The 54,114-nt window shown below is 72.9% G+C and carries 41 protein-coding genes, 1 tRNA gene and 3 pseudogenes; 36 read left to right on the top strand and 9 right to left on the bottom strand.

Going from position 1 to position 54,114, the window contains the following annotated elements:
* Window positions 1-100 precede the first annotated feature (100 nt).
* The 6 genes and pseudogenes from ABD374_RS12765 to ABD374_RS12740 all read left to right on the top strand — a co-directional run.
* Window positions 101-673: pseudogene (locus ABD374_RS12765) on the top strand (ATPase, T2SS/T4P/T4SS family); the annotation flags it as partial.
* A gap of 41 nt (window positions 674-714) precedes the next feature.
* Window positions 715-1,542, top strand: coding sequence for a type II secretion system F family protein (locus ABD374_RS12760; RefSeq protein ID WP_344494585.1), 828 nt, complete (start codon window positions 715-717; stop codon window positions 1,540-1,542).
* The gene (locus ABD374_RS12755; RefSeq protein WP_344494581.1) at window positions 1,539-2,330 is read left to right on the top strand and encodes a type II secretion system F family protein; all 792 of its coding nucleotides are present in this window, start codon (window positions 1,539-1,541) and stop codon (window positions 2,328-2,330) included. Before ABD374_RS12760 ends, ABD374_RS12755 begins: the two co-directional genes overlap by 4 nt.
* 33 nt (window positions 2,331-2,363) lie before the next feature.
* Window positions 2,364-2,576 carry a DUF4244 domain-containing protein gene (locus ABD374_RS12750; RefSeq protein ID WP_344494583.1) on the top strand — a complete coding sequence of 71 codons (213 nt, stop codon included), beginning with the start codon at window positions 2,364-2,366 and terminating at the stop codon, window positions 2,574-2,576.
* Window positions 2,563-2,934, top strand: a complete 372-nt coding sequence (locus ABD374_RS12745) for a TadE family type IV pilus minor pilin (RefSeq protein WP_344494579.1) — start codon at window positions 2,563-2,565, stop codon at window positions 2,932-2,934. The genes ABD374_RS12750 and ABD374_RS12745 overlap by 14 nt, the downstream gene beginning before the upstream one ends.
* Window positions 2,931-3,209: pseudogene (locus tag ABD374_RS12740) on the top strand (Rv3654c family TadE-like protein); the annotation flags it as partial. The gene ABD374_RS12745 and the pseudogene ABD374_RS12740, both read left to right, overlap by 4 nt.
* Before the next feature lie 82 nt (window positions 3,210-3,291).
* Here ABD374_RS12740 and ABD374_RS12735 read toward each other — a convergent pair.
* Window positions 3,292-5,853: a DEAD/DEAH box helicase gene (locus ABD374_RS12735; protein WP_425577221.1), complete on the bottom strand. Its 2,562-nt coding sequence runs from the start codon at window positions 5,851-5,853 to the stop codon at window positions 3,292-3,294.
* Window positions 5,854-5,934: 81 nt separating this feature from the next.
* Here ABD374_RS12735 and bldG point away from each other — a divergent pair, with 81 nt between their 5' ends.
* The 5 genes from bldG (at window position 5,935) to ABD374_RS12710 (ending at window position 11,987) form a co-directional block, all read left to right on the top strand.
* Window positions 5,935-6,288, top strand: a complete 354-nt coding sequence (gene bldG, locus ABD374_RS12730; RefSeq protein WP_093799810.1) for an anti-sigma factor antagonist BldG — start codon at window positions 5,935-5,937, stop codon at window positions 6,286-6,288.
* A gap of 91 nt (window positions 6,289-6,379) precedes the next feature.
* On the top strand, window positions 6,380-6,868 hold the full coding sequence (locus tag ABD374_RS12725; RefSeq protein WP_344494573.1) for an ATP-binding protein: 489 nt from the start codon (window positions 6,380-6,382) through the stop codon (window positions 6,866-6,868).
* A 261-nt stretch (window positions 6,869-7,129) separates the two neighbouring features.
* On the top strand, window positions 7,130-9,571 hold the full coding sequence (locus ABD374_RS12720; RefSeq protein WP_344494571.1) for a sodium-translocating pyrophosphatase: 2,442 nt from the start codon (window positions 7,130-7,132) through the stop codon (window positions 9,569-9,571).
* Window positions 9,572-9,788: 217 nt separating this feature from the next.
* Entirely contained in the window at window positions 9,789-10,370 is a 582-nt protein-coding gene (locus tag ABD374_RS12715) for a small secreted protein (protein WP_344494569.1), read from the top strand.
* A gap of 93 nt (window positions 10,371-10,463) precedes the next feature.
* Window positions 10,464-11,987, top strand: a complete 1,524-nt coding sequence (locus ABD374_RS12710; RefSeq protein WP_344494567.1) for a DUF7059 domain-containing protein — start codon at window positions 10,464-10,466, stop codon at window positions 11,985-11,987.
* Between the two features lie 50 nt (window positions 11,988-12,037).
* Here the strand turns inward: ABD374_RS12710 and ABD374_RS34585 are convergent, their stop codons facing one another.
* Window positions 12,038-12,274: a hypothetical protein gene (locus ABD374_RS34585; protein ID WP_425577223.1), complete on the bottom strand. Its 237-nt coding sequence runs from the start codon at window positions 12,272-12,274 to the stop codon at window positions 12,038-12,040.
* A gap of 265 nt (window positions 12,275-12,539) precedes the next feature.
* Between ABD374_RS34585 and topA the strand changes: the two genes are divergently transcribed.
* The 6 genes from topA (at window position 12,540) to pdxR (ending at window position 24,489) form a co-directional block, all read left to right on the top strand.
* Window positions 12,540-15,401, top strand: a complete 2,862-nt coding sequence (gene topA, locus ABD374_RS12700; RefSeq protein WP_344494563.1) for a type I DNA topoisomerase — start codon at window positions 12,540-12,542, stop codon at window positions 15,399-15,401.
* A 204-nt stretch (window positions 15,402-15,605) separates the two neighbouring features.
* Window positions 15,606-18,809 (top strand): dTMP kinase, encoded by a 3,204-nt coding sequence (tmk, locus tag ABD374_RS12695; protein ID WP_344494561.1) that lies wholly within the window; start codon window positions 15,606-15,608, stop codon window positions 18,807-18,809.
* A 138-nt stretch (window positions 18,810-18,947) separates the two neighbouring features.
* Window positions 18,948-20,162, top strand: coding sequence for a DNA polymerase III subunit delta' (locus tag ABD374_RS12690; RefSeq protein ID WP_344494559.1), 1,215 nt, complete (start codon window positions 18,948-18,950; stop codon window positions 20,160-20,162).
* 193 nt (window positions 20,163-20,355) lie between these two features.
* Window positions 20,356-21,891 carry an alpha/beta hydrolase gene (locus tag ABD374_RS12685; RefSeq protein WP_344494557.1) on the top strand — a complete coding sequence of 512 codons (1,536 nt, stop codon included), beginning with the start codon at window positions 20,356-20,358 and terminating at the stop codon, window positions 21,889-21,891.
* 130 nt (window positions 21,892-22,021) lie between these two features.
* Window positions 22,022-22,095, top strand: a tRNA-Thr gene (locus ABD374_RS12680).
* A gap of 816 nt (window positions 22,096-22,911) precedes the next feature.
* Window positions 22,912-24,489 (top strand): MocR-like pyridoxine biosynthesis transcription factor PdxR, encoded by a 1,578-nt coding sequence (pdxR, locus tag ABD374_RS12675; protein WP_344494555.1) that lies wholly within the window; start codon window positions 22,912-22,914, stop codon window positions 24,487-24,489.
* Window positions 24,490-24,620: 131 nt separating this feature from the next.
* On the opposite strand, the gene ABD374_RS12670 is transcribed toward pdxR, so the two are convergent.
* Window positions 24,621-25,415, bottom strand: a complete 795-nt coding sequence (locus ABD374_RS12670) for a B3/B4 domain-containing protein (RefSeq protein ID WP_344494554.1) — start codon at window positions 25,413-25,415, stop codon at window positions 24,621-24,623.
* Between the two features lie 425 nt (window positions 25,416-25,840).
* Here ABD374_RS12670 and ABD374_RS12665 point away from each other — a divergent pair, with 425 nt between their 5' ends.
* Together ABD374_RS12665 and ABD374_RS12660 are read left to right on the top strand one after the other, a co-directional pair.
* Complete coding sequence (locus ABD374_RS12665; RefSeq protein ID WP_344494552.1) at window positions 25,841-26,641, top strand: AfsR/SARP family transcriptional regulator; 801 nt, start codon at window positions 25,841-25,843, stop codon at window positions 26,639-26,641.
* Window positions 26,642-26,842: 201 nt separating this feature from the next.
* On the top strand, window positions 26,843-27,619 hold the full coding sequence (locus tag ABD374_RS12660; RefSeq protein ID WP_344494551.1) for a thioesterase II family protein: 777 nt from the start codon (window positions 26,843-26,845) through the stop codon (window positions 27,617-27,619).
* Window positions 27,620-27,711: 92 nt separating this feature from the next.
* On the opposite strand, the gene ABD374_RS12655 is transcribed toward ABD374_RS12660, so the two are convergent.
* Window positions 27,712-29,202: an MFS transporter gene (locus tag ABD374_RS12655; protein ID WP_344494549.1), complete on the bottom strand. Its 1,491-nt coding sequence runs from the start codon at window positions 29,200-29,202 to the stop codon at window positions 27,712-27,714.
* Window positions 29,203-29,456: 254 nt separating this feature from the next.
* Between ABD374_RS12655 and ABD374_RS12650 the strand changes: the two genes are divergently transcribed.
* From ABD374_RS12650 to ABD374_RS12635, 4 genes are all read left to right on the top strand, one after another.
* Window positions 29,457-30,737 carry an FAD-dependent oxidoreductase gene (locus ABD374_RS12650; RefSeq protein WP_344494547.1) on the top strand — a complete coding sequence of 427 codons (1,281 nt, stop codon included), beginning with the start codon at window positions 29,457-29,459 and terminating at the stop codon, window positions 30,735-30,737.
* Entirely contained in the window at window positions 30,734-32,020 is a 1,287-nt protein-coding gene (locus ABD374_RS12645; RefSeq protein WP_344494545.1) for a cytochrome P450, read from the top strand. The genes ABD374_RS12650 and ABD374_RS12645 overlap by 4 nt, the downstream gene beginning before the upstream one ends.
* A gap of 75 nt (window positions 32,021-32,095) precedes the next feature.
* Entirely contained in the window at window positions 32,096-32,482 is a 387-nt protein-coding gene (locus ABD374_RS12640) for a YrdB family protein (protein WP_344494543.1), read from the top strand.
* 15 nt (window positions 32,483-32,497) lie between these two features.
* Window positions 32,498-34,429, top strand: a complete 1,932-nt coding sequence (locus ABD374_RS12635; RefSeq protein ID WP_344494541.1) for an HAD-IIIC family phosphatase — start codon at window positions 32,498-32,500, stop codon at window positions 34,427-34,429.
* Window positions 34,430-34,509: 80 nt separating this feature from the next.
* Here the strand turns inward: ABD374_RS12635 and ABD374_RS12630 are convergent, their stop codons facing one another.
* Window positions 34,510-34,959: an SRPBCC family protein gene (locus tag ABD374_RS12630; protein WP_344494539.1), complete on the bottom strand. Its 450-nt coding sequence runs from the start codon at window positions 34,957-34,959 to the stop codon at window positions 34,510-34,512.
* Window positions 34,960-35,158: 199 nt separating this feature from the next.
* Between ABD374_RS12630 and ABD374_RS12625 the strand changes: the two genes are divergently transcribed.
* From ABD374_RS12625 to ABD374_RS12565, 13 genes are all read left to right on the top strand, one after another.
* Complete coding sequence (locus ABD374_RS12625) at window positions 35,159-36,943, top strand: fatty acyl-AMP ligase (protein ID WP_344494537.1); 1,785 nt, start codon at window positions 35,159-35,161, stop codon at window positions 36,941-36,943.
* A gap of 1 nt (window position 36,944) precedes the next feature.
* Entirely contained in the window at window positions 36,945-38,744 is a 1,800-nt protein-coding gene (locus ABD374_RS12620; protein ID WP_344494535.1) for an acyl-CoA dehydrogenase family protein, read from the top strand.
* Window positions 38,738-40,471: an acyl-CoA dehydrogenase family protein gene (locus ABD374_RS12615; protein WP_344494533.1), complete on the top strand. Its 1,734-nt coding sequence runs from the start codon at window positions 38,738-38,740 to the stop codon at window positions 40,469-40,471. The genes ABD374_RS12620 and ABD374_RS12615 overlap by 7 nt, the downstream gene beginning before the upstream one ends.
* 57 nt (window positions 40,472-40,528) lie before the next feature.
* Window positions 40,529-40,828 (top strand): acyl carrier protein, encoded by a 300-nt coding sequence (locus ABD374_RS12610; protein WP_344494531.1) that lies wholly within the window; start codon window positions 40,529-40,531, stop codon window positions 40,826-40,828.
* The gene (locus ABD374_RS12605; RefSeq protein WP_344494529.1) at window positions 40,828-43,884 is read left to right on the top strand and encodes a type I polyketide synthase; all 3,057 of its coding nucleotides are present in this window, start codon (window positions 40,828-40,830) and stop codon (window positions 43,882-43,884) included. Before ABD374_RS12610 ends, ABD374_RS12605 begins: the two co-directional genes overlap by 1 nt.
* The gene (locus tag ABD374_RS12600; protein ID WP_344494527.1) at window positions 43,881-44,924 is read left to right on the top strand and encodes a 3-oxoacyl-ACP synthase III family protein; all 1,044 of its coding nucleotides are present in this window, start codon (window positions 43,881-43,883) and stop codon (window positions 44,922-44,924) included. Before ABD374_RS12605 ends, ABD374_RS12600 begins: the two co-directional genes overlap by 4 nt.
* Window positions 44,921-45,169: a phosphopantetheine-binding protein gene (locus ABD374_RS12595; RefSeq protein WP_344494526.1), complete on the top strand. Its 249-nt coding sequence runs from the start codon at window positions 44,921-44,923 to the stop codon at window positions 45,167-45,169. The genes ABD374_RS12600 and ABD374_RS12595 overlap by 4 nt, the downstream gene beginning before the upstream one ends.
* Entirely contained in the window at window positions 45,166-46,059 is an 894-nt protein-coding gene (locus ABD374_RS12590) for a 2-oxo acid dehydrogenase subunit E2 (RefSeq protein WP_344494524.1), read from the top strand. The genes ABD374_RS12595 and ABD374_RS12590 overlap by 4 nt, the downstream gene beginning before the upstream one ends.
* Window positions 45,965-46,843 (top strand): 4'-phosphopantetheinyl transferase family protein, encoded by an 879-nt coding sequence (locus ABD374_RS12585; protein WP_344494523.1) that lies wholly within the window; start codon window positions 45,965-45,967, stop codon window positions 46,841-46,843. Before ABD374_RS12590 ends, ABD374_RS12585 begins: the two co-directional genes overlap by 95 nt.
* A gap of 166 nt (window positions 46,844-47,009) precedes the next feature.
* Complete coding sequence (locus ABD374_RS12580) at window positions 47,010-47,450, top strand: DUF4260 family protein (protein WP_344494521.1); 441 nt, start codon at window positions 47,010-47,012, stop codon at window positions 47,448-47,450.
* Between the two features lie 23 nt (window positions 47,451-47,473).
* Window positions 47,474-48,541, top strand: coding sequence for an alpha/beta fold hydrolase (locus ABD374_RS12575; RefSeq protein ID WP_344494519.1), 1,068 nt, complete (start codon window positions 47,474-47,476; stop codon window positions 48,539-48,541).
* Window positions 48,538-48,714 (top strand): hypothetical protein, encoded by a 177-nt coding sequence (locus ABD374_RS12570; protein WP_344494517.1) that lies wholly within the window; start codon window positions 48,538-48,540, stop codon window positions 48,712-48,714. Before ABD374_RS12575 ends, ABD374_RS12570 begins: the two co-directional genes overlap by 4 nt.
* 5 nt (window positions 48,715-48,719) lie before the next feature.
* On the top strand, window positions 48,720-49,724 hold the full coding sequence (locus tag ABD374_RS12565) for an alpha/beta fold hydrolase (RefSeq protein WP_344494515.1): 1,005 nt from the start codon (window positions 48,720-48,722) through the stop codon (window positions 49,722-49,724).
* 54 nt (window positions 49,725-49,778) lie between these two features.
* Here the strand turns inward: ABD374_RS12565 and ABD374_RS12560 are convergent, their stop codons facing one another.
* The 4 genes and pseudogenes from ABD374_RS12560 to ABD374_RS12545 form a co-directional block, all read right to left on the bottom strand.
* The gene (locus ABD374_RS12560) at window positions 49,779-52,475 is read right to left on the bottom strand and encodes an AfsR/SARP family transcriptional regulator (RefSeq protein ID WP_344494513.1); all 2,697 of its coding nucleotides are present in this window, start codon (window positions 52,473-52,475) and stop codon (window positions 49,779-49,781) included.
* A 7-nt stretch (window positions 52,476-52,482) separates the two neighbouring features.
* A complete protein-coding gene (locus tag ABD374_RS12555; RefSeq protein WP_344494511.1) occupies window positions 52,483-53,472 on the bottom strand; it encodes an AfsA-related hotdog domain-containing protein in 990 nt (329 codons plus the stop codon).
* Between the two features lie 189 nt (window positions 53,473-53,661).
* Window positions 53,662-53,997, bottom strand: a complete 336-nt coding sequence (gene fdxA / locus ABD374_RS12550) for a ferredoxin (RefSeq protein ID WP_344494509.1) — start codon at window positions 53,995-53,997, stop codon at window positions 53,662-53,664.
* Window positions 53,994-54,114: pseudogene (locus tag ABD374_RS12545) on the bottom strand (2-oxoacid:ferredoxin oxidoreductase subunit beta); the annotation flags it as partial. The pseudogene ABD374_RS12545 and the gene fdxA, both read right to left, overlap by 4 nt.

Genomic DNA, 54,114 nt, shown 5'->3' with positions numbered 1-54,114 from the left:
CTGTGGCCACTTCCTCGGTCGCGAGGGGCAGCGGTTCGGTACCTGGGTTCATGTGCATGCCCCGAGTCTGACGCAATAGAGGCGCTTCTGTCACAGGTTCGGGAAGACCACGCTCCTGTCGACCCTCCTCGGCCTGGCCGGGGAGCGGGAGCGGATCGTGCTGGCCGAGGATTCGTCGGAGCTGAGGCCCGATCATCCGCATGTGGTGCGCCTTGAGTCGCGGCCCGCGAACCAGGAGGGCGCCGGACAGGTCACGCTGCAGGACCTCGTGCGGCAGGCACTGCGGATGCGGCCCGACCGGCTGGTGGTCGGCGAGGTGCGCGGCGCCGAGGTCACCGAACTCCTGGCCGCGCTCAACACCGGGCACGAAGGCGGATGCGGGACCGTCCATGCCAACGCGGCGACGGACGTCCCGGCGCGGCTCGAGGCGCTCGGCGCGGCCGCGGGACTCGACCGGGCGGCGCTGCACAGCCAGCTGGCGGCGGCCCTGTCGGTGGTGGTCCATCTCGCGCGTGGCCGGGGCGGGCTGCGGCGGGTCGCCGAGGTCCATGTGCTGGAGCGGGACGCGGCGGGGCTCGTGGTGACCGTGCCGGCGCTGAGGTGGGGTGCGCGGGCCTTCTCGTACGAGCGCGGCTGGCCCCGGCTGCGTGAGCTGATCGGTGGTGCGCTGTGACGGGGGCCGGAGCGGGAGCGGTACCGGTGTACGCGGCGGCGATGTGTGCGGGAGCGGCTGCCTGGCTGCTGGCCGGGCGCGACCGGGACCTGCGGCGGGCGCGGCTGATGCTCGCGGGCGGAGCGGTGGACCCGGAGGGCGCGAGCGCGCTGTGGGAGCGGCTGGCGGCGCCGGTACGGGGGCGGCTGCGGCGGGAGTGGCTGTGCGTGCCGCTGGCGGTGCTCGTGGCCGTACTGGGCGAGTCGGTACTGCCGTTGGCCGCGGGAGCGGTGGCGGTTCCGCTGGTGGGGCGCCGGCTGCGGGCCGGGGAGCGGCGCCGGGAGCGGGAGAGGCGTACGGAGGCGGTCATCGCGCTGTGCGGGTCGGTGGCGGGTGACCTGCGGGCGGGCAGACAGCCGGAGCAGGCGCTGTTCGCGGCCGCGGCGGGCACCGGTGGCCTGGGCGGGGCGGAGACCGACGTGATGGCGGCGGCGCGGTTCGGCGGGGACGTGCCGGACGCGCTGAGGAGAGCGGCCCGGGAACCGGGGGCGGAGGGGCTCGTGGGGGTCGCCGCGTGCTGGCGGGTTGCGGTGGACGGCGGCGCCGGTCTCGCGGCCGGGCTCGACCGGCTGGAGGGCGCGCTGCGGGCCGAGCGGGACCAGCGGGAGAACCTCCGGGCGCAGCTGACGGGCGCCTGGGCGACGGTGGCGCTCCTGGCGCTGCTTCCGGTGGCGGGGCTGCTCATCGGCAGCGCGCTGGGGGCCGGACCGCTGCGCGTGCTGCTGCACACCCCGGCCGGAATGGGGTGCCTGCTGGTCGGAGGGCTGTTGGAGGGCGCGGGTCTCTTCTGGGCCCGGCGGATCGTACGACGGGGGGAGGGCCCGTGGTGAGCGGGGAGGCCGTCCACAGGCTGGGGGCGGTGGTGTCGGTCGCGGCCACCGCGGTGTGGCTGGTGCTCACGCTGGCCGGACGGCGGCGGGAGCGGTTGCTGCGCAGACGGCTGGCGGCGCTGCTGGCCGTGGAGGCGGCCGGGGAGACCGGGGCGGGCTTCGGGCGGTGGCGGCGGTGGCGACCCGAGTACGGGGCGCGGGCACTGCGCTGGGGACCGCCTCTGGGCGCCGTGGTCACCGGCTATGTGGTGGTCGGCGGCGTGAGCGGGTGCGCGGTCGGGGCGGTCGCGGCGTACGGGACCGTGCGATGGCAGCGCGGGCGCAGGCCGCGCGAAGAGGACCCCGTCGATACGCGCCAGCTTCCGCTCGCCGCCGACCTCCTGGCGGCCTGCGTTTCCGCGGGCGCCGGGCCGCGCGAGGCGGCCGAGGCGGTCGGGGACTCGCTCGGCGGACCGGTGGGTGAGCGGCTGACGCGGACGGCCGCCGAACTGCGGCTCGGGGGTGAACCTGCGGACGCGTGGGGCCGGCTGGGCGCGATACCGGGCGCCGCGGGGCTGGCCCGCTGTCTGGAACGGGCGGGTGCCACCGGGGCTCCGGCGGCCGATCCCGTGTCCCGGCTGGCCGAGGGCCTGAGGGCGGAGCGGGCGCGGGAAGCGGCGGCCCGCGCCCAGCGGGCGGGCGTGCTGATGGTCGGGCCGGTCGGGCTGTGCTTCCTGCCCGCCTTCCTGGTGGTCGGAGTGGTGCCCGTGGTGATCGGGCTCGCGAGCGGACTGATGAACGGCAACTGACCTTGTGAACGGCAACTGACCTTGGGGGTCGAGATGCGGGTGTGGAAGCGGGTACGGGAACAGGCGTCGGCGCTGGTGCGCAGGGCGGCCGGCGGCGAAGACGCGGGGATGACGACGTCCGAGTACGCGATGGGGACGATCGCGGCATGCGCCTTCGCGGCGGTGCTCTACAAGGTCGTCACGAGCGGCATGGTGTCGTCGGCCCTGGAAGCGGCCGTCGGGAGGGCTCTCCATGTGCCGTTCTGAGACCGGGGGACGCGGTGACCGGGGCTATGTCACGGCGGAGGCGGCCGTGGTGGTGCCCGCCCTGGTGCTCCTCACCATGGCGCTGGTCTGGGCCCTGATGGCGACTTCCGCGCAGATCCAGTGTGTGGACGCGGCGAGGGCGGGTGCCAGGGCCGTCGCGCGCCAGGAGCCGGAGGGCGCCTCGGTGGCGGCGGCCCGGCAGGCGGCGCCGCGCGGGGCGCGCGTCACCCTCGGCAGGGAGGGTGATCTGGTGCGGGTGGCCGTCGAGGCGCCCGCACCGGGGCTCGGCGCGCTGTCCCTGACGCTGCGGGCCGAGGCGGTCGCGCGGGCCGAAGAGAGCGTGGGGGCGTCGGCATGAGCGGAAGGGCGGACGGAGGGGGTGACCGGGGATCGGCCACGGTGTGGGCTGTCGTGGCTGTGGCCGTGCTCGGGGTGGTGTTCGCGGGGGCGCTGGCCATGGGGCAGGCGGTCCTGGCCCGGCACCGAGCCGGTGGCGCGGCGGACCTGGCGGCCCTCGCGGCGGCGGCGCACTGGATGCGGGGGCAGACCGCCGCCTGTGACGAGGCGGCCGGGGTGGCGGCGGCTCAGCAGACGCGTCTGCTCAGCTGTTCCGTGTACGGCGAGGTCTCCGACGTCACGGCGGAGGCCGGTGCCGGGCCGTACAGCGTGACGGTGAGGGCCCGGGCCGGACCCGCCGGGCCCGTGGCCTCCGGGCTCACTCCCCGGGCCGCTCAGTGGCAGCAGGGGGCTCCGGGGGAGCAGGAGGCCTCCGGGCATCCGGGGCCTCCGGAGCGTCCGACGCGACCGGGTCGGCCGGGTCGTCCGGGGCTTCCCTGAGGAGGACGGTCAGAAGGCGGACGGCAGCCCGTTTGTCGAGGGGGTCGTTGCCGTTGCCGCACTTGGGCGACTGGATGCAGGAGGGACAGCCCGCCTCGCACTCGCAGGAGGCGATGGCCTCACGGGTGGCGGTCAGCCACTGGCGGGCCGTGTGGAAGGCCCGCTCGGCGAAGCCCGCGCCACCTGGATGGCCGTCGTACACGAAGACCGTCGGCAGCAGGGTGTCCGGGTGGAGCGGGACCGAGACGCCGCCGATGTCCCACCGGTCGCAGGTGGCGAAGAGCGGGAGCATCCCGATGGAGGCGTGCTCGGCGGCGTGCAGGGCGCCGCCCAGCTGTTCCGGACCGACGCGGGCGGCGTCGAGCTGGTCCTCGGTCACCGTCCACCACACGGCGCGGGTCCGGAGCGTGCGGGCCGGGAGGTCGAGCTTGGTCTCACCGAGCACCTCGCCGGTGATGAGTTTGCGACGGAGGAAGGAGACGACCTGGTTGGTGACTTCGACGGACCCGAAGCAGAGGCGGCCTTCGCCCCAGGGGATCTCGGTGTCGGTCTCCAGGACGGAGACGGCGGTGGTGTCGCGGGCGGTGGTGGAGTACGGCGGGTTCGCCTCCTCGACCAGGGCGACGGCGCCGTACGGGTCGTCCAGGTCCAGGCGCTTCACCAGGTACGTACGGCCCTGGTGGAGGTGGACGGCGCCGTCGTGGACGGAGGTGTGGGCGGCGGACGCGTCGACCGTGCCGAGCAGTCGGCCGGTGTCCGCCTCGACGATCTGCACGGGCCGGCCGCCCTCGCCCCGGATGTCGGTGAGGTCGGCGGCCCGCTCCCGGCGGGTCCAGTACCAGGACCTGCCCCGGCGGCGGAGCAGGCCGGCTGCCTCCAGCTGCGGCATCAGCCCGGGGGCGGCGGGGCCGAAGAGCTCCATGTCGGCATCGGTGAGCGGGAGCTCGGCGGCGGCGGCGCACAGATGGGGGGCGAGGACGTACGGATTGGAGGGATCGAGGACGGTGGACTCCACCGGCTGCCGGAAGAGCGCATCGGGGTGGTGGACCAGGTACGTGTCCAGAGGGTCGTCCCGGGCCACGAGGATCGCCAGGGCGCCCTCGCCCGACCGTCCGGCCCGCCCCGCCTGCTGCCAGAGGGAGGCGCGGGTGCCGGGGTAACCGGCGATGACCACGGCGTCCAGGCCCGACACGTCGATGCCGAGCTCGAGCGCTGTGGTCGCGGCGAGACCGAGGAGTTCACCGGAGTGCAGGGCGCGTTCCAGGGCCCGGCGCTCCTCGGGGAGGTAACCGCCGCGGTAGGCGGCGACCCGGTGCGGGAGCGAAGGGTCGACGGCGGCCAGGCGTTCCTGGGCGATGAGGGCGATCAGCTCGGCGCCGCGCCGGGAGCGTACGAAAGCGACCGAGCGGACGCCCTGCACGGTCAGACCGGTGAGGAGGTCGGCGGTTTCGGCGGTGGCGGTACGGCGTACGGGCGCGCCCTTCTCGCCGTGCAGTTCGGTGAGCGGCGGCTCCCAGAGCGCGAACACCAGTTCGCCGCGCGGGGAGGCGTCGTCGGCTACCTCCTGGACGGAGAGGCCGGTGAGGCGGGCCGCGGCCACGGCCGGCTGCGCGGAGGTGGCGGAGGCGAGCAGGAAGACGGGGTCCGCGCCGTAACGGGCGCACAGGCGGCGCAGGCGCCGGAGCACCTGGGCGACGTGCGAGCCGAAGACGCCGCGGTAGGTGTGGCACTCGTCGACGACGACGTAGCGCAGGGCGCGCAGGAAGGAGGCCCAGCGGGGGTGGGAAGGAAGGATTCCGCGGTGCAGCATGTCCGGGTTGGTCAGGACGTAGTTGGCGTACTGACGTACCCATTCGCGCTCTTCGACCGGCGTGTCGCCGTCGTAGACCGCGGGCCTGACGGCGTTGCCCAGCGGCGCGGCCAGCGCCTTCACCGCACGGCGCTGGTCGGCCGCTAGGGCCTTGGTGGGGGCGAGGTAGAGAGCCGTCGTGCCGCGCCCGTTCGGCGCTTCGGAGCCGTCGAGGAGGGCGGTGAGGACGGGGGCGAGGTAGGCGAGCGACTTGCCGGACGCGGTACCGGTGGCGATGACGACGGAATCCCCGTCCAGGGCGTGTTCCGCGGCCTGCGCCTGGTGGGTCCACGGATGCTCGATCCCGGCGGACTGGATGGCCGCGATCACTTCCGTACGGATGCGGTCGGGCCACACTGCATGGGACCCCGCACGCGGGGGCAAGTGCTCCGTATGAGTGATGCGCGAGGACCGGCTCTCCCCTGCGGTGAGCCGGTCGAGGACCGTACCGGGAGAGGGGCGCGCACCCGCGTTCTCCGGAGGTCGACTGGGACGGTGGTTCTTGGCCATCGGCACCGAGTGTGTCACTGGCGTGACGGACAATGCTCCCAAGGCGTCGTGCATGCATGCTGGTAAGTGATTGAATGCCACTGCGGCTGGCGTTCCGTCCTCTGGCTCCGCCGGGGAGACCTCAGGGGGGCGGCCGCTCGATAGCAAGGTGCTGGAGGATCCGTGGACCTGTCCCTGTCGACTCGCAATGTGTCCGGACCTGGTGGCGACCGTACGGTCGTCGAGGTCGGTGGCGAGATTGATGTGTATACCGCGCCCAAGCTGCGCGAGCAGTTGGTCGAGTTGGTGAACGACGGCAGCTATCACCTGGTCGTCGACATGGAGGGCGTGGATTTCCTCGACTCCACCGGACTCGGCGTGCTCGTGGGCGGACTCAAGCGCGTCCGGGCCCATGAGGGCTCGCTGCGACTGGTCTGCAACCAGGAGCGCATTCTCAAGATCTTCCGGATCACCGGACTGACCAAGGTGTTCCCCATTCACACCTCGGTCGACGAAGCCGTCGCGGCCACCGACTGACGGCTTCCGGGAACGGAAGGAAGAGCAGGGGCTCCGGGCTGTCGGCCCGGGCCCCTGAGAGGCACGCCCGAACGTCCGAGGGGGACCGCACATGGCCACCGTTGAACTCCGCTTCAGCGCCCAGCCCGAGCACGTCAGGACGGCCCGTCTGGTGGCGGCCGCCGTGGCGCGCAGGGCCGGGGTGGACGAGGCGGTACTGGACGAAGTCCGGCTCGCGGTCGGCGAGGCGTGCTCCCGTGCGGTGGGGCTCCACCGCAGCCATGGCATCTCCGCCCCGGTCCGGGTCGCCCTGACCGAGGAGGAGAAGGTCTTCTCCATCGAGGTCGGGGACGAGGTCCCCGGTTCGGGCGGTACGGCCGGATCGGTTCCCGGGGTGCGCGGCACCGCGGGGCCCGACTCCGTGTCCGGGTCGCCGTCCGCGGTACCCGGCGCGGATTCCGACGCCGGCTCCGACGACGAGGACGAGATGGGGCTGGCGGTCATCAGCGGACTCGTCGACGATGTCGAGGTCGTCACCGGTCGGTCCGGCGGTGTCATCCGCATGAGCTGGCCGACGGCACTGACGACCGTGCTCCCCTGATCTTTTCCGGCCCCCAGGGGCCGTTCTTTTACGTGAGGCCCTGCTGAGCAGGGCCTTTCGTATTTCCTTGGATCTTTCCAGTGGATCGTTCTCGAAACGCCAATGTGTTTAGCCCGTTACCGATTTCGAGGTCATTACGGGAACGCGATCATTTGCTGAGCGTCCGGCGAAGGCCAATGGCGTCTGCGGCACTCTGTTTTGATCGGGTCCCACTCCCTACAATCCGTCCACGTCTTGAGCTCTGAGCGTCAAGGAGGACGAATGACGGGGCTCTTCACCTCAGAACAGCTGGACCACCCCTCTACTCTCGCGGCCGCGGTACTCACCGACGGGAACCGGATCGTCGTGATCGTCGTCGCCGCAGTGGCGCTGGCGGCCCTGGTCGTCGCTCAGCTGCTGGTGCGTCAGGTCCTGGCGGCCGACGAAGGCACCGACAGGATGAAGGAGATCGCGGCGGCGGTGCAGGAAGGCGCGAATGCCTATCTCGCCCGCCAGTTGCGCACACTCGGTGTTTTCGCCGTCGTGGTTTTCTTCCTGCTCCTCCTGCTTCCGGCCGACAACTGGTCGCAGCGCGTCGGACGTTCCGTGTTTTTCCTGGTCGGCGCTCTTTTCTCGGCGGCGACCGGTTACATCGGGATGCGGTTGGCCGTACGGAGCAATGTGCGCGTGGCGGCCGCCGCGCGTGAAGCCACCCCGGCCGAGGGCGAGCCGGAAAAGGATCTGACGGCCGTCGCGCACAAAGCGATGAAGATCGCTTTCCGTACGGGCGGTGTGGTCGGCATGTTCACCGTGGGCCTCGGCCTGCTCGGTGCCTCCTGCGTCGTCCTCGTCTATGCTGCCGACGCGCCCAAGGTGCTGGAGGGTTTCGGGCTCGGCGCCGCGCTCATCGCGATGTTCATGCGGGTCGGCGGCGGCATCTTCACCAAGGCCGCCGACGTCGGCGCCGACCTCGTCGGCAAGGTCGAACAGGGCATCCCGGAGGACGATCCGCGCAATGCCGCGACCATCGCCGACAACGTGGGCGACAACGTCGGCGACTGCGCGGGCATGGCGGCCGACCTCTTCGAGTCGTACGCCGTGACGCTCGTCGCGGCGCTCATCCTCGGCAAGGCCGCCTTCGGTGACGCGGGACTGGCCTTTCCGCTGATCGTTCCGGCGATCGGCGTGGTCACCGCGGTGATCGGCATCTTCGCGGTCGCCCCGCGGCGCGCCGACCGCAGCGGAATGACCGCCATCAACCGCGGCTTCTTCATCTCCGCGGCGATCTCCCTCGTCCTGGTGGCGGTGGCCGTCTTCGTCCACCTGCCGTCCTCGTACGCCGCCCTGGACGGCGTCACCGACGCCGCCGTCAAGGCCCACCCGGGCGACCCGCGGGTGCTGGCGCTCGTGGCCGTCGCCATCGGCATCGTGCTGGCCGCCCTGATCCAGCAGCTGACGGGGTACTTCACCGAGACGAACCGGCGCCCCGTCAGGGACATCGGCAGGTCCTCGCTGACGGGCCCCGCCACCGTCGTCCTCACCGGCATCGCCATCGGCCTGGAGTCCGCCGTCTACACCGCGCTGCTCATCGGCCTCGGCGTGTACGGCGCGTTCCTGCTCGGCGGTACGTCGATCATTCTGGCGCTCTTCGCGGTGGCCCTGGCCGGTACCGGTCTGCTCACCACCGTCGGCGTCATCGTCGCCATGGACACCTTCGGCCCCGTCTCCGACAACGCGCAGGGCATCGCCGAGATGTCCGGCGACGTCACGGGCGCGGGCGCGCAGGTCCTCACCGACCTGGACGCCGTCGGCAACACCACCAAGGCCATCACCAAGGGCATCGCCATCGCCACCGCGGTCCTCGCGGCGGCGGCGCTCTTCGGTTCGTACAAGGACGCCATCGAGACGGCGCGCCGGGAGGTCGGGGCGAGAGCCGGCGAGCTGGGCCTCCAGATGGACATCTCTCAGCCCAACAACCTCGTCGGCCTGATGCTCGGCGCCGCGGTCGTCTTCCTCTTCTCGGGGCTGGCTATCAACGCGGTGTCCAGGTCGGCCGGCGCGGTGGTCTTCGAGGTGCGGCGGCAGTTCCGCGAGCACCCCGGGATCATGGACTACACGGAGAAGCCGGAGTACGGCCGGGTGGTCGACATCTGCACCAAGGACGCGCTGCGCGAGCTGACCACGCCCGGCCTGCTCGCCGTGCTGACGCCGATCGCGGTCGGCTTCTCGCTCGGTGTCGGCGCGCTCGGCGCGTTCCTCGCGGGCGCCATCGGCACCGGCACGCTGATGGCCGTCTTCCTCGCCAACTCCGGTGGCGCGTGGGACAACGCCAAGAAACTCGTCGAGGACGGCCACCACGGCGGCAAGGGCAGCGAGGCCCACGCCGCGACCGTCATCGGCGACACGGTCGGCGACCCGTTCAAGGACACCGCGGGTCCCGCGATCAACCCGCTGCTGAAGGTGATGAACCTGGTGGCGCTGCTCATCGCCCCGGCGGTGGTGCAGTTGGGTTACGGCGACGACGCCCATGCCGGGGTGCGGGCGGTGGTGGCGGCGCTCGCCGTCGGTGTCATCGTCGGCGCGGTGTACGTCTCCAAGCGGCGCCCCGTCGCCATGGGCGACGAGGACGGCTCCGGGGGCGGCTCCGGGGGCGGGTCGGGGGGCGGATCCGGACAGGTGCCCAAGCCGGCGGGACCGGCGGCGGTGCCCAAGGCCGTGCCGTAGGACTCGTCGTATCCGTCACACCTGCTCAGCGGGCGGGCGGGCACCGTTTTCTGACGCGGCGTCCGCCCGTCGCCGCTGTGGTGCGAGCAGTTCCGTGAGGTGTCTCTCCCTTGGTGCAAATGGCTTCAATAGGTTATGGAACGGACGTACGGCATGCGGTCGTCGCCCACTTGGCGTGTATGTTCCGGGGCCGAGAGCCTTGGAAGGGACCAATCCAGTGAACAAGAAGTGTGCGGCCGCGCTGTCCGGCGGTGCGGTACTGGTGATGGCGCTGTCCGGTTGCACCAGCGACGACGACGACAACAAGGTCGACGACTGGGCGAAGTCGGTCTGCGACCAGGTGCAGCCCCAGCTGAAGAAGATCTCGGACGCCAACACCTCCATCCAGAAGCAGACCGCCGACAACAGCAGGCCCGCCGACGTCCAGAGGACGGACTCCGCGGCCTTCCAGCAGATCTCGGACGCCTACAGGGCGATGGGCGCCGCCGTGGAGAAGGCGGGCGCCCCGCCCGTCGAAGGCGGCGAGGCGACCCAGAAGGCGGCGGCCAAGGAGCTCAAGGAGTCCTCCACGGCGTACGCCGGTCTGAAGAAGCAGGTCGACGGGCTCGACACCAAGGACCAGGCGAAGTTCGCGGACGGCCTCAAGGGAGTCGCGGAAGAGCTGAGCGAGATCAGCAAGAGCGGTGACCAGGCGCTCCAGAAGCTCCAGTCCGGCGAGGTGGGCAAGGCGATGGCCAAGCAGCCCGGCTGCCAGAAGCCGGGCGCGACGAACTCCGCCTCGCCGTCCTCGAAGACGTGATCGCGGCGCGCACGCCCTGCCGCGCGGCCCGGTACCCCGGACGGGGGGCCGGGCCGCGCGGCTTTTGTCAGTGCGAGCGGTGACAATGGCCCAGTGAGTACGACCAGCCTCCCCGCGCCCGAAAGCTCCGCCCGCCTCCGCGAAGCGCTCCTCGCCGCCGACTTCACCGCCGACGGGCTGCTGGAGCTGCTCGGCGCGCCCGCGTACGCCGCGCTCGCCCGCAGCGAGACCGTGCCCGCGCTGCGGGCCACGCGCGGCGACAGTCCGCTCGAAACGCTCGTGCGGCTCTTCCTGCTCCAGCAGGCCGTGCCGGCTGCCCGCGCCGGGGCCGCGCTGCCCCTGGAGCAGTGCCTGGCCGACGGCTGGCTGGTGCGGGAAGGGACGGCGGACGGGGACGACGGCGTACGGGCCACTGTGGACGTACGGCCCTACGGCGGGGAGGAGGGCCAGGACTGGTTCATCGTCTCCGACCTCGGCCGCGCGGTCGGCGGCGCCGGCGGCGCGGGCACCCGTGACGAGGGCGTGGTCCTGGGAGTCGGCGGCGCGTCCACCACGCTCGCCGGCATCACCGTCCGTACGCCGGTCGCCGGCGCGCTCGACCTCGGCACCGGATCCGGCATCCAGGCGCTGCACGCCGCGCAGCACGCCGTCCGGGTCACCGCCACCGACCTCAACCCGCGCGCCCTGCACTTCACACGGCTCACGCTCGGGCTCTCCGGGGCGCCCGAGGCCGACCTGCGCCAGGGCTCGCTCTACGACCCGGTGGGCGAGGACACGTACGACCTGATCGTGTCCAACCCGCCCTTCGTCATCTCGCCGGGCGCGCGGCTGACGTACCGCGACGGCGGGATGGGCGGGGACGACCTGTGCCGCACGCTCGTTCAGGGAGCGGGGGAGCGGCTGAACGACGGGGGGTACGCGCAGTTCCTCGCCAACTGGCAGCACGTGGACGGCGAGGAGTGGCAGGAGCGGCTGCGCTCCTGGGTGCCGGCCGGGTGCGACGCGTGGATCGTGCAGCGCGAGGTGCAGGACGTCACGCAGTACGCCGAACTGTGGCTGCGCGACAGCGGCGACCACCGCACCGACCCCGCGGAGTACGCCGCGCGGTACGACGCCTGGCTCGACGAGTTCGAGGCCCGCAAGACCAAGGGCGTCGGCTTCGGCTGGATCACGCTGCGCAAGTCCGGTGCCGAGAATCCCTCGATCACCATCGAGGAGTGGCCGCACCCCGTCGAACAGCCTCTCGGCCCTGTCGTACGAGCCCATTTCGAACGCCAGGACTACCTGCGGGCGCACGACGACGCGGCGCTGCTCGCCGGCCACTTCAGGCTCGCCGACGAGGTCGTGCAGGAGCAGATCGGGCTGCCGGGAGCGGAGGACCCGGAGTACGTGGTGCTCCGCCAGAACCGCGGCATGCGGCGCGCGACGAAGGTCGACACGGTCGGCGCGGGCTTCGCCGGGGTCTCCGACGGGTCGCTCAGCGCGGGCCGCATCCTCGACGCCATCGCCCAGCTCCTCGGTGAGGATCCGGTGCTGTTGCGCGACCGTACGCCCGAGTCGATCAGGCTGCTGGTCGAGCAGGGCTTCCTGGTGCCGCTGGACGACGGGGGCCGGTAGGGTCCCGGCGCCCGCACGCCCCGGACTTTCCGGTCCGCCCGGCGATCCGTTCACCCGGAGTTCGTTTCCAGGTCGGCGGCCGGTGTTCCGGGGGTGCCAGCCTCACGGTCCGGGGAATCGGGCCGGCGGACGGCGAGGGTGAGGGGTACGGGGATGGAGAGCGGACCGGCGGTATTCGCCGGAGCGGCGTTCACGTTGTTCGGGGCCGGGCTGCTGTGGTGGACGGGGGCGCGTACCGTGCACCGTGCGCCGGTGGCGTACGGAGTGAGCCCCGCGATCTCTTTCACGCTGGCGACTGTGTTCGGGACGGCCTTCGTCGTTCTCGGAGTGTGGTGTTTCGGCCGGATCTGATCGGAAGAGATCCACACGAGGTCTCAGGCGGAGTCCCGCAGGGGTGGTCGAGCGGTCCGGGCGGCAGGAATGCCGGGAGTCGGGTTACCGTTCGAGTGGCCGTTGCGGGCTTTTGCCGTTTGACACGGGGACGGGTTGTACCGTCACACTCCGCAGCGTCACGTACAGCACACTGAGTGTCGACCGGAGAGAAGAGCCAAGTTGTCCCCGACCAGCGAGACCGCACACGGCGGCCGCCGACTCGTCATCGTCGAGTCGCCCGCCAAGGCGAAGACGATCAAGGGGTACCTCGGCCCTGGTTATGTCGTCGAGGCGAGCGTCGGGCACATCCGCGACCTCCCGAACGGTGCCGCCGAGGTGCCCGACAAGTACACGGGCGAGGTGCGCCGCCTCGGCGTCGACGTGGAGAACGACTTCCAGCCGATCTACGTCGTCAACGCCGACAAGAAGTCGCAGGTCAGGAAGCTCAAGGACCTCCTCGCGGAGTCCGACGAACTCTTCCTCGCCACCGATGAGGACCGCGAGGGCGAAGCCATCGCGTGGCACCTCCTGGAAGTCCTCAAGCCCAAGGTCCCGGTCCACCGGATGGTCTTCCACGAGATCACCAAGGACGCGATCCGCGAGGCCGTGTCGAATCCGCGCGACCTGAACAAGCCCATGGTCGACGCTCAGGAGACGCGCCGCATCCTGGACCGTCTGTACGGCTACGAGGTATCGCCGGTCCTGTGGAAGAAGGTCATGCCCCGGCTGTCCGCCGGCCGGGTCCAGTCCGTCGCCACCCGGCTCGTCGTCGCCCGGGAACGCGAGCGCATCGCTTTCCGTTCTGCTGAGTACTGGGACCTGACCGGCACGTTCTCCACGGGACGCACCGGTGACGCCTCCGACCCGTCCTCTCTGGTCGCCCGCCTGACGGCGGTCGACGGCCGGCGTATCGCCCAGGGCCGCGACTTCAGCTCCGTGGGACAACTCAAGAGCGACGTCCTGCACCTCGACGAGGCGAACGCCCGCGCCCTGGCCGCCTCCCTCGCCGACTCGCCGTTCGCCGTCCGCTCGGTCGAGTCGAAGCCGTACCGCCGCTCGCCGTACGCCCCGTTCCGTACGACGACCCTCCAGCAGGAGGCCTCGCGCAAGCTGGGCTTCGGTGCGAAGTCCACGATGCAGGTCGCGCAGAAGCTGTACGAGAACGGCTTCATCACCTACATGCGTACGGACTCCACGACGCTCTCCGACACCGCGGTCCAGGCGGCCCGCGCCCAGGTGACGCAGCTGTACGGCGCCGAGTACCTGCCGGACAAGCCGCGCACGTACGCCGGGAAGGTCAAGAACGCGCAGGAGGCGCACGAGGCGATCCGCCCCTCGGGCGACCGCTTCCGCACCCCGGCCGAGACCGGCCTGAGCGGAGACCAGTTCCGGCTGTACGAGCTGATCTGGAAGCGGACCGTCGCCTCCCAGATGAAGGACGCCGTCGGGAACAGCGTGACGGTGAAGATCGGCGGCCGGGCGAGCGACGGCCGCGACGCCGAGTTCTCCGCCTCCGGCAAGACGATCACCTTCCACGGCTTCATGAAGGCGTACGTCGAAGGCGCCGACGACCCGAACGCCGAGCTCGACGACCGCGAGCGCAGGCTCCCGCAGGTCGCCCAGGGCGACGCGCTCACGTCCGAGGAGATCACGGTCGACGGGCACGCGACCAAGCCGCCGGCCCGCTACACCGAGGCCTCGCTGGTCAAGGAGCTCGAAGAGCGCGAGATCGGCCGCCCGTCGACGTACGCCTCGATCATCGGCACCATCCTCGACCGCGGGTACGTCTTCAAGAAGGGCACGGCGCTCGTGCCGTCCTTCCTGAGCTTCGCCGTGGTCAACCTGCTGGAGAAGCACTTCGGCCGGCTCGTCGACTACGACTTCACCGCGAAGATGGAGGACGACCTCGACCGCATCGCGCGGGGCGAGGCGCAGGCCGTGCCGTGGCTGCGGCGCTTCTACTTCGGTGAGGGCGACGCCGGCGCCGGTGTCGCACCGGGCGGCGCGGCGGACGCGGGCAACGGCGACGGCGACCACCTCGGCGGCCTCAAGGAGCTCGTCACCGACCTCGGTGCGATCGACGCCCGGGAGATCTCGTCGTTCCCGGTCGGCGAAGGCATCGTGCTGCGGGTGGGCCGTTACGGTCCGTACATCGAGCGCGGTGAGAAGGACAACGAGAACCACCAGCGTGCCGACGTGCCGGACGACATGGCGCCGGACGAGCTGACCGTCGAGTACGCCGAGGAGCTGCTGGCCAAGCCGAGCGGCGACTTCGAGTTGGGTGCCGACCCGGAGACGGGCCGCCAGATCGTGGCCAAGGACGGCCGGTACGGCCCGTACGTCACGGAGATCCTTCCCGAGGGCACTCCGAAGACGGGCAAGAACGCGGTCAAGCCGCGCACGGCCTCGCTCTTCAAGTCCATGGCCCTGGACACGGTGACGCTGGCGGACGCGCTCAAGCTGATGTCGCTGCCGCGCGTCGTCGGCACGGACGCCGAGGGCGTCGAGATCACCGCGCAGAACGGCCGGTACGGCCCGTACCTCAAGAAGGGCACGGACTCGCGCTCCCTGGAGACCGAGGACCAGCTCTTCTCGATCACGCTCGACGAGGCGCTGGCGATCTACGCCCAGCCCAAGCAGCGGGGCCGGGCGGCCGCCAAGCCGCCGCTCAAGGAACTGGGCACGGACCCGGTCAGCGAGCGTCCGGTGGTCGTGAAGGACGGGCGCTTCGGTCCGTACGTCACGGACGGCGAGACGAACGCCACGCTGCGGACGGACGACAGCGTGGAGGAGATCACCCCGGAGCGGGGCTACGAACTCCTCGCCGAGAAGCGTGCCAAGGGCCCGGCGAAGAAGAAGACCGCCAAGAAGGCTCCGGCCAAGAAGGCCACGGCGAAGAAGGCCACGGCGAAGAAGACCGTCGCCAAGAAGACGGCCACGGCGAAGACCGCGGCCGCCAAGAAGACGACGGCCAAGAAGACGACGGCAGCGGCGGCGAAGAAGACGGCGGCGGCCCAGGGCGCGCCGGCTTCGGACGAGTAGACGAGCAGACGAGGCACCGAGCGGTCCGGTCGGGCAGCCGGCCGGGTCGTTCGGCAGGTGGCGGTCGGAGGACCGCCTGTGGGGCGGCTCCCGGCGCCGGACCGGCGCCGGGAGCCGCCCCATGCCGACGGCCGGGAACCCGGAAGCAGACGTTTGTTCGGGCGGGGCCTCCGGTGAGTGGTGGGCTCCGGATAGGCTGGGCGGATGACGCGAGCCGAGCAGCCAACGGTCGTGAGCCCCAGCTCCGACGCACTAGCCGCAGACTCACGCGAGCGAGCCGTACGAGCCCTGCTGCGCCTTCCTCCGCTCAGGCGGTTGTGGAGCGCACAGCTCGTCGGCAGTACCGGCGACGCCCTCGCCCTTCTCGTGCTGCTGTTGCTGTCGCTTCAGGCGGCGATTTCGCAAGGGTCGTTCGGCGGTGGTTATCGCGGCGCGGCCTTCGCGGTCGCCGCGGTGTTCGGGGCTCGGATCCTTGCCACCTTCCTCTTCGGAGCCCTCCTCCTGGGACCGGTCTCCACGTTGACCGCGCCGTCGGGACCACTCGACCGGCGCTGGACGATGATCGGGGCGGACGGGCTGCGGCTCGCCCTGCTGGTCGTCGCACCGCTGTGGATCGACTGGACCCCGGACAAGGCCCAGCCCGTACTCCTGAGCACCGTCTTCGTCGCCGGCGTCGCCGAACGCTTCTGGGCGGTCGCCAAGGAGAGCGCCGCCCCCGCGCTGCTGCCCGCGCCGCCGCCGGGGGGCGCGTCCGTGCGGCCGCTGCCGGACCACCTGGACGCGCTGCACCGGCTGTCGCTGCGTACGAGCTTCCTCGCCCTTCCCGCGGCCGCCGCCGTGCTGCTGGCGGCCACGCTGGTCGGCAATCTGTTCGGTTCCGGCATCGACTGGTTCTCGCAGCACCAGGCGGCCCTCGGGTCGTACGTCGCCGCGGGTCTCTTCGCCGCGTCCGTGTCGACGCTGTACTTCCTGGAGCTGCCCGACGCGCAGACGCCCCGCGCGCGCTCCCCCCTGGAAGGCTGGCGCCGGCCCAGGACCGGCGCGGGCTTCGACAAGGGACGCACGGGCGCGATCCGGCTCCTCGTCGTGGCCTGCGCCACGGTCGCCGGAGCCGTCGCCGCCGCGGCGGCCGTCGCCGTACTGCACGCGAAGGACCTCGGCGGCGGTCCCGTCACCTTCGCCCTGCTCTTCCTGGCCCTGACCGGCGGCACCGCCCTCGGCATCCGCGGCGCGCGGAAGGTGCTGCCCACGCTGTCCCGGCGCCGCCTGCTGTCGCTCGCGATCGCCGTCACGGGCGTCGCGCTGCTCGCCATGGGCCTGGTGCCCGACACGGCGACCGTGCTCATGATCACTCTGCTCGCCGGCTTCTGCGCCGGGGTCGCCGCGAACACCGGGCACACGCTGCTCGACCAGGAGGCCGAGGAGTTCCGGCGGGGACGCACCACGGAGCACCTGCACGCCGTCGTACGGATCCATGTGGCCCTCGGCGCGGTCCTCGCCCCGGTGCTCGCCGCCGCGATCGGCCCGCACCGGCTGGCAGGCGGCAGTTTCGTCTTCGCCCACGGCGGCGCCGCCTTCACGCTGATGCTCGTCGGCGCGCTGCTGCTGCCGGTGGCCGCGATCGTGCTCGCCAAGACCGACGACCGGCAGGGCGTTCCGCTCCGCCGCGACCTGCGCGAGGCGCTCAAGGGCGGCGAGCCCGACCAGGCACCCGCCGCCACCGGTTTCTTCATCGCGATGGAGGGCGGCGACGGGGCCGGCAAGTCCACCCAGGTCGAGGCGCTCGCCGAGTGGATCCGCAACAAGGGCCACGAGGTCGTCGTCACGCGCGAGCCCGGTGCCACGCCGATCGGCAAGCGGCTGCGGTCGATCCTGCTGGACGTGTCGAGCGCGGGTCTGTCGAACCGCGCGGAGGCGCTGCTGTACGCCGCCGACCGCGCCGAGCACGTCGATTCCGTCGTACGCCCGGCGCTGGAGCGCGGCGCGGTCGTGATCACCGACCGGTACATCGACTCGTCCGTGGCCTACCAGGGCGCGGGCCGCGATCTGTCGCCGACCGAGATCGCCCGTATCTCGCGCTGGGCGACGGACGGGCTCGTACCGCATCTGACGGTCCTGCTCGACGTCTCGCCCCAGACGGCGCGCGAGCGGTTCACGGAGGCGCCGGACCGGCTGGAGTCGGAGCCTCCGGAGTTCCACGCGCGCGTGCGCCACGGTTTCCTGACGCTGGCCGCCGCCGATCCCGGCCGCTACCTGGTGGTGGACGCCGGCCAGGACCCGGAGTCGGTCACCACGGTCGTACGCCACCGCCTCGACCAGATGCTGCCGCTCTCCGACGCCGAGGTGAAGGCCCTGGAGGACGCGCGGAAGGCCGCCGAGGAGGAGGCGCGCCGCAGGGCCGAGGAAGAGGCCGCGCGCAAGGCGGAGGAAGAGCGCCTGGAGCGCGAGCGGCAGGAACAGCTCGCCAGGCTCCGCGCCGAGGAGGAGGAGCGCAAGCGCCGCGAGCTCGAGGAGGCGCGGCAGCGCGAGGTCGAACGGCAGGCGGAGGAGGCCCGGCGACGGGCCGAGGAGGCGCGCCGGCTCGCGGAGGAGGAGCGGCTGCGCCGCGAGGCCGAGGAGAAGGCGCGGGCCGCCGAGCAGGAACGGCTGCGCAGGCAGGCCGAGGAGGAGGCACGGCTGCGGGCGGAGGCGGAGGAACGCCGCCGGAAGAAGCAGCGCAGGGCCGAGGAGGCACTGCTGCGGGCCGAGGAGGCGCGCCGGCTCGCGGAGTCGGCGGCCGCGGCTTCCGCGGCGGCGTCGATGGCCGCCGCCGCGGCCGAGCCGCCGTCCGACGCGGAGATGACGGTGCCCACGCCGGTCGTCCGGCCCGACGAGGTGACGCAGACGGTCGAGAGGCCGCGCATCGACCTGCGCAAGGAGGATGCGGCGCCTTCCGCGTCGCCCTCCGCGGCGTCTCCCGCCGCTCCGGCCCGTCCCGCCGCTCCGGTTCACCCCGCGGCGGACGAGACGGCTGTGCTGCCGCCCGTGCGGGACGTGAGGCCGATGGACGAGACCGCCGTCCTGCCGCCGGTGCGGGACGCGGGACCCGCGGACGAGACGGCGGTGCTGTCGCCCGTACGGGACGAGCCTTCGGACCGGGTGCCGCCGGGGTTCTTCCGGGACGAACAGCCCGACGACCGCCGCGGCGACGACGACAACGACCGTACGCGCGAGCTGCCGTGGCTCGATCCCGACGCGGCCCACACGGGCGCGGGCCAGGGCGGCTCCGCGCGTGTGCGCCGCCGGTCGGACTGGGCGGAGGAGACGCCGCTCGACGACCTGCCGTCGCTGGCGGACGAACTGCTGGGCGGCCGGGACGCCGACGAGGACGACGGCGGCCGGCGGGGCCGGGGCGGCCGCCGCCGCTGAGCCTCCCGCCAGGGCCCCGGCCCCGGACCCCGAACGCCGGACGGGCGGGGACCGGGGCCGGGGTGTCAGTGGGGTCGGCCACAATGGGGACGGTCGGGATTCACGAGAACGCAAGCGCACGGCGAAGGCGGTAGCACCATGGCCGTATGGGACGACCTGGTAGGGCAGGCGCGGGTCCGGACGCAGCTGGCCGCCGCCGCCCGTGACGCCGACGCGCTCGTGACCGCCGTCGCCGACCGCTCCGGGGCCACCCTCGCTCCCGCCGCGTCGAAGATGACCCACGCCTGGCTCTTCACCGGGCCGCCGGGCTCCGGGCGGTCCACCGCCGCCCGCGCGTTCGCCGCCGCCCTGCAGTGCGTCAGCCCGGACCGGGCCCTGGGCGGGGCTCCGGGCTGCGGGTTCTGTGACGGGTGCCATACGTCCCTGGTCGGCTCGCACGCCGATGTGGAGATCGTCCGTACCGACCAGCTCTCCATCGGCGTGAAGGACACCCGCGAGCTCGTCCGGCGGGCCCAGCTGTCCCCGGCGGGCGGCCGGTGGCAGGTCATCGTCCTGGAGGACGCCGACCGGCTCACCGAGGGCGCGGGCAATGTGCTGCTCAAGGCCATCGAGGAGCCCGCTCCCCGTACGGTCTGGCTCCTGTGCGCGCCGTCCCTGGAGGACGTGCTCCCGACCATCCGCTCCCGCTGCCGCCACCTCACGCTCAGCACCCCGTCCGTGGAGGCCGTCGCCGACGTCCTGGTGCGGCGAGACGGCATCGACCCCGGGACGGCCGCGACCGCCGCGCGCGCCACCCAGGGCCACATCGGGCGGGCCCGCAGGCTCGCCACCGACGAGCGCGCACGGGCCCGCCGCGCCGTCGTGCTCGGACTCCCGCTGCGCGTCGCCGACATCGGCGGCTGCCTGAAGGCGGCCCAGGAGCTGGTCGACGCGGCGGGCGAGGACGCCAAGCAGGTCGCCGAGGAGGTCGACGTCAAGGAGACGGACGACCTGAAGGCGGCGCTCGGCGCGGCGTCCGGCGGCCGGATGCCGCGCGGCACCGCGGGCGCGATGAAGGAGCTGGCCGACCGCCAGAAGCGCCGCTCGACCCGTACGCAGCGGGACAGCCTCGACCTCGCGCTGACCGACCTGACCGGCTTCTACCGCGACGTACTGGCCCTGCAGCTCGGTTCGCGGGTCGCCCTCGCCAACGAGGACGTACGGGACTCCCTCGACCGCGTCGCGCAGAGCTCGACCCCCGAGCGCACCCTGCGCCGGATAGAGGCGATCATCGCCTGCCGCCGGGCCCTGGACCGCAATGTCGCGCCGCTGCTCGCGGTGGAGGCGATGACGGTGGCGCTGCGCGCCGGCTGACCGTACCGCCGTCCGTGCCGTCGCCGGGGTGCCGCCCGTGCCGTCTTCGGACCGCCGTTCGTACTGCCATTCGTACTGCCGTCCGGTCCGTCGGGCCGCAGACCGGACGGCTGACCCCGCCGCCGCGGGTGACCGGCTCACTCGTACGAGCCGCTCCCCGCGCGATCCGTCATCGCCGCACTACGCTCCGGGGATGGACACCAGGCACTTGATCCGGACCTCCGCCACCGCCCTCGTGACCGCCGGGCTGCTCGTCTCCGGATGCTCGTCGGGAGGTTCGTCGCCCAGTGCCTCGGCTTCCGCGTCGCAGAAAGCGGTCCCGGCCGCCCTCAAGCCGTACTACGCGCAGAAGCTGAGCTGGCGCGAGTGCGGTGTCCCCGGCTTCCAGTGCGCCACGATGAAGGCGCCCCTCGACTACGAGAAGCCGGAGAAGTCCGACATCGAGCTGGCCGTCTCCCGGAAGAAGGCCACCGGACCCGGCAAGCGCCTCGGCTCCCTCCTGGTCAATCCGGGTGGCCCCGGCGGCTCCGCGATCGGCTACGTCCAGGCGTACGCGGCCGTCGGATACCCGGCGCCGGTCCGCGCGCGGTACGACATGGTGGCCGTCGACCCGCGCGGCGTGGCCCGCAGCGAGCCCGTCGAGTGCCTGACGGGCAAGGAGATGGACGCGTACACCCAGGTCGACCAGACCCCCGACGACCAGGGGGAGACCGGCAAGCTGGTCACGTCCTTCAAGAACTTCGCGGCCGGCTGCGAGAAGCGCTCGGCCGAGATCCTGCCGCACGTCTCCACCGTCGACTCGGCCCGCGACATGGACATCCTGCGGGAGGTGCTGGGCGACGAGAAGCTGAACTACGTCGGGGCGTCGTACGGCACCTTCCTGGGCGCGACGTACGCCGAGCTCTTCCCCGGCCGCAGCGGCCGCCTCGTGCTCGACGGCGCGATGGACCCGTCCCTGTCCGCCCGCGACCTGAACCGCGACCAGACGGCCGGCTTCGAGACCGCCTTCCAGTCCTTCGCCGCGGACTGCGTCAAGCGCGAGGACTGCCCGCTGGGCACGGGGACGCCGGACGAGGCGGGCAAGCGTCTGAAGGGCTTCTTCGACGAGCTCGACGCCCGGCCCGTCCCCACCGGTGAGAGCCGCCCCCTCGCCGAGTCCCTGGCGACCACGGGCGTGATCGCCGCGATGTACGACGAGTCCGGCTGGCCACAGCTGCGCGAGAGCCTCACCCGTGCGATGGGCGGCGACGGCGCGGGCCTGCTCGCGCTGGCCGACACGTACTACGAGCGCTCCGAGGACGGCAGCTACGCGAACCTCATGTACGCCAACGCCGCCGTGAACTGCCTGGACCTCCCGCCGGCCTTCACCGGCCCCGACCAGGTCCGCACCGCGCTCCCCTCCTTCGAGAAGGCGTCCCAGGTCTTCGGCGAGGGCTTCGCGTGGACCTCCCTGAACTGCACGTACTGGCCGGCCGGGCCCACCGGCACCCCGCACCGCATCGAGGCGAAGGGCGCCGCCCCGATCGTCGTGGTCGGCACCACCCGCGACCCGGCGACCCCGTACAAGTGGGCGAAGTCCCTGGCCGGCCAGCTCGACTCCGCCACCCTCCTGACGTACGACGGCGACGGCCACACGGCGTACGGCCGCGGCAGCGACTGCATCGACACGGCGATCAACACCTACCTCCTGGAGGGCACGCCTCCCGAGAACGCCAAGAAGTGCTCCTGACCCTCCTCCGTCCCTCCTCCAACCCCTTCTGACCTGCGCGAAGGCGGCCCGCCCGGGGCTGTGCGGAGCACCCCTCGAAACTGTGTAGACTTGTGCCCGCTGCTGATCGCACCATGGTGTCGGCAGCGGCGCCGCCTTAGCTCAGTTGGCCAGAGCAACGCACTCGTAATGCGTAGGTCTCGGGTTCGAATCCCGAAGGCGGCTCTGTGGAAGCCTCAGGACTCACTCGCCGTGACCTGGGGCTTTTGCTTTTCCCGGATATGGCGTCGCCGTCGGGCGTCGGCCTCCTTGCCGCTCGTGGTCCCCGTTCTGGTCCCGGACGTGGCCCTGTGCGGGAGTGCGAGTCCAGGGTTCCCGCTCCGCTTCTCCGAAGCCCTTCCCGAAGAGTCCGGCGTGCAGGTCTCGTCGGTGCCGGTCCTGGTCGCCTCAGCCGTTCCGCCGCGGCGTCTGGCGGAGGCCGACGCGGCTCTGAACGTCGGCGGCCATGGGCCCGCGGGCATTCCGCCGGTGGCGGCGGGACATCTCAGTGACGCGGTGGGGCTGACGGGCGGCGCGACCGTCTTCGCCACGGTTCTCATGGGCCTGGCGGTCCTCGGCGGGCCCGTGGTCGTCGCCGGCCGTCGACGCGTACCCGAAACCGTCTGGCCGCCCTACCGCCCGACGTACGGCCCGGATCGTCGGGCAGGCCCTGTACGAGACCCCGTTGGCACCGCTGCCGGTCCACCGGGGCGTGCGGCACTCGTGGGATGTGAGGGCATCCCGTCCCCGCACGGTGTACGGATCCGAGCGCGGACAACCGGACCGGCTGGACGTCCTGGAACGGTTGTCGCCCGCTCCCTCCGTCGCCCCGCTCCCTCCGTCGCCCCGCTCCCTCCGTCGCCCCGCTCCCTCCGCCGCCCGTTCACGACTGTGGCCTCTCGGAGATCACTTCGCTCGGCAGGCCAAGTTCCCGGGCCGGCCCCCGTGGCAGACTCGGCGGAGGTGGGAGGTCGAGGCACAAGCGGGGGAGAAGGAAGGGACGTGGGGGCTTCGGAGTTGCTCATCGCCTTGGAGCGGGACTGCGGAACACCACTGCAACAGCAGGTGTGCGACCAGGTCACCGCCCTGGTGCGGTCGGGCCGGCTGCGGCCGGGCGAGGCCGTGCCCCCGTCCCGCGAGCTCGCCCGGCAGCTCGACGTGTCGAGGACCGTCGTCACCCGCGCGTACGAACTCCTGTGCGCCCAGGGGGTCCTCGCGGCCCGGCGCGGTTCCGGCACCAGGGTCGCCGGCCTCGCGGGGGGCGCCGGCCCGCCCCGTCCGCCCCGCACCACGGCACCCACGGCGCTCGCCCCGCAGCCACCCAGGGCCACCGACGGCGGCAACGCGCTGTGGCAGCCCTGGGAGCCGCCGCCCACCCGTCACCCGGGCGCCGCACTCGACTTCCGGCACGGCACTCCGGCGCTCGCGGAGTTCCCCGTCGCCCGCTGGCGGCAGTCCCTGCACGACGCGTACGGCCGCGCCGACGCCGCCGCGCTCGGCTACGGTCCGGCCGAGGGCTCCCCGGCGCTGCGTAGGGAGATCGCCGCCCTCGTCCGGCAGAGCCGGGCCCTCGACGCGCCCCCCGACCGGATCATGGTCACCGGCGGCGCCACCCAGGCCCTGGACATCCTCGTCCGGATGCTGGTCGGGCCGGGTGACGTGGTGGTGATCGAGGACCCCAGCCACACCGTGCTGCGCCAGGTGTTCGGCTGCTCCGAGGCGGCCGTGGTGCCGGTCCCCGTGGACGAGGAGGGGCTGCGGGTGGCCGACATCGACGCCTGTGTGCGGGCCCAGGGGCACGATCCCGGGCGGGTGAAGCTGGTGTACGTCACGCCGTCGCACCAGTTCCCGACCGGGTTCATCATGTCCGAGGGGCGGCGGCGCGGGCTCCTGGAGTGGGCACACGAGCACGGTGCGACGGTCCTGGAGGACGACTACCACAACGAGTTCACGTTCACCGCCGAGCGGCTGCCCGCGCTCGCGGCCGAGCGCCACCGGGACACCGTCGTCTACGTGGGCAGCTTCAGCAAGACGCTCTTCCCCGCGCTGCGGATCGGCTACGCGGTACTGCCGCCGCACCTCGTGCGGCCCTTCCTCGGCATCAAGTGGATCACCGACCGGCTGACGCCCACGGTGGCCCAGGAGGCGCTCGCCGACTTCGTCTCCACCGGTGCGTACGCCCGCCACATCAGCCGCATGACGCGCCTGTACCGGCAGCGCAGAAGCCGCCTCCTGGGGGCGTTGTACGAACACTTCGGCGCCGAGGTCCGCATCTCCGGCGAGGCGGCCGGCCTGCACGTCCTGGTCACCTTCACCGGGGCGCGGGGCGTTCCGGAGGACACGATCGTCCGCCTGGCGGCCGGGCGCGGGGTCCGGATCCACCCCGCGTCCGGCTACTTCGTCCAGGACCCGCCGGCCGAACCGACGTTCCTGATGGGGTACGCCGCCCTGCCCGCCCCCCGCATCACCGAGGGGGTCGCCCTGCTGGCCGACGCGGTGCGCGAGGCGACGGGCCGTCGGCCGGACGAACGGGATGAACCGGCGTGGACCCGGGGTTCTTCGCGGTGGCCGGGGGCCTGATCCGCGGCGCGCACGGGCGCGGTGTCCTCATGCGGGATGCGGGATGCGGGATGCGGGACGCAGGACGCAGGACGCAGGACGCAGGACGCGGATGTGAGTCGTACGGGCCGCGCGCGGTGCCGTGTGCGGGGTCAGCGGACCGTCGCGGCCGACGGGGCTGCGAACACCTCTCCCGACGGCGTGGACCGGTCGAGCACCAGGGGGCGCCCCGCCCCGGCACCGAGCCCGGCGAGCGCGTCCGTGAGCCGGCCGAGCGCCCGCTCGACGTCGTCACGGCCGCCCTCGTGCGCCGACTCCACGGTGAGCAGGAGCCGACGCCGCCCGGTGCCGGTCTTGACCACGTCTCCCTGCCGCCAGTTCCAGCGCCGCGAGTGCGCGCGCCCCCGGCCGTCGGCGTAGACGACCTCGCCCGGCTCGGGCCGCTCGGGGGCGTCGGGCGCCCCGAGCGGGAGGTAGGTCTCGGTGCCGTGGGCGAGACGGACGTGCAGCTCGTCCTCGATGCCGCCCACGTCGCACGAGGCCACCGGGAGGCGGCTGTCCAGGGAGACGGCGTTGCAGAGGTCCACGAGGGAGTTGATCCGCGGGAGGCGGTCCCCCTTGGCCACCCTGCGCAGGACCGACTCGGCGGCGCAGGGGAAGCGGTTGGGGTTCACGCCGACGGCGCGGTAGGCGTCCCGCCAGGCGGCGATCGCCGGCAGCGCGGAGACGTCCGCCTTGGTGAGCCGCTCGGCGTGCAGGCTGTCCTCGGCAGCGGTGAGCCGCGCGGCCACCGCCGGGGCGTCCTCGACGACGTCGATGTCCGGCAGGGCGATCAGGCCGAGCACATAGCCGGGAACGAGCGCCGACAGCCGGGTGTCGACGGTGACGGTCAGGGTGCGGTTGGGGGTGGAGGTGCGGGTGCGGGGGCCGACGGCTGTGCTGTCCATGGCTGTGATCCTTCTTTGGCGTGCCGGTTTGGGTGCCGGTGGTCATGTCCGGTGTGGTCGTCCGCCGGTGACGCGACTGACGGTAGGGAGCGGGCGGTCCTCCGGTTGTGGCCAATTCCCGGGAATTACAAGAGGCCGCTTGCGGGGCGGCCGCTTTCCCCGCACACCTTCACGGACACGTCGCGGCCCCTGCACCGGTGACCAGTCGTGCGGCGGTGACCAGCGGCGGGGCGACCCGGAGCCTGCCGGCCGCGGGGGCGGCGTACCGGCGGCCGGGAGCTCGACGGGCGCGGATCCGCCGGGGGTGAGGGATTCATGCCGGGGAGCCGCAGCATTCACATCCGGCTCGTGAGGGGATGGGTGTCGCTCCGCCGCCCGTCCGTGTCACTGTCCTGGCAGGGCAGTGCGGGTGAAAGGGGGCAGGTATGGAGATCGGAGTTCTCGGGCCGCTCGTCGTACGTATCGACGGCACGTCGGTGGTACCCAGCGCGGCCAAGCCGCGGCAGATGCTGGCACTGCTGGCGGTGAACGCGGGGCACGACGTGAGCATGGCGACGCTCACCGAGGAACTGTGGGGCGAGAGCCCGCCGAGCGGCCCCGCGGGTGTGGTGCAGACGTACGTCAAGCAGCTGCGCCGCGCGATCTCCGCCGCCGCGGCGCCGGAGCCGGGCCGCGTGGCGAAGGACCTGCTGAGCCGCGGCTACATCGGTTACGCCCTGAACATGTCCGGCGTCTCCGTGGAGGCCGACGCCTTCCAGCGGCTCGCCGTGCGCGGGCTGGGGGCGCTGGGGAGGAACGAGGTCGCGGAGGCGGCCGGGCTGCTGGGGCGGGCGCTGGAGATGTGGCGCGGCCCGGTGTTCGCCGACGTGCGGATCGGGCCGGTACTGCGGGCCGAGGCCCTGCGGCTGGAGGAGGCCAGGCGCGCCGCCCTGGAGGCCCGGATCTCCGCGGACCTGCGCCTGGGCCGGCACGCCGCGGTGGTGGGCGAGCTCGTCGCGCTCGCCGAGCGGTCGCCGCTCCAGGAGAACCTGCACGCGCTGCTGATGCTGGCGCTCCACCGCTGCGGAAGGTCCTGGCAGGCGCTCGAAGTGTTCCGGCGGCTGCGCGAGTCCTGTGTCCGGGAGCTCGGCATGGAGCCCTCCCCGCGGCTGCAGGACCTGCACCGGGCCGTCCTGGAGGCCGATCCGCTGCTCGACGCGCCCTCGCCGAGTTTTGCTGCCCTTTAGGAGCGGGCCGCACTGTGGTGGGTGTGCCGGCCGGGAGCCGCTCCACCGTGGATCGCGGCGTTCTCCCGGTCGGGCGGCAGCACCGCCCGCAGCTCTTCACCGGCGTGGGCCGTGCTCCTTCCGTCCGGTCGGCCGCCGGGGCCACCCGTGCGGCGGCCCCGGCCGGCGCACCCACGCTGGACGGACCTGAGGCGGAGCGATATGACGCGATACCTGTCCCCAAGGACCCACGACGACACCTCGGGCACGGAGCTGCGGCTGTTCTGCTTTCCGTACGCGGGCGGCGGCGCCTCGGCGTACGGACGCTGGCAGCGCAGTCTCGACGCGCACGGCGCACACGTACGGGTCATGCCGGTCCAGCTGCCCGGACGCGAAGGGCGCATGGACGAACCCCGGTTCACCGAACTCGGCGCCCTCATCGACGACATGGACGAGCAGCTCGACGAGGAGCTTGACAGCCCCCACGTCTTCTTCGGACACAGCATGGGCGCGCTGATCGCCTACTCGCTGGCCTGGCGGCGGCAGCAGCGCGGCGCGCCCCTGCCGCAGGCCCTCGTCCTCAGCGCCTACCGTGCCCCGCACCTGCCCGCACCGGAGATCGCCGACCCGAACGCGAGCGACGAGGACCTCGTCGCGAGCCTGGCGGCCCTCGGCGGCATACCGCAGGTGCTGCTGAAGCACCCCGACTTCCTGGCGGCGCTGATGCCGGTGGCCCGCGACGACCTGCTGCTGTGCGCCGGGAACAGGGCCGCTGCGGACACCGACCCGCTGCGGGTTCCGCTCCACCTGTTCGCGGGGAAGCGGGACCGGCTGGTGAGCGTGTCCGAGGTGGTCTCCTGGCGGCGGCACGCCGGGCGCGGCTGCGAGGTGCGGACCATGCCGGGCGGGCACTTCTTCGTACGGGCGCACGAGGACGCGTTTCTGCGCGAAGTCGCTTCGCTGACGCGCCAGTACGCGAGGGTGCCGGTCGCCGTGTGACCGGGTGGCGTGGAAGTGCGGAAGGGCCGGACCGTGAGGGATTCACGGTCCGGCCCTTTCGCGTACACGGGCACAACGGTAGTGACGGGGCGTCACTTACCGCTCTCGGCCGGCAGGGCGGGGGCAGCGGAACCACGGAAGCCGAACAGCCCGGTGAGTACGGAGAGCACCAGGAAGACGGCCAGCACGGTGAACCCCGACTGCAGTCCCTCCACCAGGGCGACGTCCGCGGCGGCGCCGTCCACCGTCGCGGACGCCACCCGGTTGTTGAGCACCGTGACCGAGACCGCGATCCCGAACGCGGCGCCGATCTGCGTCGACGCGTTGAGGAGGGCGGACGTCGTTCCCGCGTCCGCGTCCGTCGCCTCGGAGGTGCCGACGATCGGTGTCGGGATGAGGCAGAGCACCAGCCCCACACCGAAGAGGGCGGTGACCGGCAGCAGGAACTCGCTGTAACCACTGTGCACGGGCATGCCCATGAGCAGGGCGAGGACGCCGGCGAACGCCACCGTGCCGGCCAGGTACATGTTCCGCGGACCGGTCCTGCCGATCACCTGCGAGGCGACGGGGGCGAGTGTCATCAGCGCGATGCTCACCGGCAGGTACGCCAGCCCCGTCTCCAGCGGGCTGTAGCCGAGCACCTCCTGCATCCACAGCGGAAGCAGGAAGAAGATCGGCATCATCATCGCGGCCGTCAGGAACTCGCCGAGGCTGCCGGCCACCACCGACCGGGAACGGAACAGCCGAAGGGGTACGAGCGGGGCCGCGCTCCTCTTCTCCACCGCGACGAACAGGACCAGCAGAACGGCGGACCCACCGAACGAGCCCAGGGTGCGCCAGTCCGACCAGCCGTGCTCGCTGGTGGTGACGATGGCGTACACCAGCAGCAGCAGGCCGCCGGTCACGGTCACCGCCCCGGCCAGGTCCTTCGGAGGACGCTCGCCGAGCGGCTTCGCCGCCTTGATCAGCGCCACCGCCGCCGCGCCGATCAGCAGACCGACCGGCACGTTGATCCAGAACGCCCAGCGCCAGTCGGCGTTGACGATCGCGCCGCCCAGGATGGTGCCCACGCTGGCGCCGATGCCGATCACCGCACCCCACACCCCGAACGCCTTCGCCCGCTCCTTCCGGTCGGCGAACACCGTCACCAGGATGGACAGGGACGCGGGGGACAGCGCTGCCGCACCGATGCCCTGGGCCGCCCGCGCCGCGAGCAGCGCGCCCTCGCTCTCGGCGAATCCGGCGCCCAGCGAGGCCAGGGTGAACAGCACGAGTCCGCCCATGAACACCAGCCGGCGGCCGATGACGTCGGCCAGCCGCCCGCCGAGCAGCAGGAGCCCTCCGAAGAGAAGGACGTAGATGTTCATGACCCACTGGAGGCCCGTGGTCGACAGGCCGATGGACTCCTTCAGGCGCGGCCCCATCACGTTGACGACGGAGGAGTCGATGGCGATGACGAACTGGGCCAGTGAGATGACTCCGAGCACCCACCAGCGCCTCGGGTCCGGCGGGACGGCGACGGAGGGGGCCGCTTCCGTCCGTGCGGGAGCGGTGCGCGGCTCCCGAGCCGATTCGGTCTTCATGAGGTCTCCTCGCATGCCGGCCCGGGGGCCGGCAGCCACTAGTCGTTACAGCGGTCCTGTGCACGTGCGCTCTGGCATTCACGCCACAGCGTGCGCGTGGGGGCTTGTGCGGCGCTGTAGCGGCCGGCTCCCGCCCGGGGGCTCCGGGCTCCCCGCCCCCGGGCGGGCCCCCGCCGGGTGCAACCGGCCCTTTAGGAGGGCTGTACAGGGTGGGGCCCATCAGCACCAGCGGCAGGAAACAGGAAGGGGAAGCCATGGCTGCGGCACTGTCCGCCCAGGTGTGCATCGTCGGAGGCGGACCCGCCGGACTGACGCTGGCGCTCGAACTGGCGCGGCGCGGCATCGAGGTCGTCGTGGTCGAGCAGAGCGCGCACTTCGACCGTTCGTTCCGTGGCGAGTCCATCTCGCCCGACTCCGTATGGCTGCTGCGCGAACTCGGCATCCTCGACAAGGTGCGGGCGGACACCCTGGAGACCCGCCGGATGGAGATCGGCGACGCGGGGCGCATCGTGCTCGACGCCGACTTCTCCGGCTTCGACCAGCCCTGCCGCTACCCGATGGAGCTTCCGCAGCCGCCCCTGCTGAACGCGCTCGCCGAGGAGGCGTCGGCGCTGCCGTCGTTCCGCATGGTGCGGCGGGCCAAAGCGGTGCGGCTGCTCACCGAAGGGTCCCGGGTGACCGGAGTCGTCGGGCAGCTTCCCGAGGGGCCCACAGAGATACGGGCCGGCCTCACCGTGGCGGCCGACGGCAGGTTCAGCAAGGTGCGGGAGATGTCAGGACTCCCGTACACCAAGATCCCGCTCGAACGCGACTTCGTCTGGTTCAAGGCGCCCATGCCGCAGGAGTGGGACCTGCACACCTACCGGGTCCGTATTCTCGGCAGCCGGCACGGCCTGTTCATCCCGACCGTGCCCGACATGGTGCGGATCGGTTTCAACATTCCCAAGGGCGGCCTGCGGGAGCTCCGCAAGGAGGGCATCGGCGCCCTGCACCGCCGCATCGACGAGCTGGCACCCGAAGCGGGCCCCGGCGTGCGCGAACACGTCACCGACTGGTCCGACACCTCGATGCTGGACATCTTCACCACGGTCGTACCGGACTGGTCGCGGCAGGGCCTGGTGCTCATCGGGGACGCCGCCCACACACTGACCCCGGTCCTCGGCCAGGGCGTCAACCACGCCATCATCGACGCCGTGACGCTGGCCCCGCTCGTCGCGGGTGCCTTCGGCGGCAGCGGTACGGACGCCCGGCTGGACAGCGCCACCAAGGAGTTCCAGCGGCTGAGGGAGGCGGCGGTCGCCCGTGCCCGCGCCCTGCAACTGCGCCAGGAGAGGGCCTTCGCGCTCACCTCGCCGGTGGCGGCGGCCGTACGCAGGACCGCCTACCGCACGGTCTCGGCCAGCCCTCTGCTCAGGCGCCGCATCCTTTCGGGCGTCTACTACCAGCTCCAGCAGGCGGTGCGCGACGGCGGCATCCGCCTCGACCTCGCCCCGCGTCCCGGTTCCCCCACCCGCGCAGGAGGACAGCACTCATGACCGAGCAACTCGACCGGCCCGCGGCCGGACCCGGCAGTCCGACGACCGGCAGTGCGGTGTCCGGCTGTCCGGTGTCCGGCGGTCCCGCACCCGACGCCTCCCTTCCCGACTACCCCTTCACGCGGCCCTCGGCGCTCGAACCCTGCCCCCATTACGCCAAGATGCGGGCCGGTGTCCCCGTCGGCCAGGTGCGCATGCCCAGCGGCGACCTCGCTCACCTGGTCACCACCTACGAGGACGTCAAGACGGTCCTGTCCGACCCGCGCTTCAGCCGCGAGGCGACCACCCGCCCCGGCGCGCCCCGGCTGGGGCCCGCCCCGCAGAACTTCCGCAGTCTGCTGAACATGGACCCGCCCGAGCACACCCGGGTACGCAAACTGGTCTCCCGCGAATTCACCGTCCGCCGCGTCAACGAACTGCGCCCGCGCATCCAGGAGCACACCGACCGCCTGCTGGACGCCATGGAGGAAGCGGGACCGCCCGCGGACCTGATCCCGGCGCTCGCCTTCCCGCTGCCCGTCACCATGATCTGCGAACTGCTCGGCGTGCCCTTCGAGGACCGCGACCGCTTCGCCGGCTGGTCCGCCGCCTTCCTGGCGACCGCCGGGATGCCCGCGGAGGAGGTGCTCGCCTCCCAGATCGCGCTGCGCGACTACCTGGCCGCGCTGGTCGCCGAGAAGCGCAAGCGCCCCGGAACCGACCTGATGTCCGCCCTGGTGTCCATCCACGACGCGGGGGACGGGCGGCTGGACGAACAGGAGCTGATCTTCCTCGGCATCAGCCTGCTGGTCGCCGGGCACGAGACCACCGTCAACCAGATCGGCAACAGCGTGCTCGCGCTGCTCACCCACCCCGAGCAGCTGGCCGCCGTCCGCAGCGACCCGGAGAAGATCGGCCGGGCCGGTGAGGAACTGCTGCGCATGTATCCGCCGGGCGACGAGGCGCTGCTGCGGATCGCCGTGGAGGACGTGGAGCTCAGCGGCGTACTCATCCCGGCGGGCAGCGCCGTACTGCCCTCCCTCGGGTCGGCGAACCGGGACGGCGGCCAGTTCACCGACGCGGACACCCTCGACGTGACGCGCGAGATCAACCCCCACCTGAGCTTCGGCCAGGGCGCGCACTACTGCATCGGCTCCGGCCTGGCCCGGGCCGAGCTCCAGATCTCCGTCGCCACCCTGCTGCGCCGCTTCCCGGATCTGCGACTTGCCGTACCGGAGAGTGAACTGCCGCGCCCCTCGGGAAGATTGGTGCACGGAGTGTCCGCGCTGCCGGTTGCCTGGTGACCTGCGGGGCGGTGGCGCTGCCGCCCCGCAGCGGCCGGTATCCCCTGCCGGCCCGACAAGAAAGGCAGGACGCGGATGAACACGGGTCTCGGAATCGGCTACCACCCGGCCATGCTCGGACTGAGGTTCCTGCTGGAACTCACGGCCCTGGCCTGCTTCGGCTACTGGGCCTGGCGCGTGAGCCCCGGCGCCACGCGGTACGCGGCGGTGGTCGCGCTGCCGCTGCTGGCCGCCGTGGCCTGGGGTGTGTTCGCCACCCCCGGTGACGCCTCACGGTCCGGCGACGCCGTCGTCGCGACCGCGGGCGCCCTGCGGCTGCTGCTCGAACTCGCCGTGTTCTTCGGCGGTGCGGCGGCCCTCTACGCGGCGGGGGCCCGTGTCCCGGCCCTGGTGCTCACCGGACTGCTGGTGGCCTACCACGCCGCTTCCCTCGACCGCATCGCGTGGCTGCTCCGACACTGACAGGAGAAGACGAACGTGACCTCAGCAGTGACGACCACCCCGGTGGAGCGGGCCGGCCCCCTGGACCGGTTGCGCGCCATGCACCAGGAGGGCCGGCTCGCCGCCGACTACCCGGCGGTGCCCGCGCTGCTCGCCGAGCTCGCCGGGACCGACACCGGCTTCGCGGACCTGGCGCGCGCCGGCCGGCTGCTCGCCCGTCTCGCGCCCGGGACCGTACGGGAACTGCACCCGGGCACCGCGCCGGCGACCGTCGCGGTCACCGGACACGGCGTCCTCGACGCGCTGACGGCTCCGCTGACCGCCGAGTTCGCCCGGCACGGCATCCCGCTGCGTACCCTCGACGGCGACTACGACTCCTGGCAGCGCGATCTCCAGGACACCACGAGCCCGCTGTACGCCCCCGGTACCGAACTCGCCCTCTGCCTCCTCGACGCCCAGGTGGTCTTCGACGAGCTCCCGCTGCCGTGGCGGGTGGAGGACCTGCGCGCGGCCCTGGACGCCAAACTGGAGCTGCTGGACACGCTCGCCGGACGGTACGCCGAGCACGGCTGCGGAACGCTGGTGCTCAACACCCTGCCCCTGCTGAGCGGCCACACCCGCCAGCTGGTCGATCACCGCTCCCGCCGCGAACTCTCCGTACGGTGGCGCGAGTTCAACGCCGGTCTGCTGCGGCTCGCGGACCGGCACGCCCGGCTGCACGTCGTGGACCTCGATCCGCTGGTCGCGGAGAGCGGGCCGGTGCGCGACAGCAGGCTCGCCGCCTATGCCAAGGTCCACCTCGGCGAGGAGCTGCTCGGCCGGTACGCCCGGGAGATCGGCCACCTCGGCCGGGCCCTGCGCGGCCGCGCCAAGAAGGTCCTGGTCGTGGACCTCGACAACACCTTGTGGGACGGCATCCTGGGCGACGACGGACCGGACGGCATCGCGGCCGCCACGACCTACCGGGGCGAGGCCTTCGGCAGGTTCCAGCGCGCGGTCAAGCAGATCGGGGCGCAGGGCGTGCTGCTCGCCGTGTGCAGCAAGAACGACCGGGATCCGGTCCTCGGCGTGCTGCGCGACCACCCCGACATGGTGCTGCGCGAGACGGACTTCACCAGGGTCAACGCCAACTGGGACCCCAAGGACGGCAATCTCCGCGACATCGCCGACCGCCTCAATCTCGGCGTGGACAGCTTCGTCTTCGCCGACGACTCGCCCTTCGAATGCGGTCTGGTGGCGGCGAACCTGCCCGAGGTGGCCGTGGTCCGGCTGGACGAGGAGCCCGCGCTGCACGTCGACCGGCTGCTGGCCGACGGCTGGTTCGACGTACGGGAGCTGACGCCGGAGGACCGGCTGCGCGCCGGTCAGTACCGTTCGGAGGCCGGCCGGCAGGAGCTGCGGGAGACCGCCGGGTCGATGACGGCGTACCTCCAGGCCCTGGACGTCCGTGTCGAGATCTCACCGGTACGGGACCACGAGCTGACCCGGGTCGCCCAGATCACCCTGCGCACCAACCAATTCAACCTCACCACGCAGCGGCTCCAGCCGGCCGATGTGCGCGAGCGGCTGGACTCGCCGGACCACCTCGTGCTCGCGGTGCGCTCCCGGGACCGTTTCGGTGACAACGGGGTGGTCGGCGCGCTGTTCGCCCACCGCGAGCCGGACGGGCTCAGGGTCGACAACATGCTGCTCAGCTGCCGGGTCTTCGCCCGCGGCATCGAGCAGGCGACGCTGTCGTCGCTGCTGGCGCATGCCCGCGACACCGGGGCGGCGGCCGTGTACGCGAGCTACCGCCCCACCGTCAAGAACCACCGGGTCCGCGACTTCTTCCCCTCACTCGGCTTCGAGACCACCGCGCAGTCGGCGGACGGCGCACTGGAATTCCGCCACCCGCTGACCGGGATCGCGCCCCTTCCCGGGCACATCGCCCTCGACGTGTCGTTCCCGGACGCTCCGCCGCCGCACTGAGCGCGGCCTCCGATTGTCCTGGCGCCCGCCCGATCCCCCGGGGCGGGCGCCAGGCGTGTCTGCCGTCCGGCCGCCCGGTGTCACACCTGCCGGGGCCGCCACACCCCCGACTCCACGCGGGACTTGAGAGCCTCGTTCAGATCCGTGAAGCGCCCCACGGTGTCCCTGATCACCCTCTGGGTGAAGGGCACCAGCACCCCGCCGAACGACTCGGCCTGCACCAGGTGCGTACCGCCGTCCCGGGGTGTGAGTTCGAACGTGTGCTCACCGTCGAAGATGCCGGGCACCCACAACGAGCCGCGCCAGCGCAGCAGCCGGCCGGGCTCCACGGCCACCACGGTCGGCCGGATCGCCATCTGCCGCCCGCCGGCCTGCTGGAACCTCAGGTCCAGCCGGGTGCCGGGCTCGAGCCGGCCTTCCGCCGCGACGATGAACGGGTTCCAGTCGGGGAACCGCTCGAAGTCCGTGAGGACGGACCACACTTCCTCCGGTTCGGCGGAGATCAGGACGTCGGTCGAGATGCGGCGCACTTCGCTGCGCTCCTTCCGCGGCCCCGAAGGGACGCTTTCCGGCAGGTCGGTTCCTCACGCTAGCCGTTCCCGTCCCGCTGCCCCAGGGGGCCTTGATCTCGCACAAGCGTCCCCTTAGCGCCCCGGCGGAGCATCGCACTGTCCGAAAACCCCTCGCCGGCGCTACGCCAGCGGATCGCGGAGAGGTCAGGGAAAGACGTTGACAAGCTTCCGAACCTTTACGGAACTGGTTCTGGCGCGCACGACCGCGCTCGGCGCGGAGGACGCCTTCATATTTCTCCCGGACGACGCCAAGGGCTCGACGCCGCAGCACTTGACGTACGCCGAACTCGACCTGGAGGCGCGGCGCATCGGCTCCTGGCTCCAGGAGCACGGAGCGTCCGGCCGCCAGGTGCTGCTGCTCTACCCCTCGGGCCTGGAGTTCATCAAGGCGTTCGTCGGCTGCCTGTACGCCGGAGCCGTGGCCGTACCCGCCCCGCTCCCCACCGAGCAGGGCCAGCACTTCACCCGTGTCTCCGGCATCCTGCGCGACGCCCAGGCGCGCGCCGTGCTCACCGACTCGGGCAACGCGCCGGAGATCGGCGCGTGGCTGGCGGCCGAGGGCATGACGGACGTCCTCTGCCTCGCCACCGACAGCCCCGGCCACGGTGACGCGAGCGCCTGGACGGAACCGTCGCTCACCCCGGAGAACCTGGCGTTCCTCCAGTACACCTCGGGCTCGACCAGCGAGCCCAAGGGCGTGATGGTCTCGCACCACAACCTGCTCGCCAACGAGGCGGCGATCCAGCGCTCCGTCGGCTCGGACTCCGCCTCCCGCTACGGCGGATGGCTGCCCTTCTACCACGACATGGGCCTGATCGGGCACATCCTCCAGCCCCTCTTCCTCGGCGGCTCCGGCGTGATGATGGCCCCCGTCTCGTTCCTGAAGCGGCCGCACCGCTGGCTGAAGATGATCGGCGACTACAAGGTCACGATCGGCGGCGGCCCCAACTTCGCGTACGACCTGTGCCTGCGCCGCGTCACCGACGAGCAGCTCGCCACGCTCGACCTCTCCAGCTGGCAGGCGGCCTGCAACGGCGCCGAGCCGATCAGGGCCGAGACGATCCGGGCCTTCAGCGAACGTTTCGCGCCCGCCGGGTTCCGCCCCGAGACGTTCTTCCCCTGCTACGGCATGGCCGAGACCACGCTGCTGATCTCCGGCACCCCGCGGGGCACCTGCCCCGTCGTCCTCGGTGTCGACGCACAGGCCCTGGAGCGCGGCGAGTTCGCCGACCCGCGGGAGGACGAGCCGACCCGCACCCTCGTCAGCAGCGGTGTCTTCAAGGACTTCGACGTACGCATCGTCGACCCCGAGAGCCACCAGGAGCGGCCCGAGGGGTGCGTCGGCGAGATCTGGGTCAAGGGCGACAGCGTCGCCGCCGGCTACTGGAAGCGCCCGCTCACCAACCAGGAGATCTTCGACGCCGCCATCGCCGACGGCAGGGGCGGCCACGACGCGGGCGGCTGGCTGCGCACCGGTGACATGGGCGCCCTGGAGGACGGCCACCTCTACGTCACCGGACGGCTCAAGGAGATGGTCATCTTCGCCGGGAGGAACCTCTACCCGCAGGACCTCGAACGCGCCGTGCAGGGCACCGACAAGGCCCTCGGTGTCGGTTCCGGCGCCGTGTTCGCCGTCGAGACCGACCAGGAGCACCTCGTGGTCCTCCAGGAGGTGCGGACCAGCTCCGTCACCACCGACCTGCGCACCCTCGCCACCGACGTGCAGCGGCTGATCGGCAAGGAGTTCAACATCCCCGCCGGCAACGTGCTGCTCGTCCGCCCCGGCACCATCCGCAAGACGACCAGCGGCAAGATCCAGCGCACCCTGATGCGCAAGCTCTTCCTCAAGGGGCAGATCACCCCGCTGTACGAGGTGCTGGAGCCCGCCGTGCGCGAGCTCGTCGCGGACGCCACCGAGCGCCCCCTGGAACCGGTGGCCTGACATGGAGCATCCGCCGTACAAGCTGGCCGGAGAACTCGACCGCTTCCTCGGGGACCCGGACGACCCGCGGACCGTCTTCTCCCACGCGCGCTGCGCCGAACTCGACGAGAAGGAGGAGTTCCCCGCCGACATCTGCCGCCGTCTGGAGGAGTGGGGGCTTTCCGGCTACTACGTTCCGGTCCAGTACGGCGGACGGCTGAGCGACTACGAGCAGCTGCTCCAGCTCCTGCGCGTCGTGGCCCGGCGCGACCTCACCGCCGCCATCGGGCACGGCAAGACGTACCTCGGCGGGGTCTGCGTCTGGGTCGCGGGCACCGCCGGGCAGGCCGAGCGGCTCGGCGCCGACATCAGGGCCGGCGTCCCGGTCTCCCTCGGCCTCACCGAACGCACCCACGGCAGCGACCTGCTCGCCGGCGAGGTGCGGGGGGAGAAGGAGACGGCGCCGGACGGCGGCTGGCTGGTGAGCGGCGAGAAGTGGCTGATCAACAACGCCACCCGGGGCTCCGTGCTCTCCCTCCTCACACGCACCGACCCGGCCGGCGGACCGCGCGGCTTCAGCATCCTGCTGGTCGACAAGCGCGAAGCGGACGAGGCCGCCTACCGCCACCTGCCCAAGGTGCGCACGCACGGCATCCGCGGCGCCGACATCTCCGGCATCGCCTTCGACGGCGCCCGGGTGCCCCGCGAGGCCCTGGTCGGCACCGAGGGCGGCGGCATCGAGACCGTGCTCAAGGCGCTGCAACTCACCCGCACGATGTGCGCGTCGCTCTCGCTCGGCGCCGGTGACCACGGGCTGCGCCTCGCCCTGGACTTCGCCGAACAGCGCGAGCTGTACGGGCGGCGCCTGATCGACCTGCCGCAGGCCCGGCACGTCCTCGCCACGGCCGCCACCGACGTGCTGCTGCACGAGGCACTCGCCCTGTTCGCGTCCCGCGCGGTCCACACGCAGACCGCGGAGCTCGGCGTCACCGCCGCCGTCACCAAGTACCTGCTGCCCACCGGCACCGAGACGGTCCTCGCGGACCTGACCCGGCTGCTGGGGGCCCGCGCCTTCCTCACGGGTGTGTACGCCGGCGGCAGGTTCCAGAAGGTCGAGCGCGACCACCGCATCGTCGGTCTCTTCGACGGGAACACGCTGGTCAACCTCAACTCCCTGATCAACCAGTTCCGTTCGCTGGTACGCGGCTTCGCCCGCGGCACCGGGGACGCCGAGGGCGCGGCCGCCGCCTGCGACCTGACCGCGCCGCTGCCACCGCTCGACCCGTCGAAGCTGTCGCTCGTCGCACGCCGCGGCAGCGGAGTCCTGGCCGGCCTGGCCGCGTCCGTCGACGAGGTGCGCCGGCGGGCCCTCGACACCCCCGCACTGGGCCCCCTCGCCGGCGCGGCCGAGCGCATGCTCGCCGTCACCACCGCGGTGCACGCCGAGATGGAGGCCCACCAGAACGTCCTCACCGACGTACCGCCCGAAGCCTTCGAGACCGCCCGCCGCTACACCCTGTGCTACGCCGGCGCGGTCTGCCTCGGCCTGTGGGTCCACAGCGCGGACGCCGCCGCCGACGGCCCCGCCGGACGGCTGTGGCGCGACGGGCTGTGGCTGCGGGCCGTCCTCGACCGGCTGCTCGCCCGGCTGGGCGAGCCGGGCGTTGCCGGGTCCGAAACGCCCGGGGCGATGCTCGCCGAACTGCGTGCCGCCCGGCATTCCGGCCGGCTGTTCTCCCTGCTGCCGCAGGGGGAGCCCGAGGCGCCCCGCCCCGAGACAGCCGGTGCCACGGCCGGTGAGAGTGAGAGGACGACATGCTGATCGCCACCGCGCCCCAAGAGGCGCGCGTCCGCGCACGCATCGCCGAGCTGGAGGAACGCCTGGGCGACCCGACGGACGAGAGCAACGAGGTGTCGTACACCCGTCTGCTGGAAGCCGACGAGGCCGCGGAGATCTCCGGGCCCGGTGAGCGCATCCTCGACGAACTGGTGCTCAACGCGGACTTCGTGCCGCGCGCCCACGGCGGCCGGCTGGAGCGGATCGACACCCTGGTACGGGTGATGCGCCAGGTGTTCCGCCGGGACGTGAGCCTGGGCCTCGGCTACGGCGTCACCTCGTTCATGGCCGGCGTCAACGTGTGGACCGCCGGCACCGAGGCGCAGCGCGAGCGGCTCGCCCGGCTGATGCTCGACGGCGGCAAGGTCTCGGTGGCGTACCACGAGCTGGCGCACGGCAACGACTTCGTACGCAACGAGTTCGAGGCCAGGCCGGCGCCGGACGGGAGCTACCTGCTCAACGGCGCCAAGCAGGTCATCAACAACGCCGACCGGGCCGGCGCCTGGGTGCTGTTCAGCCGCACCAGCCCGGCCCCCGGCAGCCGCAGCCACTCGGTGTTCCTCGCCGAACGGGCCGGGCTCGACACGGACAGCTACCGGGTGCTGCCCCGGTACGGCGCCGTCGGGGTCCGGGGCTGCCATCTGTCGGGGCTCGACTTCACGGACACCCCGGTCCCCGCGTCCGCGCTCGTCGGGGAGACCGGCAAGGGCGTCGAACTCGCCCTGAAGGCCTTCCAGATCACCCGCAGCGCGGTGCCGGGAATGGCGCTCGGCGCGGCCGACACCAGCCTGCGCACCGTCGTGCGGTTCGCGCTCGGCCGGCAGCTGTACCGCAAGTCCGTGATGGAGATCCCGCACGCCAGGGCGACCCTGTCCGGGGCCTTCCTGGACCTGCTGATCTGCGACAGCCTCTCGCTGGCCGCCACCCGGGCCGTGCACCTGCTGCCCGAGGAGACGAGCGTGTACGCCGCCGCCACCAAGTACCTGGTGCCGAAGGTGCTCAACGACGCCATGCACGAGCTGTCGATCGTGCTGGGAGCCCGCTTCTACGTCCGCGAGGGCGAGTTCGGCATCTTCCAGAAGCACCTGCGCGACCTGCCGGTGCTCAGCCTCGGCCACGCGGGCTCGGCGGCCTGCCAGGCCACGATCATCCCGCAGCTGTCCCGGCTCGCCCGGCGCGCCTGGTTCTCCGGGGACCCCGCGCCGGACGCGCTGTTCCAGCCGCGCGGGGACCTGCCGGACATCCCGTTCGACCGGCTCACCCTGGCCAGCGGCCGGGACGGGCTGAGCGCCTCCCTGGTCGCCGCCGTGGACGAACTGCCCAGCGGTTCACCGGAGGAGCGGGCCGTGCACGGCCTCGCGCTGAAGATGATGGACGAGCTGCGGCAGCTCCAGGAGGCGAGCCTCACGCTCGCGCCCGAGAACCGCACCGCGCTCGCCAGCCCCGCCACCTTCGCCCTGGCGGACCGCTACGCGGTGCTGCTCGCCGCCGCGTCCGTGATCGGTGTGTGGCGCCAGGCCGCCGGCGGGGACGACCCGTTCCTCGCCGACCCGGCCTGGCTCGCCGCCGCCCTGCACCGGCTGGCCCGCAGGCTCGGCCAGCAGCCGCCCGACCTTCCGGGGTCCGCCGACGCCCGGGTGCACGAGGAAGTGCTGCGCAGGTTCCACCGGCGCAGCAGCTACGACCTGTACGACACGCCGCTGGCCGGCTGAACCCGGTAGCAGCTCATCAGTCATCACCGCCGACCGACCCTCGCCGAGGAGTGCCCCATGCCCGTTCCGACCACCGGACACACCACCGAGTCGCTGACCACGTGGCTGGCCGAGCGCATCGCCCTCTACCTCAAGCGCCGGCCCGCCGAGATCGACCCGGCCGTGCCCCTGGCCGAGTACGGACTCGACTCGGTGGCCTCCCTCAGCCTGTGCGGCGACATCGAGGAGGACTTCGACTTCGTGCTGGAGCCCACCGCCGCCTGGGACTACCCGACCGTCCAGGCACTCGCGGACCACCTGATCAAGGAGTTCGCCGCCGAAGCCGCCGGCGCCGCCGCGAAGGGCGGCGCGGCCTGATGGAACCGATCGCCATCGTCGGCATCGACTGCAGGTTCCCGGGCGCGCCCGACACGGGCGCCTACTGGGACCTGCTGATGCGCTCGGGAGACGGCGTGGGGGAGGTGCCCCGGCAGCGCTGGGACGCCAGGGAGTTCCACTCCACCGCGGGCTCGGAGGGGCGCACCAACACCACCGAGGGCGGTTTCATCACCGACCCGGACGCCTTCGACAACGAGTTCTTCACCATCTCGCCGCGGGAGGCCGCGGCCATGGACCCGCAGCAGCGGCTGCTGCTGCAGAGCGCCTGGCGCGCCGTGGAGGACGCGGGGATCGCGCCGCAGCGGCTCGCGGGATCCCCCACCGGCGTCTTCGTCGGCATCATGGGCAACGAATGGGCGCAGCTGCACCTGACCGACTACGCGAAGGTCACCGCCCAGGCCGGCTCCGGCAACGGCTACTGCATGACGGCCAACCGGATCTCGTACCACCTCGACCTCAAGGGTCCCAGCCTCGCCGTCGACACGGCCTGCTCCTCCTCGCTGGTCGCCGTGCACCTGGCGTCGAACGCCCTGCTGTCCGGGGAGTGCGACACGGTGATCGCGGGCGGCGTCAACGTCGCCCTCACCCCGGCCCTGTCGATCTTCTACACCCAGGCCGGCCTGTCGGCGCCCGACGGCCGCTGCAAGCCGTTCAGCGCCGACGCCAACGGCATCGGCCGCGGCGAGGGCGTGGGCGTCGTGGTGCTCCGCAGGCTCGCGGACGCGGTCGCCGACGGACAGCGGGTGTACGCCGTGATCCGCGGCACCGCCGTCAACCAGGACGGGCGCAGCAACGGCATCACCGCGCCCAACCGCTGGGCCCAGCAGGACGTGCTGGGCGCCGCGTACCGCAGGGCCGGCGTCGAGGCGTCCGAGGTCGTGTTCACCGAGGCGCACGGCACCGGCACGGTCCTCGGCGACATGATGGAGGTCAAGGCGCTCGGCCACCACCACGGCGGCCGCGACGGCAAGCCCATGGCCCTCGGTTCGGTGAAGGGCAACCTCGGCCACACCGAGGGCGCGGCCGGCATCGCCGGCATGATCAAGGTCGCCCTCGCGCTGCACCACCGCACCGTGCCCGCCAGCCGCTTCGCGGCCAAGGAGAACTCCGGGCTGAAGCTGCGCGAGCACGGGCTGCGGCTGCTCAAGGCCCCGCTGCGGCTGCCCGCCACCCCCTCGGTCGCCGGACTCAGCAGCTTCGGCATGGGCGGCACCAACGCCCACGCCGTACTGGAGTCCGCGCCCCCGCACGCCGCCCGCCCGCGGCCGCGCCCGGCCGCCGTGCCCGGTGGCATCGGCTCCGCCGTCTTCACGGTCACCGCTCCCACGGCGGACGCCCTGCGCCGCAACCTGCTCGCCCAGGCGGACACCGCGGCGGCCCGCCGGGTGCCGGTGGGCGCCCTGAGCTGGACCAGCAACCACGTCAAGTCCGGGCACCGCTACCGGTTCGCGGTGGCCGCGTCCGACACCGCGGAGCTCGTCGCCGGGCTGCGGGAGGCCGTGGCCGACCCCGACCTGCTGGCCCGGCTCACCGGCCTCCCCGCAGGCCGGCCGCGCACCGCCTTCCTCTTCACCGGCCAGGGCTCGCAGTACCCCGCGATGACGGCCGGGCTCTACCGGGACTCGGCGCTCTACCGCGCTTTCCTCGACGAGGCCGACGCGGCGCTGCTCCCGCACACCGGGCGGTCCGTACGCGATCTGATCCTGGGCGGCGACGAGGCGGTGCACCGCACCCGGTGGACCCAGCCCGCCCTGTTCGCGGTCGGGTACGCGCTCGGGCGCACCCTCGCGGAGCTCGGCGTACGCCCCGCCCTGCTGCTCGGGCACAGTGTCGGCGAGTACGCGGCGGCCTGCCTGGCGGGCGCGCTCCCGCTGGAGGGGGCGGCCCGGCTGATCGCGGCCAGGGGAGAGCTGATGCAGGAGCTCCCCGAGGGCGGCGGCATGATGTCCGTGCGGGCCCCGGCCGACAGCCTGCGGGAACGGGTGGCGGCGGAGCCGCTGGTGGGCGTCGCCGCGGTGAACGGGCCGCAGGCGACGGTCCTGTCCGGCGACCTCGCCGCGCTGGCGCGCATCGAGAGCGGCCTCCAGGCCGAGGACGTCCGCACCCGGCGGCTCCAGGTGTCGCACGCCTTCCACTCGCCCCTGATGCGGCCGATGCTCGACCGCTTCGCGCTGATCGCCACGGAGGTGGGCGGCGGCGTCCCCGAGGTGCCCGTGTACTCGACGGTGCGCGGCCGGGTCCTGGACGGCGAGGCGATGGACGCGGCGTACTGGGTGGAACACGTCGGTGCCCCCGTGCTGTTCGCCGACGCCGCCGCGCGGCTGCTGGAGGACGGCGCGACCCATCTGGTGGAGGCCGGCCCGCAGCCGGTGCTCTCCGGGATGGTCCGCCTGCTCGGCAGGGCGTCCACGGCCGCCCCGGCCCACGTCCTTCCGGTACGGGGCACCGAGTCCGGCGGCCGGGACCTGGCCACGGCGCTCGCCGAGCTGTACCGCGGCGGCACCGACCCGCGGTGGGACGCCGTGTACGCCCCGGAGGAACGCGTCCCGCAGCGGCTCGCGCCGTACGCCTTCTCCGACGAGCACCGCTACTGGACCCGCGATCCCGTACGCGGCGGTGCGACGGCGGAGACCGCCGGCCCGGCGGTGGTGCCGCAGCAGCGGTCCGCGGGCCGGGAACAGGGACGGGAGCAGGCGGCGGAACCGGGCCTGCCGTCGGCCGCCGTCGCGGTGCTCGACCTGGGCCGCGGCAGGACCGACGGACCGGTCGCACGCGCCGCCCTGGAAGCCGTCGGGCAGGTCGGGGGCTACTCCGGGGCCGAACTCGCCCCGCACTCGCGCCTGTACGAGGACCTCGGCTTCGACTCCGTAATGATCATGGAACTCAAGAACCGGCTGGAGGAACGGCTCACCGGCCTCGCCTCGCTGACGGTCCAGGACCTGCTGCCCCGGCTCTCCTCGATCGGGGACCTCATCAGCTACCTGCACGAAATCGGCGCCATCGCCGCACCCGGCCACGAAGAGAGGACGGCATGACCCAGCAGTCGGATGCCTCCACCGCCCCGACCACGTACCTCGCGTCCGTGGGCACCGCCCTGCCCGGCGACCCGGTCGACAACGCCACCCTCGCCAAGGTGCTGGGCGTCAACGAGGAGTGGATCGAGGTCTTCATCGGCACCAGGACCCGGCACTTCGCCCGCGACCTGGCCACCGGCACGGTCCGCTGGTCGCTGGCCGACCTGTGCGCGCAGGCCGCCGGACGCGCCCTCGACGCACCGGGCGTCGACCGGTCCGACATCGAGTTCGTCGTGCTCGGCACGGCGACCCCCGACACCCTGATGCCCGCCACCGTCAACCACGTCGCCGACCAGCTCGGCCTCGACCAGGTGCCCACCTTCCAGCTCCAGTCCGGCTGCGCCGGCGCGGTGCAGGCCCTCGGTGTCGCCCAGGCCCTGATCACCTCCGGCCAGTACCGGACCGGCCTGGTCATCGGCGGCGACGTCTGCAGCAAGCACCTGGACCTCCAGCGCGACCTGTCCGGCGCCGCCCCCAGCGACCTGGTGAACTTCGTGCTCTTCGGCGACGGCGCGGGCGCCGCCGTGCTCACCGCCGAACCGGTCGGCCAGCGGGTCGCCGTACGGCACATCCTCAACCGCTTCACCGGACTCGGCCGTAAACCCGGCCAGGTCATCGAGTGGTTCGGCCTCGCCGACCGGTACGACGACCGGCAGGCGCTGACGGAGGACTACAAGGCCATCGAGGAGGGCGTACCGGTGATGGCCGTCGAGATCCTGTGGGAGATGCTCGGCGAACTCGACTGGGACGCCGATCAGTTGGACTACATCCTGCCGCCCCAGCTGTCCGGCAGGATGACGCGGCGGATCACCGAGGAACTCGGCCTGCCGACCGCCCACGAGGTGTCCTGCGTCGCGGACACCGGCAACAACGGAAACGCCCTGCCCTTCCTGCAGATCGAGAAGCTGCTCCAGCGGATGTCCGGCGGGGAGAAGGCACTCGCCGTCGCGGTGGAGTCCAGCAAGTGGATCAAAGCCGGTTTCGCCCTGGAGAAGATATGAGCATCAGCAGCCTGGACGGTTTCACCCTCGACGACTTCACCCGCATCGTCCGCGACGACATCGGCATGCCGCTGGAGCCCGGACAGGTGACGGCGGACTTCGACGAACTCCCCGACTGGGACTCCCTCTACCTCCTCAAGCTGGTCACGGCACTGGAGCTCGCCACCGCCCGCAGGGTTCCGGTCGGCAAGGTGCTCGAAGCCCGCAGCCTGAAGGAGATCTACGACCTGGCGGTGTCCCCGTGACCACCGCCGGAGCGGCCGGGGCCGCCGGGACCCGCGCCGTCACCGTCACCGAGCGGCGCCGCCGGCACACGCTGTACTTCCTGGAGTGGGCGGCGGGCCAGCGCCCGGTCCACCTGGACACCGAGGTCGACATGACGCGGATCCAGGAGCACCGGGCCGCCGCCCGCGACCGCGGCGAGCGCTACTCCGTCGTCAGCTACCTGCTGCACTCGGCCGGCCGCGTCCTCGACCGGCACCCGCACGCGAACGCCGTGATGGCGTCCGGGCGGCTCCCGCTGCTGCGCCCGCCGCGGATCGTCCGGTTCCAGGGCGTCACCGCGAAACTGGCGCTCGACCGGACCGTGGCGGGGGAGCGCACCGTGCTGTCCGCGCTCGTGCCCGGCCTGGAGAGCGCCGGCCTGCGGGAGATCCAGGAGCGCGTCGACCGCTACCGGGGCGAACGGACCGCCGAACTCCCCGAGTTCAAGGGGGTACGGATGCTCGGACGGCTGCCGGCCGCGCTCGGCCGGGCCGCCTTCGCGGCCGCGCTGCGCGACCCGCGCGAACGTCCCGGAGTCTTCGGCACCGTCTCGGTCAGCTCGCTCGGACACACCGCGGTCGACGGTTTCCACTCGGCCGGCGGCACCGCCGTCACGCTGTGCGCGGGACGGATCAGGGAGCGGGCCGTGGTACGCGACGGCAGTGTCGTCTGCGCCCCCGTCATGAAGCTCGGCCTCACCTTCGACCACCGGGTGATCGACGGCGCGGCGGCAGCGGATGTGCTGACCGACGTACACGACCTCATGGAGGCTTTCGATGACGGCTGCCGGGCACAGGATCCTGGGCCGGACCCTGGGAAAGCCGATCGCGATCTCGGGGCCCGGCGGGGACTGGGGCAGCGTACGGGCTGACCTGGAACGGCACGCGAGCGCGGTGCTCTACGCCCGGCTGGACGACTGGCGCCCCGAACGGGCCGGAGGCCCGCGGCTGCGCACGCTCCTGGGCCGCGACTGGGCCCGCTTCCTGGAGCTGACGCACCCGGACGTACGGACCCGGTTCGCCTCCTCACGGGTGCTGCTCAAGTTCGCCGCGGCCGCCGCGCTGCACGTCCCGCCGCAGTCCGTGGAGCTGGGCTACATGCCCACCGGCCGGCCCTATCTGCGGGGGTACGACGGCGTGCACATCAGTCTCAGCCACACCGACGACCTGCTCCTCGTCGGACTCGCCACCGGCGGGGTGATCGGTGTCGACGCGGAACGCAGCGACCGGGCGCTGTACGGTCCCGGGCTCGGCCGCCACCTGTGCACCCCGCTGGAGGTGGAGCAGATCGAGGGCATGCCGGTGGAAGAACGCAACCCCGCGCTCGTCCGGCTGTGGACGCTGAAGGAGGCGTACAGCAAGGCGATCGGGCTCGGCATGCAGTTCCGCTTCACCGACTTCGGCTTCCGGCCCGACGGCGAGTCCGTGGAGGTCCTCGGCCCGAACGGGATCACCGGCACGGGCCGCGAATGGACCTTCCAGACCTACTCCGTCGACGACCGGTACACGGTCAGCGTGGCCCTGGGAGACGCGGGCTTCGGCGGTACGGACGACACCATGGCCGGGACGGCGCTCGACCCGGGCATCGTCGACGCGCTCGCGGAGGTGCTCGGCGAGGACGAACCGCAGGATTCCGCGGTCGGCGAGTGGTGGTGAATGGTGGTGGGTGGTGGTGGGTGGTGGGTGGTGGTGACGGCCGGGTCCCGGCTCCCGGCCCGTGCAAGCGGGGCTCAAGGGGCCGCCGGAAGACTGGCCGCACACCCCGCGACCGCACACTCGCAGCCGCACAGCGAGAGGAGACCTCATGTCCGCAGGAGACCTCATGTCCGCCGTTCTCCGGACCTCCGTACCGCAGGCGCCCTCCCCCCGGCCCGTGCCGTCCGGTGAACCGGCCGACCGATGGACCTGGCGGACCCCGGCGGGGCGCGCGCTCAGCGCGGCCGTGGGCGTCGCCGCACTCGGCTCCGGATTCGCCCTCGGCGGCGCCGTGGGCCTGCCCTTCTGGGCCGCGCTCGTCGCCCCGGACCTGGTGTTCCTCCGCAAGGCGGACCCTCCGGCCACGGGCCCCGGCCGGCTGCCGCCCGGCACGGTCGGCCCGTACAACACCCTGCACGACCCGCGCCTGGCGGCGGCCCTGCTGGCCGCCGGCGTGCTGACGGCCTCCCGGCCGCTGCTGCTCGCCGGGCTCGGCTGGACCGCGCACATCGCCGTCGACCGGGCATGCGGCTTCGGTCTGCGCCGGCCCGACGGCGCCATCCACTGACCGGACGGTGAGGCATGGACCCCATGGACCACTTGGAAGAGCTCAAGCAATTCGCCCGGCTGCACGCCGGTGGCCAGGGCATGTCCCCCGGACACACCGCCGAGGTCCTCGCGCGCATCGGCAACGACACGCCCGGCGACGCCCGCTCCTGGGCCGCCGTGTGGACGGCCGCCGGCCGCGCCGCCGCGACCCGCGGCGACCTCCTGGACGCCTGCCGCCACTACGCGCTCGCACGGTTCCCCCACCCCGCCGACGAGGACCGTGCCCTGGCGCAGCGGCTCTGCGTCGACGCCTTCGACCAGTGGCGGCTCCGGCAGGGCGGCATCGAGCGGCTGGAGTTCGGCCACCCCGAGGGGACGGTCGTCTGCTGGGCCTCCGGGCTGGACAGGGGGCGGCCGCTGCTGGTCGTCATGGGCGGCATCGTCAGCGTCAAGGAACAGTGGGCGCCGCTGCTGCCCCTGTTCCGCAAGCTGGGTTTCGCGGCCGTCGTCGCCGAGCTGCCCGGCGTCGGCGAGAACACGTTCACCTACGGTCCCGAGTCCTGGCGCACGCTGTCCTTCCTGATGGACCGGCTGGAGGGCCGGGCCCGGGTCACCGACACCTCCATGCTGGCGCTCAGCTTCAGCGGCCACCTCGCCCTGCGGGCCGCCGCCGAGGACCCGCGCATCCGCAGCGTCCTCACGGTGGGCGCCCCGGTGGCCGACTTCTTCACCGACGAAGCCTGGTGGCCGCGCGTGCCGGGCATCACCGTCGAGACGCTGCGCCGGCTGACCGGCTCCGCCGACGAAGGCGAACTGCGGTCCGTACTGGCGGAGTTCGCCCTCACTCCCGAGCGGCTGAACGGCGTACGGATCCCCGTCCGGTACGTCGCCAGCAGCCGCGACGAGATCATCCCGGCCCGGGACCAGGCCCTGCTGCACCGCTCCCTCGCCGACGTGCGCTTCAAGACCTTCGACGACGTGCACGGCTCCCCCGCGCATCTGGGCGCGATGCGGCGCTGGTTGTTCTCCTCCTTGCTGCGGCTGCGGTTCACACGCCGCAACCGGTTCCTGCCGAAGCCCCGTACCTCACTCAGTGAGAGGCCGTCATGAGCGCCAAACCCGCATTCAGGACCTCGGTCACCCCGGTACGCGCCTGGCAGAGCCTCGCCTCGCTGGGTGTCACCGAGAGCGACCTGACCTCCGTCCACCACCGTCCCGTCCAGCCGCCGCGGCCCCTGGCCGGGAAGCCGGGCGAACGCCGCCACGCGCACAAGGGGGCCTGACCGCCGTGACCTCGTCCAACGGCACCGCCCCCGGCCGGCAGGGCGCCGGCGCCGGGATCAAGCTCCGCCACCGCACCGTCCACGGCTACCGGCGCGCCTTCCGGATGGCCGGCAAGGGCAAAGCGATCCTGCTGATCCACGGCATCGGGGACTCCTCCGACACCTGGCGCGACATCATGCCGGGCCTCGCCGGCGACTACCGGGTCATCGCCCCGGACCTGCTCGGTCACGGCGCGTCCGACAAGCCCCGCGCCGACTACTCCCTCCCCGCGTACGCCAACGGCATGCGCGACCTGCTCGGCGTGCTCGGCGTCGAGAAGGTCACCCTGGTGGGGCACTCGTTCGGCGGCGCGGTGGCGATGCAGTTCGCCTACCAGTTCCCCGAACGCTGCGAACGGCTCGTACTGGTCGGCACCGGCGGCATCAGCCGCCAGGTGACCCCGGTCCTGCGCGCCGCCTCGCTGCCGGGCGCGGAACTGCTGCTCATGGCCCTGCGGCTGCCCACCATGCGGTGGCAGCTGGGCATGGCGGTGCGCGCCCTGCAGTTCCTCGACACCGGTCTCGGTGTGGACGCGCCCGACCTGCTGCGGGTGGTGGACGCGCTGCCCGACGGAACCTCCCGCAGCGCCTTCGTCCGGACGCTGCGCGCGGTGGTCGACTGGCGGGGGCAGGTGGGCACGATGCTCGACCGCTGCTATCTCGCGCAGGGGATGCCGACCATGCTGGTGTGGGGCGGCAGGGACCAGGTGGTACCGGCGCTGCACGCCGGCCTCGGGCACGTGTCGATGCCCGGCAGCCGGCTGGAGATCTTCGAGGACGCCGGCCACTTCCCGTTCCGTACGGATCCGCAGCGGTTCCAGTCCGTACTGCGCGACTTCATGGCCACCACGGAGCCCGCCGACTACAGCGCCGAACACTGGCGCCGGATGCTCCGCAGCCGGCAGCCGGTCGTCCGCGCCGCCGCGCCCCCGCGGGCCGCCGCCGCCGTCCCGGAGCCCCGCCCGGCGTAACCGCGTACGGGCCCCCGGACCGCCGGGGGCCCGGGGGCGGGGCCGGGACACCCGTCAGGCCGCGCGGCGCACCGCCGGCGCGGGGACGAACAGCCAGACCCCCGGCCGGACTTCGAGCGGCATCCGGGCGAGCTGCTCCGCGTCCCCGCCCGCGTCGACGGCGGCCCGTACCGAGGCGGCCGTCCGGCGGGCGTACTCGCGCCAGCGCTCGTCACCGGCGTCACCGGCCGCGGTCTCGCACTCACCCAGCAGGCCCAGGGCCTCCCCGGGCCGCCCTTCGCGCAGGGCCACCAGGGCGAGGCCGCGCAGCGCCTGGGCCGCGCCCCGGGCGTCGTCGTCGGCCCGGCCCGCCGGCAGGGCGCCGGCGTACCCCTGTCCGGCGTGCGCCGCCCGCCCCAGTCCCAGCAGTACGTCGGCCTCGCCGGACAGGCAGCGGTCCGCCGCGAGGCGATCGCCGCGGCCGGTGAACAGATGCCGGGCGAGCCGGTACCGGTCGATGGCCAGGGAGCTCTGGTGGCGCTGCCACGCCAGGTCGCCGAGCGACCGCAGGACGACCGCTTCCGCGTGCGCGTCCCCGGCCCGGCGCGCCGCGTCGAGCGCGAGCTCGTGGCCGGATTCCCAGTCGTCCCACAGGGCGTTCGCCTCGTAGTAGCCGGCCGACGCGGAAGCCAGCGCGCAGCACAGCTGCCACAGCCCGGCGGCATGCGCCTGCCGCACCGCTTCGAGCAGCCCCGTCGCCTCCTCCTGGAACCACAGCAGCGGCGCCGTGCCCACCAGCGTCTCGGGGGACACACCGGCGAGCGGCTCCGTCTCGAAGACCAGCAGGTCACGGCCCGGCGCCAGCTGGGCGTCCGCGTGCCGGGCGAGGGAGAGGAAGGCACGGCAGAGCCGCTCGGTGGCCGCGGCCCGCGCCCCGTGGGTCACGTCCTCGGCGGCCTGCACCTCCAGGGCCAGTGCCCGCAGCAGCGAGTGGAAGCCGTAACGCACCGGTGCGAGGCGCCCCGGCCGCCGCCGGCCCTCCAGCAGATGGGCGCGTACCAGCTCCTCGGTGCGGCGCTCCGCCGTCGGCAGGTCCGTGCCGAGCAGCGCCGCGGCGCTCCACAGCGCGAAGTCGGGCAGCGGCGCCAGGCCCAGGGCCCGGAAGGTGTGGCGTTCCTCCTCGCCCACGTCCTGGTACGCCGTCAGCAGGCTGCTGCGTACGTCGAGATCGCCGAGCCGCAGGGCCGCGAGCCTGGTCCGCTCGTCACGGAGCCGCCGGGCGAGACCCGCGGCCGTCCAGTGCGGCCGGGCGGCGAGACCCGCGGCGGCCACCCGGAGCGCCAGCGGCAGATTGCCGCAGAGCAGGGCGATCTCGGAGACGGCCTCCGGGTCCTCGCTCATCCGGGGCCCGCCGCAGGCCACCAGCAGCTGCTCGGCGTCCTGCCGGCTCAGCACCTCCAGGACGAAATGCTGTACGCCGTCGAGCGCGCCCAGTGCCCGGCGGCTGGTCACGATCACGGTGGCGTCCGGCGCCGCGCTGAGCACCGGCCTCACCTGTGCCTCCGACACCGCGTCGTCCAGCAGGAGCAGCAGCTTGCGGCCCTCGGTGCGCCCGTGCAGCAGGTCCGCCAGCTCGGCCTCCGACGCCGGTGGCCGGCCCGCCGCCTCGGGTGCGGCCGGACCGCGCAGCCGGCGCAGCAGCGCCGCCATCACCCCGCCGGGTTCCATGGCCCGCCCGCCGGCGTCCCGCAGGGTCACCAGGATCCGCCCGTCGGGAAACAGGCCGGTCGCCTCGTGGGCCAGCTGGACGGCGAGCGTCGTCTTGCCGGAACCCGCCCTGCCCGCCAGGGCGAGGACGCGGCCCAGCCCCGACGCCCGGCCCGAGAGGAAGCGCGTGCCGACGGCGAGCTGGTCCGTGCGCCCGGCGAAGTCGGCGAGGGCGGGCGGCAGCCAGTCCACCGCGTCGGCGTGCCGGCCGCCGGTGCCGGTACGCGAACCGCCGACGGCCGGATCCCCGCGCCAGGCGAGCGAAGGGTCCGAGGCCAGGACCCGCTCCAGCAGCCGGCTGAGCACGGGCCCCGGCTCGACGCCCAGCTCTTCGACGAGGGACCGCCGCGCCTGCTGGTACACCCGCAGCGCGTCCGACTGCCGCCCGACCCGGTACAGCGCGACCATCAGGTGGCAGTGCAGGGTCTCGCGCAGCGGATGTTCGTGGGCCAGCGCCATGAGCTCGCCGACCAGCTCCTGGTGGCGGCCCAGCCGCAGGTCCGCGGAGATGCGCTGCTCCAGCACTTCCGCCCGCAGCTCGCCCAGCCTTATGGCGGACGTCTCCAGCGAGGGCCCGTGCGGAATGCCCGACAGGGCGGGCCCCGTCCACAGTCCGAGGGCGCGGCCCAGCAGGTGCGAGGCGTCGTCGTAATCCCGCCGCGCGTAGGCCGCCCGCCCTTCGGTGCGCAACGACTCGAAGACCGTCAGGTCGAGGTCGTCGGCGGCGACCTCGATGAGGTAGCCGGGCGGCCTGGTCAGCAGCGGCTGCCGGCCGGCCTCCGCCCCGCCGCCCTCCAGCAGCGCTTTGCGCAACTGCGACACGTACACCTGAAGCGTGGTGGCCGCCGTCCGCGGCGGCCCCGTGCTCCACAGCTCGTCGATCAGGGTGTGCGTCGACACCACGGCGTTGATGTTCATCAGCAGCGTGGCGAGCACCGCGCGCGGCTTGGCGGCGGACGGCGTACGGGGTGACATGCGTACGGGCCCCAGCACTCGGAATCGCACGGCGGGCCTAGCAGTCCTGCGCCACGGAGGCGGACACCCGGGCCACGACCCGGTCGCCCTGGAGGAAGGACAGCCGCAGACCGGCCACCGGGCGCCCCGCCGGGTCCCGGTCCGGCCGGCCGGCCGGTGCCCGGTCCCCGCGCACGGTGCAGTGCAGCGGAAGGCCGGGCTCGGCGAACCCCTTGAACGACGCCTGCCAGCGGGTCAGCAGCGCGTGGAACGGTACGAAGCCGTGAAGTTCGGCGGCGGCGAACAGGGCCACCTGCCGCGAAGCCTCCAGGAACAGGACGGCGGGTACCTCACCGGCGGTTCCGGGCAGCAGGTCACCGGCCGCCACGCCGTCGACGGGGAAGGCCAGCCCTTCGCCGTCCTCCTCCACGGGCAGTCCGACCAGTACGTTCCGCGGATCCCGGTGCCCCACCCGCTCGGGCGCGGGCACGCCGGGCGACGGAATGTCCCCGTGCCCGGCGGCGAGGGACTCCTCGCTCTGCCGGCGGCCCAGGTCGCGGTGGCCCCGGTAGACACCGGGCGCGAGGAAGACGAGCCGCGCCTCGGCCGTGCCGCAGCGCTCGCCGTCGATGGACACGACGGCGTCGCACTCCATTCCCCGCGGGACGCCGTTGACCACGTCGACCGGTGTCAGGGCGAGCTCCAGAGTGAGCCGGCCGCGGTCCGTCGTACGCCGCCACGGATCCACGGCGGTGATCTCCGTGCCGCCCGAGGCGAGCACGGTGTGCCTGGTCTCCGGGACCCGGAAGTAGCGGCGCGCCGCGAACATCGCTGCCTGGCGCAGTGATTCGACCGGGAACAGCAGATCGTGAAAGGGCGCCGCCGGATCGCCGAGCAACCGCTGACCGTCGGAGAGTTCGGTGGAGAAGGCGAAGTGCTGCCGCACGGGCGCGGACGAGTCGAGCAGGAACGCCTCGGGGCTCCCCGGCCTGCGTACCAGGTGATGCGGTCCGAGGTAGGAAGCGGCATGCGTGGGAACGGTGTCCATGGGAGTCCTCTGTGCAGTGTCTGGCGGCTCTGCGGGCACGGACGCGTGCGAAGGAAGAAGAGGGCGAGGCGCGAGGTGGGGCTCGGCGCGCTGATACGACCACTTTGCCCCACCCCGCTGAAGCACCGGGGAAGCACTGCTGAAGACCGGCTGAGGAGCGCTCCCGGGCGGACGGGAACCCTGGTCGCGTCAGCTCGATCCCTGCACGGGCTCCTTCACCGGTTCCTTCGCGACGACGGGGTGGTCGGCGGGCAGCGGCCCGGCGCCGCCCGCGCCGCCGGGGGACGGGAGGGAGGCGAATATCTCCCGGTCGGCAGTGAGGTAACCGGCCCACTCGGACGGCACAGCGTCCTCGTAGTAGATCGCCTCGACCGGGCAGACGGGTTCACAGGCGCCGCAGTCGACACATTCGTCAGGGTTGATGTACATCTTGCGCGGACCCTCGTAGATGCAGTCGACAGGGCACTCGTCGACGCATGCCTTGTCCTTGAGGTCCACGCAGGGCTGGGCGATTACGTAGGTCATCGGGATGTCTCCACGGTCCAGGTGTCGTTGCCGGCCAGCAGCGCCGCAAGGTCGCCTTTGCCGTTTTGTTCGATGGCGGTGTCGAGTTGGTCGGCCATGAGGGTGTCGTAGACGGGT

The organism is Streptomyces enissocaesilis (assembly GCF_039533765.1).
Taxonomy (GTDB): domain Bacteria; phylum Actinomycetota; class Actinomycetes; order Streptomycetales; family Streptomycetaceae; genus Streptomyces; species Streptomyces enissocaesilis.
This window is presented reverse-complemented; position numbering and strand designations above follow the sequence as displayed.

What these genes read in the sequence shown, in the direction of transcription:
- ABD374_RS12650 (WP_344494547.1), top strand. Translation starts at nt 29,457, where the DNA reads ATGGCTGCGGCACTGTCCGCCCAGGTGTGCATCGTCGGAGGCGGACCC.
- ABD374_RS12555 (WP_344494511.1), bottom strand. Translation starts at nt 53,472, where the DNA reads ATGGACACCGTTCCCACGCATGCCGCTTCCTACCTCGGACCGCATCAC.
- fdxA (WP_344494509.1), bottom strand. Translation starts at nt 53,997, where the DNA reads ATGACCTACGTAATCGCCCAGCCCTGCGTGGACCTCAAGGACAAGGCA.
- tmk (WP_344494561.1), top strand. Translation starts at nt 15,606, where the DNA reads ATGACGCGAGCCGAGCAGCCAACGGTCGTGAGCCCCAGCTCCGACGCA.
- ABD374_RS12640 (WP_344494543.1), top strand. Translation starts at nt 32,096, where the DNA reads ATGAACACGGGTCTCGGAATCGGCTACCACCCGGCCATGCTCGGACTG.
- ABD374_RS12690 (WP_344494559.1), top strand. Translation starts at nt 18,948, where the DNA reads ATGGCCGTATGGGACGACCTGGTAGGGCAGGCGCGGGTCCGGACGCAG.
- ABD374_RS12660 (WP_344494551.1), top strand. Translation starts at nt 26,843, where the DNA reads ATGACGCGATACCTGTCCCCAAGGACCCACGACGACACCTCGGGCACG.
- ABD374_RS12610 (WP_344494531.1), top strand. Translation starts at nt 40,529, where the DNA reads ATGCCCGTTCCGACCACCGGACACACCACCGAGTCGCTGACCACGTGG.
- ABD374_RS12605 (WP_344494529.1), top strand. Translation starts at nt 40,828, where the DNA reads ATGGAACCGATCGCCATCGTCGGCATCGACTGCAGGTTCCCGGGCGCG.
- ABD374_RS12665 (WP_344494552.1), top strand. Translation starts at nt 25,841, where the DNA reads ATGGAGATCGGAGTTCTCGGGCCGCTCGTCGTACGTATCGACGGCACG.
- ABD374_RS12645 (WP_344494545.1), top strand. Translation starts at nt 30,734, where the DNA reads ATGACCGAGCAACTCGACCGGCCCGCGGCCGGACCCGGCAGTCCGACG.
- ABD374_RS12575 (WP_344494519.1), top strand. Translation starts at nt 47,474, where the DNA reads ATGGACCACTTGGAAGAGCTCAAGCAATTCGCCCGGCTGCACGCCGGT.
- ABD374_RS12670 (WP_344494554.1), bottom strand. Translation starts at nt 25,415, where the DNA reads ATGGACAGCACAGCCGTCGGCCCCCGCACCCGCACCTCCACCCCCAAC.
- ABD374_RS12750 (WP_344494583.1), top strand. Translation starts at nt 2,364, where the DNA reads ATGCGGGTGTGGAAGCGGGTACGGGAACAGGCGTCGGCGCTGGTGCGC.
- ABD374_RS12745 (WP_344494579.1), top strand. Translation starts at nt 2,563, where the DNA reads ATGTGCCGTTCTGAGACCGGGGGACGCGGTGACCGGGGCTATGTCACG.
- ABD374_RS12725 (WP_344494573.1), top strand. Translation starts at nt 6,380, where the DNA reads ATGGCCACCGTTGAACTCCGCTTCAGCGCCCAGCCCGAGCACGTCAGG.
- ABD374_RS12600 (WP_344494527.1), top strand. Translation starts at nt 43,881, where the DNA reads ATGACCCAGCAGTCGGATGCCTCCACCGCCCCGACCACGTACCTCGCG.
- ABD374_RS12585 (WP_344494523.1), top strand. Translation starts at nt 45,965, where the DNA reads ATGACGGCTGCCGGGCACAGGATCCTGGGCCGGACCCTGGGAAAGCCG.
- ABD374_RS12620 (WP_344494535.1), top strand. Translation starts at nt 36,945, where the DNA reads ATGGAGCATCCGCCGTACAAGCTGGCCGGAGAACTCGACCGCTTCCTC.
- ABD374_RS12685 (WP_344494557.1), top strand. Translation starts at nt 20,356, where the DNA reads ATGGACACCAGGCACTTGATCCGGACCTCCGCCACCGCCCTCGTGACC.
- ABD374_RS12760 (WP_344494585.1), top strand. Translation starts at nt 715, where the DNA reads ATGTGTGCGGGAGCGGCTGCCTGGCTGCTGGCCGGGCGCGACCGGGAC.
- ABD374_RS12655 (WP_344494549.1), bottom strand. Translation starts at nt 29,202, where the DNA reads ATGAAGACCGAATCGGCTCGGGAGCCGCGCACCGCTCCCGCACGGACG.
- ABD374_RS12615 (WP_344494533.1), top strand. Translation starts at nt 38,738, where the DNA reads ATGCTGATCGCCACCGCGCCCCAAGAGGCGCGCGTCCGCGCACGCATC.
- ABD374_RS12580 (WP_344494521.1), top strand. Translation starts at nt 47,010, where the DNA reads ATGTCCGCCGTTCTCCGGACCTCCGTACCGCAGGCGCCCTCCCCCCGG.
- ABD374_RS12570 (WP_344494517.1), top strand. Translation starts at nt 48,538, where the DNA reads ATGAGCGCCAAACCCGCATTCAGGACCTCGGTCACCCCGGTACGCGCC.
- ABD374_RS12720 (WP_344494571.1), top strand. Translation starts at nt 7,130, where the DNA reads ATGACGGGGCTCTTCACCTCAGAACAGCTGGACCACCCCTCTACTCTC.
- ABD374_RS12595 (WP_344494526.1), top strand. Translation starts at nt 44,921, where the DNA reads ATGAGCATCAGCAGCCTGGACGGTTTCACCCTCGACGACTTCACCCGC.